The organism is Heyndrickxia ginsengihumi (assembly GCF_011008565.1).
GTDB lineage: Bacteria > Bacillota > Bacilli > Bacillales > Bacillaceae_C > Weizmannia > Weizmannia ginsengihumi.
Genome location: NZ_JAAIWK010000008.1, coordinates 1 through 57,671, shown reverse-complemented (window position 1 = coordinate 57,671; position 57,671 = coordinate 1). Strand labels below are relative to the sequence as shown.

Genomic DNA, 57,671 nt, shown 5'->3' with positions numbered 1-57,671 from the left:
ACAAAAAGTTCAAGATGAAATGGTTGTTTACGTACCTGAAGTCGGAGAAAATCAGTTGCCGACGGTTAATTCAGCTTCTAGCAGTTCCGCTGCTGAACAAGGCGAAAGCAGCTTGCAATCAAGTAATAATCTTGTCAATATTAATACTGCTGATGAAACGGAGTTGCAAACATTAACAGGGATAGGACCTTCAAAAGCAGCAGCTATTATTGAGTATCGGGAAAAAAATGGCTTTTTTAAAAAAGTGGAGGATTTAAAAAACGTTTCTGGAATTGGCGATAAAACGTTTGAGAAAATTCAAAGTTCAATAACGGTTCGATAAGTCTGTTTTAATGTATGAAAAATGAAATAAATAGATTTGTAAAGTAGAGGGAGAAGAGAATGGAGAGAATTTCTTGGAATCAATACTTTTTAGCGCAAAGCCATATTTTATCATATCGGAGCACTTGCTCACGGTTAGCGGTTGGAGCAACAATTGTAAGGGATAAACGTATTATTGCTGGGGGATACAATGGTTCAATTGCTGGGGATGTACACTGTATTGATGAAGGCTGCTATGTAGTTGATGGGCATTGTATTCGAACGATTCATGCAGAGATGAATGCTATTTTACAATGTGCAAAATTTGGTGTTGAAACAAAAGATGCTGAAATATATGTCACACATTATCCGTGTTTACATTGTACAAAAGCAATTATTCAAGCAGGAATTAAAACAGTTTATTATGCACAAGACTATCATGTTCATCCGTTTGCAGTTGAACTGTTTTCAAAGGCGGGCGTTCAAGTTGAGAAAGTTTCGTTTCATCCAGAATCAATAGACATCCAATTTCATGAAAAGAAAAAATTAGTTGATAAACTTTTTTTGATTGCAAAAGATCATGGAGTTAAAGACGATGAACTCATGGAATTGAAAGAAAAGGCCGAAGAACTATTTCAACAAAAATAAAAAGCGACAGGGTCATATTCCTTATATGATCACATTATAAGGATATGATCCCAAAATAAATAATAATTATGATAGTAGGTGTCTTTATGAAAGGATACTGGCTGTTTATAGCACTTACAGGATTATGCGGTGCGCTTGTTATTTTACCGATCCCTTTTTTAATAGTTATATTTTTTCATGTAATATGGTTACGCATCTTTCTACTGAAAAGCAAAAAAATCCTCTTTTTTGCTGTTTTATCGTATTCATTAGGTATGATCGCTGGTTTAGTTCAAGAGCATTCAGTACAAACAAAGCATAAGCAATCAGAAAACCACTTTATGATTACATTTCCGGATTACCCTAAAGTAGATGGTGATCATATAAAAGCTTTTGTTATTTCTAATAAGGAACGATTTATGTTTCAATATTATGCAGCATCGGAAGACGAGAAGTTGTTGTTTGCGGATAAAATTGTACCGGGAACAGTATGCTACGCTGATGGTAAACTGACTCTTCCCGAAGTGAACCGGAACCCTGAAACGTTTAACTATCGCTTATATTTATATACTCAGCATATTCATTGGCTATTGACTGTAAATCGTTTACATCAATGTGTTCAGCCTTCCAAAAATGACCGTTGGAAATATTTCCTACTTTTTGTTCGCCATCATGAGCTTATGAAAATAGAAAAAACTTTTCCTCCCCGTACTGTCCCATATGTTGAAGCGTTGTTATTTGGGAACCAAGACCATTTTAATGATAATACATACAGCCTATATCAACGATTGGGTATTATTCATTTACTTGCTATTTCAGGTCTGCATGTCAATATGATTGCGGGTGCGTTGTTTCTCGTTATGATTAGATCTAGTATGACGAGAGAAGCATCCTTTAAATGTTTGATGGTAGCATTGCCGATCTATGCCATTATTTGTGGCCTTAGCCCCCCTGTTGTACGTGCTGTTATGATGACACTCCTTCTTCTTATATCCACACAAGCACGATTGCCTCTTACACCACTGGATGCTTTATCCATCAGTTTTCTTCTTTACTTATTAATAGATGCTTTTATCATTTTTAATATTGGGTTTCAGTTATCATATGCTGTATGCTATGCCATTATTCTATCTTCAAAAACGATCATCGCAAACGATAAGCACCTCATTAATCGCATGATGAAAATTACATTTATCTCACAGATTGCAGCCATTCCGATTATGATTTATCATTTCTATGAATTTTCTTTAATTGCCTTTGTTTCTAACCTTTTCTTTGTCCCCTTCTATTCGTATATTATATTACCGTTTTCTATCCTCTCCTATGTTGCCAGTTATTTTCTATTTCCTGTCTTTCTCCTTTGTTCAAATATGCTTTTTCATACGATTGTATTAGCTGAGGCAACAGCAAAATGGATGGATACCTCTTGGTCTGTGTTGCTGATAGGAAGACCGCCGATAGCTATCTTGTTACTGATCAGCATAACTATTCTCTTTTTATTGATCAGTATAGAAAAAAGAAGGTCTTTTCTTAAAAGTATGTTACCATTGGTTTGTTTGCTTGTATTGCTTGTAGTAGCTAATCACTATTCTCTATTCGGAAAAATTATCTTCATAGATGTTGGACAAGGCGATAGTATATTAATCAAACTTCCATGGAATAGAGGAACTTACTTAATTGATACAGGCGGAGAACTAAACTTTAAAAAAGAACAATGGCAGCAGCAGACAAATCCATTTGAGGTAGGAAAGGATGTACTCGTCCCTTTTTTAAAAAGTCAAGGGATAGGGACTATAGATAAGTTGATTTTAACACATAGTGATGAGGATCATATCGGTGGAGCAGAGGCAATCATATCTTCTCTTCATATAAAAGAAATTGATATTTCACCGCAGTCATGGGAAAAAGCATTAATGAAAGAAATCATTGCTGAAGCGCAAATGAAACATATCCCTGTTTTCGAAATGATGAGCGGAGATCATTGGCAAAATAAAGCTGGGCGTTTTGTTTACGTATCTCCATTTGATGATCATTATGAAGGAAATAATGATTCCCTTGTTTTGTACGCAAATGTAGGAGGGAAGAAATGGCTTTTTACTGGTGATTTAGAAAAAGAGGGTGAAGAAACACTTATTAGAGCGTTTCATTTCCATGTAGACATATTAAAAGTAGGGCATCATGGAAGTAAAACTTCAACAAGTGAAGCATTCTTAAATCAGCTTTCACCGAGTATAGCAGTAATCTCTGTTGGAAAACATAATCGTTTTGGTCATCCCAACAAGGAAGTGATAGAGCGTTTAAAGGCACATCATATAGTTATTTATCGTACTGATGAACAAGGTGCAATCACTTACAAGTTTTTTAAAAATACTGGAACGTTTACAACGTGTTTGCCATAGGATAAAACAAATAGAAGAATAAGGAGAAGTTGCAAATTCCTTACTCCTTTAGAACGAATGATTCATTGTACTATTGTATTGGATATTTCCGATAATGTTAATAGTTAACAACTATAGGATATTGATTTTTAGGTGATACTACAGATACATCGGTTCCACCGTTAATGAAAAAGTATCCTAGGCCTTTTTCATTAACGTTCATATAAAAAGGGGATTATCTCGAAAATCCCCTTTGACTTGCTAAAAATCATCAGCTTACATACCATATAGATATATGTATATGATTAGGGAGAGACAAAAACATGATAGACCTTTGGAAAAAAATTGAACGTCAGCAATTTTCTCCACTTTATTTATTATATGGTAAAGAAGATTATTTAATTCAAGAAACGAAACAAAAATTAATAAATAAAGTATTAACACCTGAGGAAATGGATTTTAATTATGCGTCATACGATTTAGAAGAAACGCCGATAGAAGTAGCTGTTGAAGATGCAGAAACTTTTCCATTTATGGGAGAAAAAAGACTTGTGTTTGTACATAATCCTTATTTTTTGACAACTGAAAAACCTAAACAAAAAGTAGATCATCATATAGAAGCGTTAGAAGCCTATATTCAAGCGCCTGCTCCTTACACGATTTTTGTATTAATTGGAACCTACGAGAAATTAGATGAGCGTAAGAAAATTACAAAATTGCTAAAAAAGCATGCAGAAGTTGGACAAGCCAATCAATTAAATGACAATGATTTAAAAAGTTGGATTGTTGATCGTGCAAATGAACACGGATTTCGAATTGGAAAAGAAGCGACTGAAATGTTAATAGAGCTTAGCGGAACGAATTTAAATAGCCTTGCCAATGAGATTGATAAATTATGCTTATTTGCAACTGGAGAAAAAGAAATTACTTTGCAAATGGTAGAACAGTTAACTGCGAGATCACTAGAACAAAATATTTTTAAACTTGTTGAGAAAGTTGTACAGCGGCGTATTGATGAAGCATTAAGAATTTATTATGATCTATTAAAACAAAATGAAGAGCCAATTAAACTGTTAGCTGTTTTGGCTAATCAATTCCGCCTCATTTATCAAACAAAAGAATTAGCGCGAAGAGGTTATGGGCAACAACAGATTGCCTCGCATTTAAAAGTACATCCTTTTCGTGTGAAGTTAGCCGCTGGACAAGCAAAACTATTTTCCGAAGAAGAATTAAATCATATTATGTTTTTATTGGCTGAAAGTGATTATAAGATGAAAACGAGTGGACTAAGAAAAGAAATGATTATTGAAATGTTTTTATTTCGGATTAATGAAAAAAGACGTGATTGAAAATCGTGCCTCATGCTGTTGACAAACTATTATTTGTTCGTTTATCGGCAGTTCTTTTATATTAGATAGATCGTAGTTCTCCGGATATTACCGCTCGTCTTCCTTCATCGCTGTCCTCCTGTAGAAGCCGAGCGGCCGCTCTCTGAACAATGATGTCTATGTTCTCTTAAAATTATTTTTAGTATTCGTTAGAAGAAAGTAACCCCAGTTTGAAACGATCATAAAAACAGGAGAACCCCCCATCGAATAATAGATTCAATGGGGGGTTCTCCACACTCTAAGATACGATTGAGATCGCGTCTTGTTTATTAAGCTTCAACTGATAATTTTTTCATTAAGCGTGCTTTTTGTCGATTAGCAGTGTTTTTATGAATAAGACCTTTAGAAGCAGCTTTGTCAAGTTGTTTAACAGCGTTACCTAAAAGTGCTTTTACATTTTCATCATTGTTTACGACAGCAGCTTCAAATTTTTTCACTGCAGTACGCATAGCAGATTTTGTAGCTGTGTTTTGTGCGTTATTTTTTTCATTCACTTTAACGCGTTTGATAGCAGATTTAATATTTGGCATTTATTTCACCTCCTACGAGTTCAAACGAATTTTGACTCGTCCACTCTCACTATAGAACAAATGATATTTTATCAAATCAAGGTTGAGAATGCAATACATAGCTTTATAAATTCCTTGAATTTGAATGAGTATTATACGCGTTGGACAGACTACCATGATAGAAATGTTTTTGTTTAAAAGGAGGAATATGCATGGATTTAGGTAAATACTCTGTACGAACAGACTTGGCAATTGAGGCGCACGGTCTTGCCGTTGAAGAAAAAAAGAAAAAGAAAGAAAAGCAGGAAATTGATGGCGTCACTATTAAAGAACGTACAGTAGAAGATATAAAGATTACATCCGTTCAAGTTTCGGAAAAAGGCGAGGAATTAATTGGAAAAAAAGCTGGCCACTATTTAACGCTAGAAATGCAGGCGATTCGTAATCAAGATACAACCGTTCAACAGAAAGTAGAAAAAGTATTTGCCCATGAATTTAATCAGTTTATCAAAAAATTAAAAATTAGAAACGATGCGAGTTGTTTAATTGTTGGACTTGGGAATTGGAATGTTACTCCAGATGCTCTTGGTCCTCTCGTTTGTGAAAATATTATTGTTACCCGTCATCTTTTTCAACTAGAACCAGAAAGTGTTGAGAAAGGCTACAGACCTGTGAGCGCTCTTTCTCCAGGTGTTATGGGTCTTACAGGAATTGAAACGAGCGATATTATTTATGGGGTAAGCGGAAAAACAAAACCGGATTTTATTATTGTAGTTGATGCATTAGCATCCCGCTCTCTTGAAAGAGTGAATGCAACGATTCAAATTTCTGATACAGGTATCCATCCTGGCTCAGGAGTTGGGAATAAAAGAAAGGAGATCAGTAAGGAAACATTAGGTGTGCCTGTGATTTCCATAGGTGTTCCAACTGTGGTTGATGCCGTTACGATTACAAGTGATACAATCGATTATTTACTCAGACATTTTGGGAGAGAAATGACCGAGAGTTCAAGGCCTTCTCATGCTCTTGCACCTGCAAGCATGACTTTTGGTGAAAAAAAGGTTTTAACAGATGAAGACATGCCTGAAAAAAATACTCGAGAAATGTTATTGGGAATGGTTGGAAACTTAGATGAGCAAGAAAAACGATCGTTGATTCATGAAGTATTATCACCGCTCGGGCATAATTTAATGGTAACACCAAAAGAAGTGGATGTCTTTATTGAGGATATGGCAAATGTTCTAGCGAACGGTTTAAATGCTGCATTGCATACAGCAGTGAATCAAGACAATACTGGATTTAAAACAAGATAATATCGTTTATTTTTTTACGTAAAAACTAGGCTGGATTTTTTATGCTTAAAACATTCTTCTTGCGCCAGTAAAAAATGACGATAAATATGTAAAAGGAATGAGGTTTGAACAAAACTTAAAAGTGTTGGCTAAAGACGAACATTGCACAAATCAGCTCCGGAAATATACGTAGACTCCTGCGGGAGGATAGGCATCGGTGAGACCCCGCAGTGCATGAGCACGAGGAGGCTCACCAGCCGCCCGCGGACAGCGAAGTATATTTCCGGAGCGGGGTTGGAGCGCGATATTCGGGTTGTCTTTAGTTAAATATACTTTTGTCCAAGCCTCTTACTATTTTTTGTTCTACTTTTTCTATTAAAGTCATACATTGTACTAGACTTGAGTAGAAAGGGTGGGACAATGAAACCTAGCAAACATTCCAGCTATGTCTTCATCTTAAATATATCTAGTATTTTTAGACTTTTCGCCGTATTTGTTTTGTCCCTGTTGCTCGTTTTTATTCTGATTGGTACGTTGACCTCTTTAAAACCAGGATATCGGGTAGCATCTTCCACTGTTAATGAAGCAGCTAAACATTTTTCTAGTAAACAATTATATCGGATGTTTTTGTCTGATAGTCAATTATTAGCCCTTAATATGCCAAAGACTGAAAGTTTTTCTATCAGCAAAATTGCATTTGAAATGATGACGAATGTACGTTTTCAAGATCCACGAAGCCTATTGGGAAGAGAGTTGCCAGGATTTGATATATTTGATAGTAAAATCTTAGTGGCTGGTGAAGGGAGTAATTATACAAATTTACCGATTGAATCTGTTCCTCCAGATAACTCATTAAAATCTTCAGATCCAAAAACGCAAAATACAGACCAAATTAACAAGGCGAAAGATAACAATCAAGATAAACATAATAAGCCATCACAAACAACGAAAGGTAAAAAACGGGTTTATATTTATTTCACACATACGCATGAATCGTATCTTCCGTATTTAAAAGGTGTAACAGATCCTAATTTAGCACAGCATTCAAAAATTAATGTCACAAAAGTTGGAGAAAAATTAAAAGAAGATTTAGAAGATCGAGGGATAGGAGCAGAAGCTGATACAACGGATGTACAAAAATTACTTGTGAAAAATGGCATGACATATTCGCAGTCGTATCAGGAATCAAGAGAGGTTGTACTTAGTGCAATGAAAGCAGACCATGATTTTCAATACTTTATTGATATTCATAGAGATTCAAGAAGGAGAAAAGATACGACCGTTACGATTAATGGGAAACCATATGCGAAAATTGCTTTTATCATTGGGGGCGATAATCCAAATTGGGAACAAAATGCAAAAGTTGCAGAAGATTTACATGCACGTTTAAAGAAAAAATATAAAGATCTATCAAGAGGGGTTATTATGAAAAAAGGAGCATCTACAAACGGAAAGTTCAATCAAGACTTGTCAAATCATTCTTTTTTAATTGAAGTTGGTGGAGTAGACAATACTTTTGAGGAAATGTATCGAACAATGGATGCACTAGCAGACGTATTTGCTGATTATTACTGGCAAGCAGAGAAAGTGAATGGCAATAAGACAACAACAGCTGCGGAATAGCGACCGATCATTGTAATCTCTAGCATCGTTTCAAGTCAAATAATGAACATATAAAATGTATTCTTAGGAGGAAGTGATGGATGCTATTTAAAAATAGTCTAAATCCATCACTATTTTTTTATCCATTCAACATTAATTGCTATAATATTTTCAATTCTTTTTTGGATCAATTTATTTTCATTGAATGTTGAAAAACGTGCTGATATAATCAACAATAGTGTACATGTGCCGAATACAGGAGTGAAATATGATGAATCGTGAAGAAAAGTTAAAAAGACAGGAAAAGATTCGTAACTTTTCTATTATTGCTCATATCGACCATGGTAAATCGACATTGGCCGATCGCATATTAGAGAAAACGAATGCTTTAAGTTCACGCGAAATGAAAGACCAATTATTAGATTCAATGGAACTGGAGCGTGAACGTGGAATTACAATTAAATTAAATGCAGTCCAATTAAAATACAAGGCAAAAGATGGGGAGGAGTATATTTTCCACCTTATTGATACCCCAGGACATGTCGATTTCACATATGAAGTATCGCGAAGTCTTGCTGCCTGTGAAGGTGCCATCCTTGTCGTTGATGCTGCCCAAGGGATTGAAGCGCAAACATTAGCAAACGTGTATTTAGCACTCGATAATGATTTAGAAATTATCCCAGTTGTGAACAAAATTGATTTGCCATCTGCAGAGCCGGACAGAGTTAAACAGGAAATTGAGGATGTTATCGGGTTGGACGCTTCTGATGCAGTATTAGCGTCGGCTAAAGCTGGAATCGGGATTGAAGACATCCTTGAGCAAATCGTAGAAAAAGTTCCAGCACCAACAGGCGATCCAGATGCACCGTTAAAAGCGCTCATCTTTGATTCTTTGTATGATGCGTATCGGGGTGTGATTGCTTATATTCGCGTTGTTGAAGGTTCAGTAAAAGTTGGCGATAAAATTAAAATGATGGCAACGGGGAAAGAATTTGAGGTTACTGAAGTTGGCGTAAGTACACCGAAGCCAATGTTTTGTGATGAATTAACAGTTGGGGATGTTGGTTTTTTAACTGCTGCAATTAAAAATGTCGCTGATACACGAGTAGGGGATACGATTACGAGCGCAAAAAAACCAGCCTCGGAGCCGCTTCCCGGTTACCGAAAGATGAATCCGATGGTATACTGCGGCCTTTACCCTGTTGATACAAATAAATTTAATGATTTACGAGAAGCGCTTGAAAAGCTTGAGTTGAACGATTCTTCGCTTCAATATGAGCCAGAAACATCTCAAGCGTTAGGGTTTGGCTTCCGCTGTGGATTTTTAGGACTATTGCATATGGAAATCATTCAAGAAAGAATTGAACGTGAATTTAATATCGATTTAATTACGACAGCTCCTAGTGTTATTTATAAAGCGGTATTAACAGATGGAGAGGAATTAATAGTTGATAATCCGAGCAATTTGCCTGAACCTCAAAAGCTTCAATACGTCGAAGAGCCATATGTACGTGCATCGATTATGGTGCCGAATGATTATGTTGGGGCAGTTATGGAAATTTCACAGGCAAAACGAGGAAACTTTATCGATATGCAATATTTAGATGATATCCGCGTTAATGTTATTTATGAAATTCCATTATCAGAAATTGTTTATGACTTTTTTGACCAATTAAAATCCAATACAAAAGGTTATGCTTCATTCGACTATGAACTCATTGGATACCGACAATCAAGTCTTGTGAAAATGGATATTTTATTAAATGGCGAAAAAGTAGATGCTTTAAGCTTTATCGTTCATAAAGATTTTGCTTATGAGCGAGGAAAGCATATTGTAGAAAAATTAAAAGATTTAATACCACGTCAACAATTTGAAGTACCTATTCAAGCAGCAGTTGGTCAAAAAATTGTTGCCCGTTCAACGATAAAGGCGATGCGTAAAAACGTATTAGCGAAATGTTACGGTGGAGATATATCTCGAAAACGTAAATTGTTAGAAAAGCAAAAAGAAGGTAAAAAACGCATGAAACAAGTAGGTTCTGTGGAAATACCTCAAGAAGCTTTTATGGCAGTATTGAAAATGGACGACACGAAAAAGTAACTTGTTCACACGATTTTTCGAGAAAGTTAATGAGGACAAAGGTGGGAGTTTACTTGAATGATTTCAAGCCGCTCCCGCTTTCTTTTTATCATAGATTCTTTTCTAAAAACATGATTGTTTTTCATTAGATGGCGCTATTCACTTCAACAGTTCATAAAAGAAGATGATTTGCGTGGAAGAAGATTGCTGCTCGGGATCAGTGCGTCTAAGGTGGGCCATGCAGGAGCTGCGGACGAGACTTTCTGACCGTCTCAGAAGCGATCCCTGAAGCGGAAATTTTTAAAAAGTAAGAGGCTTACGGAAATAGTCTGGATCGTTAAGTATAGAAAAGCGATACAATTAATTGTAATGTAAGGTTGTGATGCAATGAAAGCAGCGTATATTCACATACCATTTTGTGAGCATATTTGTTATTACTGTGATTTCAATAAATTTTTATTAAATGGACAACCAGTAGATGAATATATTGACATGCTATTAAAAGAAATGAAAATGAAAATAAGTAATGCACCAAAGACAGAGCTGTCAACCATTTTTGTCGGCGGCGGAACACCAACTGCATTAAATGAAGGCCAACTGCAAAAATTATTGGAAGGTATTCGTGCCATTCTTCCTTATAATGGGGAAGGCGAATTTACTTTTGAAGCAAATCCAGGAGAAACTTCAGAAGAAAAACTAAAACTGTTATTTGATTACGGTGTTAATCGTCTCAGTTTCGGGGTGCAATCATTTAATGATCGATTGCTCGAAAAAATAGGGAGAAGCCATCGTGTAAAAGATGTGTTTTCAACATTAAATAAGGCACAAAAAGTGGGATTCGAAAATATAAGCATTGATTTAATGTTCGGTTTACCAACACAAACGATTGAAGATTTTCAAGAAACATTAAATATTGCGATGTCATTGCAATTGCCCCACTACTCCAGTTACTCACTTATCATTGAGCCAAAGACCATTTTTTATCATTTAATGAATAAAGGGAAATTGCCATTACCAACAGAAGAAGTAGAAGCAGACATGTACCAATTATTAATGATGGAAATGGACAAACACGGACTTAACCAATATGAAATTAGTAATTTTGCTTTACCGGGATACGAAAGTCAACATAACCTCATTTATTGGAATAATGAGGAGTACTTTGGCTTCGGTGCAGGCGCCCATGGTTATGAAAATGGAATAAGAGTAGCAAATTATGGTGCAGTCAAAAAATATATCAATATGCTAAAAGATCATGCATTGCCAATTTTAGAACAGCATGTTGAAACAAAATCTGAAAAAATGGAAGAAGAAATGTTTTTAGGTTTGAGGAAAAATGAAGGTGTTAGCATATCGCATTTTCGAGAAAAATTTCATGAGGATATTATCAAGTTGTTTGCTTCGTCAATTCAAGAAATGGAAAGGCGAGGACTGCTTGAAAGGCACGGCGATTTTATTAGGTTAACGCGAGAGGGACGTTTTTTAGGAAATGAAGTGTTTGAAGCATTTTTGCTTGAATAAACAGGGAAGTTTATATGTAAATATATTGACAATGGAATATGATTTTGATAATTTATTTATATAATTAGCACTCGTTATCCGAGAGTGCTAACAGAGGTGATATAAGTTGTTAACGGATCGTCAACTTATGATTTTACAAGTGATCATTGATGACTTTATTCGATCTGCTCAACCTGTCGGCTCAAGAACACTTTCTAAGAAAAATGAAATTGCTTTAAGTTCCGCAACCATTCGGAATGTTATGGCTGATTTAGAAGAAATGGGTTTTATCGAAAAAACTCATACTTCATCTGGAAGAGTCCCATCTGAAAAGGGTTATCGGTATTATGTCGATCATCTTTTATCGCCGCAACAATTAGAGCTGCAAGACATTTCTCAAATACACTCCATTTTCGCAGATAGAATTTACGAATTGGAGAAGCTAGTACAAAAATCGGCGCAAATTTTATCTGAAATGACGAAGTATACAGCAATTTTATTAGGCCCAGCGGTTAAAGAGACAAAGCTTAAAAGGCTGCAAATTATCCCATTAAATGAGGAAGCAGCTGTGGCAGTGATAATTACTGATACTGGTTACGTCGAAAATCGGATGTTTACATTGCCGCCAGGAGTACAAGCAAGTCAGCTTGAAAAAATCGTTAATATTTTTAACGACCGGCTTGCGAATGTTCCAATTACAAAATTAAAGTCGAAGATAGAAATAGAAGTTGCGGACATATTAAAAAAACATATTGAGAATTACGAGTCGGTTTTGTATATGGTTCTTAATATGTTAACCATGAGTGATCATGAAAAAATATTTTTTGGCGGTAAATCTAACATTTTAAATCAACCTGAATTTCACGATCTTAATAAGGTTCGTTCTTTATTAGATATGATTGAGCGGGAAGACAGTTTCTATGATTTATTTAAAGGTATTCCTAAAGGAATTCATGTTAAAATAGGAAAAGAAAATCAAGTTTCCGAAATGGAGAATTGCAGTTTAATCACTGCAACCTACTCTATTGGGCAGGAATCTGTAGGGACGATCGCTATTTTAGGACCTACCCGCATGGAATATTCACGGGTGATCAGCATCGTAGATATACTAAGTCATGATATGTCAATTGCATTGACGAAATTGTATCATGGATAGATTTTATGGCTATATTGTTTGTGAGATGTACTTATAAATCGGTCTAGCACTGATTATAAGTCATTTCTTTTGTATAAATTTAAACTTTCCTACCATTTGAAGGGGGTGAATAAGGTGGCAGAAGAGAAAAACAACCAACAAGTAGAAAACCAGCAAAGTGAAGAAAATGAGCAAAGTATTGAACCCATTTTTGCTGAAGAATTAACAGAAGAGAATACAAATGAACAAGAACAAACTGCTGCTGAAACGAGTAATGAAAAGGATGAACTCGAGAAAGCAAATGCAAAGATAAAAGAGCTTGAAGCGAAAATTGATGAGTATGAAAATCGTTATGTCCGTTTACGGGCAGATTTTGATAATTTCCGTCGTAGAGTAGATTTAGATAAGCAGGCAAGTGAAAAGTATAGAGCCCAACATTTAATTACAAATCTACTTCCAGCCATTGATAATTTTGAGAGAGCATTACAGATGGCTCCGGAAGATGAGCAAACGAAGCAGTTGCTACAAGGAATGGAAATGGTTTATCGAAATATTTTAGAGGCGCTAAAAAAAGAAGGAGTAGAACCTATTGAAGCGCTTGGAAAAGAATTCGATCCTCATTACCATCAAGCAATTATGCAGGCTCAAGAAGAAGATGTTGAGTCTAACATCATTGTAGAAGAATTCCAAAAAGGTTATATTTTAAAAGATAGAGTCATTCGTCCTTCGATGGTGAAGGTGAATCAATAAAACTTTTACATAAATAAGGGAGGCTTTTTCCATGAGTAAAATTATTGGTATCGACTTAGGTACTACTAACTCATGCGTCGCAGTACTTGAAGGTGGAGAACCAAAAGTAATTCCTAATCCAGAAGGTAACAGAACAACTCCATCTGTTGTGGCGTTTAAAAACGGCGAACGTCAAGTTGGGGAAGTAGCTAAACGTCAAGCTATTACAAATCCAAATACAATTATTTCAATTAAACGTCATATGGGTACGGATTATAAAGAAACAATTGAAGGCAAGGAATATACCCCACAAGAAATTTCAGCGATGATTCTACAATATTTAAAATCATTTGCTGAAGATTATTTAGGAGAAAAAGTTGATAAAGCAGTTATTACTGTTCCTGCTTACTTCAACGATGCACAACGTCAAGCAACGAAAGATGCAGGTAAAATTGCAGGACTTGAAGTTGAAAGAATTATTAACGAACCGACTGCCGCAGCATTAGCGTACGGTCTTGATAAAACAGACGAAGATCAAACGATCCTTGTTTATGACCTTGGCGGTGGTACTTTTGACGTTTCTATTCTTGAATTAGGAGACGGTGTCTTCGAAGTTCGGGCAACTGCAGGAGATAACAAGCTTGGTGGAGATGATTTTGACCAAGTCATTATTGATTATCTCGTTGAAGAGTTCAAAAAAGAAAATGGTATTGATTTATCAAAAGATAAAATGGCGTTGCAACGTCTAAAAGATGCAGCAGAAAAAGCGAAAAAAGATTTATCAGGTGTAACATCAACTCAAATTTCATTACCATTTATTACAGCAGGAGAAGCTGGACCGCTTCATTTAGAAGTGAATTTAACACGTGCTAAGTTTGAAGAGCTTTCATCTTCATTAGTAGAGCGCACAATGGGTCCAACTCGTCAAGCACTTAAAGATGCTGGTTTAAATGCATCTGAAATTGATAAAGTTATTTTAGTTGGTGGATCTACACGTATTCCAGCAGTACAAGAAGCTATCCGCAAAGAAATTGGTAAAGACCCACATAAAGGTGTCAACCCAGATGAAGTTGTTGCAATGGGTGCTGCTATTCAAGGCGGCGTATTGACTGGTGATGTTAAAGATGTTGTACTTCTTGATGTAACACCATTATCATTAGGTATTGAAACAATGGGCGGTGTATTTACGAAATTAATTGACCGTAATACAACAATCCCAACATCAAAATCACAAGTTTTCTCAACTGCAGCCGATAACCAAACAGCTGTAGATATCCATGTGCTCCAAGGGGAACGCCCAATGGCAGCAGATAATAAAACGCTTGGTAGATTCCAATTAAGTGATATTCCACCAGCACCAAGAGGTATTCCACAAATTGAGGTAACGTTTGATATTGATAAAAACGGTATAGTTAACGTTAGTGCAAAAGATTTGGGAACTGGCAAAGAACAGCAAATTACAATTAAATCTTCTACAACATTATCTGATGATGAAATTGATCGCATGATTAAAGAAGCAGAAGAAAATGCTGAAAAAGATAAAGAACGTAAAGAAGAAGTGGAACTTCGCAATGAAGCAGATCAATTGATCTTTACGACTGAAAAAACTTTAAAAGAACTTGAAGGTAAAGTTGAAGAAGCAGAAGTGAAGAAAGCAGAAGAAGCAAAAGATGCATTGAAAGCCGCGATCGAGAAAAATGATTTAAGCGAAATTCGTGCAAAGAAAGATGCTCTTCAAGAAGTTGTGCAAGCTCTATCTGTTAAATTGTACGAGCAAGCTGCTCAACAAACACAAGCACAACAACAAACTCAAAATGCTCAAAAAGATGATAATGTCGTTGATGCAGACTTTGAAGAGGTTGATGACGACAAAAAATAATCATGGGACATGATTGAACGTCCATGTGAAGAATCCCGGATATATTGATGCAAAAAAGTCAAAGTCAAGTCCAATCTCGGCTTTGACTTTTTTCTTGTGATTTCTTTCCAATATGATTTGTTATTGATTGTTTATATAGCCAATGCTAAAATTACCTTTATGTGAAGGTTTCGGGAGTGAGAAAAGATGAGTAAACGGGATTATTATGAAGTGTTAGGTGTTGAGAAGAACGCTACAAAGGAAGAGATAAAAAAAGCGTATCGCAAACTCTCTAAAAAATACCACCCAGATATAAACAAGGCTCCGGATGCGGCGGAAAAATTTAAAGAAGTTAAAGAAGCTTATGAAGCGCTGAGCGATGATCAGAAGCGTGCACATTATGACCAGTTCGGACATACTGATCCAAACAGTCAAGGATTTGGCGGGGGATTTGGCGGCGCTGATTTCGGTGGCGGCTTTGGATTTGAAGATATTTTCAATAGCTTTTTTGGCGGTGGCGGTCGTAGAAACGATCCAAACGCGCCAAGACAAGGTGCCGATTTACAATATACTATGACACTAGATTTTGAAGAAGCTGTATTCGGGAAAGAAACGGAAATAACGATTCCACGTGAAGAAGAGTGTGATACTTGTCACGGTACAGGAGCAAAACCAGGTACGAAGCCGGATACATGCCCGCATTGCCATGGTACAGGGCAAATGAATACAGAACAAAATACTCCGTTTGGTAAAATTGTTAACCGCAGAGTTTGTCATTACTGTGGAGGAACTGGCAAAATTATTAAAGACAAATGTAGAACTTGCGGTGGCAGTGGAAAGGTGAAAAAACGCCGTAAAATCGCAGTGAAAATTCCTGCGGGAGTAGACGATGGTCAACAATTACGCGTAGCAGGACAAGGTGAGCCAGGAATAAATGGTGGGCCTGCTGGAGATTTATATGTTGTTTTCCATATTAGACGACATGAGTTGTTTGAACGAGATGGCGATGATATTTATTGCGAAATTCCAATTACTTTCCCACAAGCGGCTTTGGGAGACGAAATTGAAGTTCCGACTCTTCATGGTAAAGTAAAATTAAAAATTCCTGCGGGTACACAATCAGGCACAAAATTCCGCTTACGGGGCAAAGGTGTTCCAAACGTACACGGATATGGGACAGGGGATCAGCATGTGATCGCAAATGTAATTACACCGACAAAATTAACAGAAAAACAAAAACAATTATTACGTGAATTTGCTGAAGTAAGTGGAGCAGCTCCTGATGCACAGCATCGTAGCTTTATCGACAAAATGAAAAAAGCTTTCAAAGGGGACTAATCTCAAAATGGAGTTGGTAGTCAATGAAATGGTCTGAAATTATGATTCATACGACGAACGAGGCGATAGAGCCCATTTCTAATATTTTATATGAAGCTGGTGCCGGTGGAGTTGTAATCGAGGATTCGAACGAGCTATTAAAAGAACATGAAGATAAATTTGGCGAAATATACGAATTAAATCCAGATGATTATCCTGAAGAAGGCGTCGTCATCAAAGCATATTTGCCAGTGAATAGCTTTTTAGGAGAAACGGTTGACGAAATAAAACAGTCGATTACAAATTTAACGACTTTCAATATTGATATCGGTCCAAATAAAGTGACAATTAGTGAAGTATTTGAAGAAGAGTGGGCAACTGCTTGGAAAAAATATTATAATCCTGTAAAGATTTCGGAAAAATTCACAATTGTACCAACATGGGAAGACTATCAGCCTGTATCAAGCGACGAATTAATTATTGAGCTTGACCCGGGAATGGCATTTGGTACTGGAACCCATCCGACAACGGTTATGTGTATTCAAGCTTTAGAAAGAACCGTACAAAAAGGTGATACTGTAATTGATGTTGGTACAGGTTCAGGTGTATTGAGCATTGCAGCAGCCTTATTGGAAGCAAAAGAAGTTACGGCTTTAGATCTAGATGAAGTTGCAGTTCAGTCAGCAAGGCTTAATATTAAACTAAATAAAGTGCAGGATCGAGTAACCGTTCAGCAAAATGATCTATTAAAAGGTGTTAATAAGCAAGCAGATATTGTCGTGTCGAATATTCTTGCTGAAATCATTGTTCGCTTTACTGATGACGCAGCAAACGTTGTAAAACCTGGCGGATACTTTATAACTTCTGGAATTATTCAGCAGAAAAAGGAGCTAGTAAGAGAGGCTCTTATTGCTTCTGGATTTCTAATAGAAGAAACGCTTGTAATGGAAGATTGGGTAGCGTTTATCGCAAAACGCGGGTGACTTAGATGCAACGTTACTTTTTAACTAAACCTTATGAAAATGAAAAAGAAGTTCGCTTGCAAAATGAGCAATATCATCACATTGTTCGTGTACTGCGCATGGAACAAGGTGATCGTTTTTATATAGTTTTCAGGAATGAGAAGGCTTGTATTTGTGAAATAAAAGAGATTACAAATGAAGAGGTAGTTGCTGCCATTATTGAATGGGAAGATATTTCTAAAGAACTACCTGTTAAAGTGACGATTGCAAGTGGATTGCCTAAAGGTGATAAGCTTGAATGGATCATTCAAAAAGCGACGGAATTGGGGGCGTACGAATTCGCTCCTTTCATTGCAAATCGTTCGATCGTTAAGTGGGATGAAAAAAAAGGATTAAAGAAAAAAGACCGCTGGCAGAAAATAGCTTTAGAAGCAGCGGAGCAATCTCATCGTCAGCACGTTCCACTCATTCATACCCCATGTACTTTTAAAGAGTTACTCGCATTAAGCAAATCATATGAACATAAGCTTGTCGCGTTTGAGGAAGATGCTAAACAAGGAGAATCACATCAGTTTGTACAAGCTTTGTCGCAAGTAAAAGATGGTGAAAAAATGCTGCTTGTATTTGGCCCAGAAGGCGGGCTCTCTGCTCAAGAAGTAGAGCAATTGTGTAAGGCAGGATTCCAAACTTGCGGATTAGGTCCAAGAATTTTAAGAACGGAAACTGCACCTTTGTATACATTGGCCGCAATTTCTTATCATTTAGAATTAATGAGGTGATTAACATGTCTACTGTAGCATTTCATACATTGGGGTGTAAAGTTAACCATTATGAAACAGAGGCAATATGGCAATTATTTAAGAATGAAGGATATGAAAGAGTAGATTTTGAATCAACTGCAGATGTTTATGTCGTAAACACTTGTACAGTAACAAACACAGGCGATAAAAAAAGCCGTCAAGTGATTCGTCGTGCTGTAAGAAAAAATCCAGATGCCGTTATTTGTGTAACAGGATGCTATGCACAAACTTCACCAGCAGAGATTATGGAAATCCCTGGAGTTGATATTGTCGTAGGGACTCAGGATCGTACAAAAATGCTAGACTATATTGAACAATATCGTAAAGAACGTCAACCGATCAATGCTGTAAAAAACATTATGAAAAATCGGGTGTATGAGGAGCTTGATGTTCCATATTTTACAGACCGGACACGTGCTTCATTAAAAATTCAGGAAGGCTGTAATAACTTCTGTACTTTCTGTATTATTCCTTGGGCACGCGGGTTGATGCGTTCACGCGATCCAAAAGAAGTAATCCGCCAAGCACAGCAACTTGTTGATGCAGGGTATAAAGAAATTGTTTTAACTGGGATTCATACAGGTGGATATGGTCAAGATTTAAAAGATTATAATTTAGCAATGCTGCTTCGTGACTTAGAGGAACAAGTAACTGGTTTAAAACGGATTCGTATTTCATCAATTGAAGCAAGCCAGTTAACAGATGAGGTCATTGAGGTTATTCATCATTCGAATATGATCGTACGCCATATGCATGTACCTTTACAATCCGGTTCTGATACGGTACTAAAAAGAATGCGCCGTAAATATACAATGGCGCAATTTGCAGAGCGTCTTGTAAAATTAAAAGAAGCATTACCAGGACTTGCGATAACATCTGATGTTATCGTTGGTTTTCCGGGCGAAACTGAAGAAGAATTTATGGAAACATATAATTTTATTAAAGAGCATAAATTTGCAGAATTGCATGTATTCCCATATTCATCTCGTACAGGAACACCGGCAGCAAGAATGACTGATCAAATTGATGAAGAAATTAAAAATGAACGTGTTCATCGCCTTATTGCCTTATCAGATCAATTAGCGAAAGAATATGCATCTAAATTTGAAAATGAAGTACTGGAAGTAATTCCAGAAGAAGTGTATAAAGAAGATCCAGATAGTGGTCTTTATGAAGGTTATACAGATAACTATTTAAAAGTTGTATTTCCTGCGACACCAGATATGGTTGGAAAACTAGTGAAAGTAAAAATTACGAAAGCAGGCTATCCATATAACGAAGGTCAGTTCGTTAGAGTAATGGACGATGCTCCTGCAGAAATAAATCAGAAGGCAATATAATAAAAGAATTGAAAAGAGCATAATGCGATTGTAAAAGGAGAAAAAATCATGGAAAACATTGCAAAGATGATCGATCATACTTTGTTAAAGCCTGAGGCTACAGAAGAACAAGTAACGAAATTATGCGAGGAAGCAAAACAATATCACTTTGCCTCTGTTTGCGTAAATCCTACATGGGTAAAACTTGCATATCAATTATTAAAAGATACAGATGTAAAGGTTTGTACAGTAATTGGCTTTCCATTGGGAGCGGCAACATCAGAAGTAAAAGCATTTGAAACTGAAAATGCAATTGCAAACGGTGCTACAGAAGTAGATATGGTCATCAATATTGGCGCATTAAAGAGTAAAAACATTGACCTAGTTGAGAATGACATACGTGCGGTTGTGGAAAAAGCAAAAGGAAAAGCTTTAACGAAAGTAATTATCGAAACATGTCTTCTAAGTGAGGATGAGAAAGTGCTTGCTTGTGAGCTTGCTGTGAAGGCTGGGGCAGATTACGTAAAAACTTCAACAGGTTTCTCAACTGGCGGTGCAACTGCTGAGGATATTGCTTTAATGAGAAAAACAGTTGGTCCAAGCATTGGTGTAAAGGCATCAGGAGGCGTTCGTACACGTGAGGATGCAGATAAAATGATTCAAGCTGGGGCAACAAGAATCGGAGCAAGTTCCGGTATAAAAATTGTGCAAGGCTAATAAATAATGAGACAAGCATCGAGGAATTCTCGATGCTTCATTTTTTTTCACAGGATTTCTAAATGGTATTTAGTATATTAGATGAAGACTTTAAGATTTTTTACCATGCAAAATCATTATAAATTTGCCGAATTTCTCTGCGAATGGAAGAACTAGCAATGAACAACCTACATTAAATAACAGGCTTGCATGGGCTAACTGCTGTTCTGGTAATGCTGTTAATAATTTACAGCCATGCGCCAATAATGTAATGAACGGGTAGAATACTAGTGCTCCGCCAACATTTAGCCAAATATGTGTATACGCAGTTAATCTAGCTTCTTCACCTGCTCCGAAACTTGCTAAAAGCCCTGTAAAACATGTGCCAATATTAGCTCCCAACATAATTGCAATCCCTGTTTCTATTGGGAAAACACCTGCGCTAATAAAGCTCATTGCCATGCCAATTGTCACGGTACTAGATTGAATAGACGCAGCTAAAACTATTCCAAATAATAAAGCTAAAAATAAGTGGGAATGCAGCAATGTGAAAAGGAAATGCACGAAGTTCATTTGCGTGAGTGGAATAGCAAGCCATTCAAATCCCCGCATTGCAGCAAAAATAAGTGCGAGTCCAAGGAAAATGTAACTGATGCTTTTCATGCGAACATCTCTAAATAAGTGAAAAATAATCCCGATCAATAAAAAAGGAATACATAAACTTGATAGATGAAAAGATAGAAACTCTAATGTAAAAGTCGTCCCAATATTAGTGCCGAGAATGATCCCAATTGTTTGCGGAAAGCTTAAAATCCGCGCACCTACTAGACCAACTGTAATAACCATAACTGCTGAGCTGCTTTGCAGAAGAGCAGTCATGAGGATGCCAAACACCATACCTATCAAAGGAGTTTTTGTAAATCGTTTCAGCCATAATTCAATTTTTTTCTCTGATAGATTTAATAATCCAATACGCAATCGTGTTATTCCAAATAAAAATATGAAAATAAAACATATAAAAAGACAAAAGTACAGCATGTCCCCCACCTCATATGATACATATGAGATATTATTGAGGATGATGTCTAAAGATTAATATAAAATGCGAAAACTTGTATCATGCTTTAAATCGGAAAAATATGATATATCAATATTTGTTACTTTTGCAAAAGGGGTTGGGCCCTTTTTAATGGCGGAGATAAATTTTTCAAGATTGGTTTCTGTACTTTCAGCTTCAATCTCAACTTTCCCATCATGTGTATTTTTTACCCAACCGCGAATATCATATTGTTTTGCTAACCATTGTGTTTGAAAACGGAATCCGACCCCTTGTACTCTTCCAGAAACGACTATATGAACACGTTTTAATTGATCCATTTAATTCTCCTTCAGCAAAAATATTTATTTTATTACGTACATTATATCAAATGAATCATGATCTTTCTGTCATTGGAAATTGTATCTTTAAGCACCTTTATTGCTGTCTAGCATCCATTTTACAAATAACTGTGTTCGCCATAGACAAAGCGAACAGTAAAAAATTTGTTATTAATAATGGAATAGATGCTTCTTATAATGGAAAGAATGTTGACCTGCTATAAAGGATATATTATACTTATAAAGTACATGGTTTTCCATGCTTGACATGTAACCGTTTGTGTTCGGAGGGAGGGAAACAGAGATGTCAAAAACAGTTGTTCGCAAAAACGAATCGCTTGAAGATGCTCTTCGTCGCTTCAAACGTTCAGTTTCTAAAACAGGAACTTTGCAAGAATATAGAAAGCGCGAATTTTATGAAAAACCAAGCGTAAAACGTAAGAAAAAGTCTGAAGCTGCTAGAAAACGTAAGTTTTAAGAGAGGGTGGAATAATGAGTCTTCTCGAGCGTTTAAATGAAGATATGAAACAAGCGATGAAAAACAAAGAAAAAGAGAAACTCTCTGTAATTCGTATGCTTAAAGCAGCGATTCAAAACGAAGCCATTAAATTGGGCAAAGATGAATTGACTAACGATGAAGAGTTGACAGTCCTTTCTCGCGAAGTAAAGCAACGCAAAGACTCCCTCCAGGAATTTGAAAAAGCAGGTCGTAATGATCTTGTTGAAAAAGTTCAAACTGAATTAACTTATGTGGATGTATATATGCCAGAGCAGCTTACAGAAGATGAATTATTACAGGTCGTTCAAGAAGCGATAAAAGAAGTGAACGCAACTTCAAAAGCTGATATGGGCAAAGTAATGGGAGCCGTCATGTCTAAAGTAAAAGGCAGAGCAGATGGTTCGTCTGTTAGAAATGTCGTTCAGCAGCAATTATCATAATTTATGATGAGGTCGGGAATGAAAAGATTCTCGGCCTTTTGCTATTTTTACATATTTTTAATTCAGGTTAAGCATATTTCTCTGCTAAAATTGGAAAATTATTAAAAATAGAAAGGAGGAGAGATATGTTTTTTTCCAATTTTACACCAGGAGAGATTGTTTATGTCATCTACCGAAATCCTCACATTCAAAATGTTGCTAATATTCAGGAGGCGGCTGTCGTCCAAGATCCTGAAAATACAGAACAACTATCCCTTTTTCTGTATGAAACGTTTTATCCTTTAACAAATACGCTCGCTATTTATAAAACAAAAGCTGAGGCTGAGGAAGCCTATGAATATTATTTTGGAGAAGTGGATCATTTAGGAGGGTTAGAATGAAACCCTTTATCCCTCAGCTTGTGTACTTTGAGCCACAAGCTTTAGAATATCCACTTGGGAAAAAACTATTTGACATGTTTAGCAAACAGAAGCATGTTGAAATACGTTATACGACTTCACATAACCAAGTAAGGAATTTACCTGGAGAAAACGATTTTCAACGTTACCGTATTGCGAAATCAACACTTGTAGTTGGGATTAGGAAAACATTGAAATTTGATACATCAAAGCCGTCTGCAGAATATGCAATTCCTCTTGCTACTGGCTGTATGGGGCATTGTCATTACTGCTATTTACAAACAACAATGGGCAGTAAGCCATATATTCGCACATATGTAAATGTGGAAGAAATTTTACATGCAGCTCAGCAATATATTGATGAAAGAGCCCCGCAAATAACGCGTTTTGAAGCATCATGTACATCAGACATTGTAGGAATTGATCATTTAACACATAGTTTAAAAAAGACAATTGAGTTTTTTGGACAATCTAAATATGGGAGACTTCGTTTTGTAACAAAGTTTGATAATGTTGACCATTTACTCGACGCAGATCATAATGGCAAAACACGTTTTCGTTTTAGCATAAACGCGGAATATGTTATTAAATATTTTGAGCCTGGGACGGCTCGGTTAATTGAAAGAATAAATGCTGCAAGAAAAATTGCGCATGCAGGTTATCCTTTAGGATTTATTATTGCGCCGATTTATTTACATGAAGGTTGGAAAGAAGGATATAGAACTTTATTGGAACAGCTGGCTGAAACATTGCCTAAAGAAGCACAAACAGGGGTCACTTTTGAACTGATCCAACACCGTTTTACAAAGCCAGCAAAGAAAGTTATACAAAAAAATTATCCTATGACCAAATTAGAGCTAGAAGAAGAAAAAAGACGTTATAAATGGGGGAAATACGGCATAGGGAAATATATTTATCAAAAAGAAGAAGAAAATGAGATAAGAGAGACTCTTAGTGCGTATATTCAGCAGTATTTCCCTAATGGTACGATTGAATATTTCACATAACCGTCTTTATTTAAAAGCCATTATATGAATAAAATCGTCTTTTCAGAAGAAAGTTTTAAAAAAAGTGATGAACCTCCTTTTTATTTCATAAATATGAGATGAAAGGAGGTTCTTTTTATGGCAAAAAATTGGAGGCAACAAATACAAAAATGGCTCACAAACAAAATGGAACTTCCACAAGATGTCATGATGGACCTTCCGAGAATTACGATGATTGGACAGATTCACATTTATATAGAAAATCATCGTGGACTACTTTCTTTCACGGATAGAGAATTAAGATTACTTTTAAAGAATGGACAATTATTGGTAAAGGGTCAATCCTTTGTAATTAAAACAATTTTACCAGAGGAAATTTTATTGGAAGGAAAAATAGATGAAGTGATGTATTTGAATGAATAGGAGTGACTTTTTTTGAAAAATCAATGGGTGACGTTTTTCAGGGGGACCGTCTATGTTAAAGTGGAAGGAAAAGGGATTGAACGTTTTATTAACCAATTAACACGTTCAAATTTAATTATTTGGAATGTAAAAAGGCAAGGAACAATGGCTGTAACTTTTTATATTGGTTTAAATGATATTCATCAATTAAGAAAGCATGTTCGCCATTTTGATTGTCGAATTCATTTTTTACGGGGGCAAGGTGCCCCGTTCCTATGGAAAAGAACATTAAAAAATGCAGGCTTTCTGCTCGGCTTTTTTCTATTTTTTATCATTATTACACTCCTTTCCAACATGATTTGGGGAGTAGATATTAAAGGTGCTTCTCCTAAAACAGAGCACCAAATTCGGAAAGAGTTGGACAAACTAGGGGTTCGTGTAGGAAATTTTCAGTTTTTTATGGATAATGTAGAAACCATTCAACATAAATTAACAAACGAGGTTCCAAACGTAACATGGATTGGAGTAAATTTACAAGGGACAACTTATCATTTCCAAGTTGTTGAAAAAAATACACCGAAGAAAAATAAAAAACTTGCTCCGCAGCATCTTGTTGCAAATCAAAAAGCAGTTATTGAAGATATGTATGTTGAGCAAGGGAAACCGGTTGTCAAAATTCATCAATACGTGAAAAAAGGACAACTTCTTGTTTCGGGCATTATTGGAAATGACAAGGAAAAATATCCTGTTGCAGCAAAAGGAAAAGTGTATGGAGAAACATGGTATAAATCGAATGTAGAGTTACCGTTAAAATCTGATTTTCAAGTCTATACTGGTAATGAACAAAGAAAACATGAAATCAAAATAGGAAAGTTCCGAATACCGGTATGGGGATTTGGTAAAGTTACGTATAAAAAATACGATAAAGCTGAAGTTGAACATTATATCCGCTTTTTAAAATGGACACTCCCAATTCAATATGTAGAAACGACATTCCGGAAAAAGGAAGAAGTTCATAGGGAATATACAAAACAAGAAGCAATTAATAAAGCAAAATTATTAGGAAAAAGTGATTTAAAAACAAAAATTCCTAATGACGCAAAAATCAAAGATGATTATGTTTTGCAAGAACATGTCGACAATGGTACATTAAAATTATCAATTTATTTTCAAGTAATTGAAAATATCGCAAAAGCAAAACGAATTCCTCAAGGAGACTTAGAATGACAGAAGAAAGTACAACAAAATTACAATTAGAAAACACAAATGAAGCAATTGCATTATTTGGTATTTCCGATAAGCATTTGAAAGTTTTAGAAGATGAATATAAAGTGAACATTATTACTCGTGGTGAAACAATTCAAGTTGCCGGAGATGAAGAGACGATTAATCGTGTCAATACAATCTTAACTAAATTGCTTGATCTTGTACGTAAAGGGATTCATATTAGTGAAAGAGATTGTTTATATGCGATTGAAATGGAAAAACAAGGAAAGCTGGACTATTTCACACATTTATATGATGAAGAAATTGCTAGAAATACAAAAGGTAAAGCAATTCGCGTCAAAACATTTGGACAGCACGAGTATATTGAAGCAATTAAAAAACATGATCTTGTGTTTGGGGTTGGACCTGCAGGGACAGGGAAAACATATTTAGCTGTAGTGATGGCTGTAAATGCACTGAAAAATGGAAAAGTTAAAAGGATTATTCTTACAAGGCCCGCAGTGGAGGCTGGTGAAAGTCTCGGCTTTTTACCAGGTGATCTTAAAGAAAAAGTTGATCCATATTTGCGGCCGCTATATGATGCCTTGAACGATGTTTTAGGGGCAGAACATACTCAACGTTTTATCGAACGTGGTACGATTGAAATTGCCCCGCTTGCCTATATGCGCGGCAGAACATTGGATGATGCGTTCGTTATATTAGATGAGGCGCAAAATACAACAAATGCGCAAATGAAAATGTTTTTAACAAGGCTCGGTTTTAATTCAAAAATGGTGATTACGGGGGATCGAACGCAAATTGATTTACCTAAAGGTGCGGAGTCTGGACTTGTAACAGCGGAGCATGTATTAAAGAATATTTCGGGTATTTCATTTGTTTATTTGCAGGGGAGCGATGTTGTTCGTCACCCATTAGTGACGAAAATTATTTCAGCTTATGAACATTCTTCTTAACCCGAATTTTCATCCATTCGGGTTTTTTACAATGTATCGACTAGGAAAGAAATTGCTAGTGAACTGTTAACGAAGGTGGTGAATACATATGAGATTAAATGAACAGTTAAGCAGTTTGCGTAAAATCATCAATTATAGGGTATTTAATTCAATTATATTAATAATACTCGCCCTTATTTTATTTGGCATATTTTATCAAAATATACGCCCCCAAACTTATGATATAGAATTGTTTTCAATTGCAAATAAGACAATCCGTTCTCCGAAAACAATCATTGATGAAGAAAAGACAAGTGAGGAGAAGAAGAAAGCAGCAGCACAAGTATCTAAAGTATACACATTTCAAACAGACCAAGTACAAAATCGCGTTTCTCTAATGAATTCGATTTTTGACTTCGTTGAGGAAGCAAAAAGTGAGGATGCAAAATCAGCAAATAAGGAACAATCAAAGAAAGACAACTTAACGGCTGAAGACAAATTATTAAAGCTAAAAGAGAATTTAACGGAAAATGTTTCGGAAGATGTGACAAAGTCAATTTCTGATGACAGCTTTCAAACTTTACTAGCTGCATCCGATGACCAGCTTGATCATACGAGGAGTGTTGTATTAAATAATGTTCAAGCGGTTCTCAATAAGAAAATCCGCAATAATCAAGTAGATGCAGCAAAAACAACTGTTGTCAACCAAATTCAACAATCAAATTTAAGCAAAAGTTTAAAATTAGCGGCTCAAGAGTTAGCTGAGTACGCAATTGTCCCTAATTACATATATGATGAAAAATTAACAAAGGAACATAGAAAACAGGCAATGAAGGCCGTTGAACCTTTTAAAATTTTACAAGGCCAGGTGATTGTACAAGAAGGGCATATTATTGACCGTGACATCTATAGACAACTAAAGTTATTAGGATTATTAAAAACAAATTCTTCAATTAAGCCATATATCGGTTTAGCTATATTTGTTATCCTTATTATTAGTTTATTAGCTTTTTATGCTGCGCATGCACGAATTTCACAAGAAGAAAAACAAAACCGGCTTGTCATGGTTAGCTTAATATTATTATGTTCACTTGCGCTTATGAAACTTGTCGGTGCGATGAACCATTTAGACATTCCTGGAATTGAATATGCTTTTCCAGCGGCAATGGCGCCAATGCTTATCAAAATTCTATTAAATGACCGTGTATCGTACTTGCTTGCAATTATAATTGCAGCCTGTGCAAGTCTGGAGTTTCATGATGAAATTGCCGATACAATGAATGTAGAAATGGTACTATATACTTTACTAAGCGGTGCTTCTGGTATTATATTTTTATCAAATAAAAATCAGCGGACAGGAATATTTAAAACAGGTGCATTTATTGCAATCGTCAATATTTTAACGTTATGTTTTCTGATATTGATAGTGAATGGTCAGTTTACGAATAGAGAATTCGTATACTATCTTATATTTGCAGTTGTTTCAGGACTTTTATCATCTGTTTTAACGATGGGCTTGCTTCCATTTTTTGAAGCATCATTTGGCATTTTATCCGCTATGCGTTTAATTGAGTTATCCAATCCGAATCATCCGTTGTTAAAGAAAATTTTGACTGATGCACCAGGAACTTACCACCATAGTTTAATGGTTGCAAACTTAGCGGAAGCTGCTTGTGAGGCGATTGGTGCAAATGGATTGTTAGCAAGAGTAGGCAGTTATTATCACGATATTGGGAAAACGAAGCGCCCGCAATTTTTTATAGAAAATCAAATGAGTATTAAAAATCCTCATGATCGCTTAAACCCAGATGTAAGCAGGGATATAATTATTGAGCATACGACAGATGGGGCAGACATGTTACGTAAATATAAATTACCTAAAGAATTCGTCGATATTGCTGAACAGCATCATGGAACGACATTATTGAAGTTTTTTTATAAAAAAGCGAAGGAATTGGACGAACATGTAAAAGAAGAAGATTATCGATATCCAGGTCCAAAACCGCAGACGAGGGAAATTGCTGTCATCAATATTGCGGATAGTGTAGAAGCTGCTGTACGGTCGATGAATCATCCGACACCAGAGGAGATAAAAAATATCGTACACAATATTGCTCAAGATCGATTATTAGACGGACAATTAAATGAGTGTGATATCACGTTAAAAGAGTTGGAAGTTGTCAAAAAAACATTTTGTGAAACGTTGAATGGGATTTTCCATTCGAGAATTCAATACCCAAATTAAAAGATAAAGGATGAACATGATGACATTATCAATTGATTTCATTGATGAAACCAATGAGTTAACAGAGGAAGGATTTCAACTCATTGAAGACTTATTAAATTATGCAGCAAGTATGGAAAGCGTTGAGAATGGAACAGAAGTATCGGTTACATTTGTTTCAAATGAAAGAATCCAAGAAATTAATCGTGAGTATCGCGATAAGGATCAGCCGACAGATGTTATTTCTTTCGCTTTAGAAGAATTAGGTGAAGGGGAAGTGGAAATTGCGGGAGCAGATATGCCGCGAATTTTAGGGGATATCATTATTTCTGTACCGAGAGCGCATGAACAAGCAAAAGAATATGGTCATTCATTTACAAGAGAATTAGGTTTTTTATCTGTCCATGGTTTTTTGCACTTATTAGGATATGATCATATGACGAAAGAAGATGAGAAAGTAATGTTTGGTCGACAAAGGGAAATTTTAGATGGCTATGGGCTTAAAAGATAAAGCAGCAAAAAGAACAAAAGAGTCTCCTTTTGTTCCAGCGCTGCTTGGCCTATTTCATGCTGCTCGGACTGAAAGAAACTTTCAATTTCATCTTTTTGCTGGTACTTGCGTGGTTGTCTTAGGATTTCTCTTCTCATTATCTAAGACCGAATGGATGATCATTATTTTAGTGATTTTTGGTATGTTGTCTTTAGAGCTAGTCAATACAGCTATCGAAAGAACTGTTGATTTAGTTACATTAGAAAGACATCCACTTGCAAAGCAAGCTAAAGATGTCGCAGCTGCAGCTGTCTTTGTTTATGCTTTCATGGCAGTCATTATTGCTTGTATTATATTTATCCCAAAAATATTGTTGCTATTTTAACAAAGGGGGAGCAATTTCCCTTTTCTTTTTTTGGGATTCTTTTCTACAAGATTGTTATTTGTAAAAATGTTATTTAGTTAAATGCTTTTTTGGCAGATAAAAAAATTAAAATTTACGAAAACAGCCTTTTTTAAAGAGAAATTTGAAACGTTTATTTCTTTAAGATAAAATATAAATAAAGATAATAGCATGAATGTAAAAAAATTAAATTTTCAAAAGAACCGGAAAATAATTCTGATTTATTATTGCTGTTGTAGTACAATATAGGTAAAGGAGTTATGGAATGGAAATCAAAAAGCTAATTGAAGAAGCGAAAAAAGCACGTGACTTTGCGTATGTACCATATTCAAAATTTCCAGTTGGAGCTGCACTTCTAACAAAAGATGGCAAGATATTTCATGGATGTAACATTGAAAATGCTGCTTATTCAGTCGTTAATTGTGCAGAAAGAACTGCATTGTTTAAAGCTTATTCAGAAGGAGTAACAGAGTTTTCTGCACTTGTTGTAATTGCTGATACTGCAAGGCCATGCTCTCCATGTGGTGCATGTCGGCAGGTGATTTCCGAACTCTGTGAGCCAGATATGAAAGTTGTATTGACAAACCTTCAAGGGGATGTCGCGGAGACAACGGTTAGAGAATTATTACCGGGAGCATTTTCATCGGAGGATTTGCATGAACACTAATAAAGAAATAGCATATAAATCAGGGTTTATTTCAATCATAGGGCGTCCAAATGTCGGTAAATCTACTTATTTGAATCATGTTATTGGACAAAAGATTGCCATTATGAGCGATAAACCACAGACAACTAGAAATAAAGTGCAAGGTGTCTATACAACGAATGAATCACAAATGATTTTTATTGACACCCCTGGAATTCATAAGCCAAAGCATAAATTAGGCGATTTCATGATGAAGGTAGCTACGAATACTTTAAAAGAAGTAGATCTTATTTTATTTATGATTAATGCTGAAGAAGGCTTCGGTCGTGGTGATGAATTTATTATTGAAAAACTAAAGCAAGTTAAAACCCCTGTTTTTCTAGTTATTAATAAAATTGATCTAATACATCCTGATCATTTATTCGCAATTATTGAAGAATACAAGGAAAAATATCCATTTAAAGAGATCATTCCGATATCTGCATTACAAGGCAATAACGTCGAACATTTATTGAAAGTTATTCAGGAATATTTACCAGAAGGTCCGCAATACTATCCTGCTGACCAGGTGACAGACCATCCAGAACGTTTCATTATTTCTGAATTAATTCGTGAAAAAGCACTGCAACTTACACGTGAGGAAGTACCTCATTCGATTGCAGTCGTAATTGATAAAATTGAAAGAAAAGAAGAACAAGATGTGGTTCATGTTATGGCAACTGTAGTTGTCGAGCGCTCCTCTCAAAAAGGGATTATTATCGGAAAACAAGGTAGTATGTTGAAAGAAATTGGCAAAAGATCAAGAATTGATATTGAAAATCTCCTTGGCTCAAAGGTATATTTAGAACTTTGGGTAAAAGTACAAAAAGATTGGCGAAATAAAATGAATCAGCTTCGTGATTTTGGATTTAGGGAAGATGAATATTAAAAAGATACTACCGTAAATCATTAAGTTTATTCATGTAAGGGATTAGCAATTTTTACGTCGCATGTTTTCAGTGGTCATGGTGAACCTATTATTAAGGATTTAAATTTCATGATGTAACAACATGAAAGGCGTGGTTAAAGATGCTAGAATTTACTTGGAAAGTTTTTGCTGATACAGGTAATATTGATACTTATTTACTATTTAAAGAATTGGAAAGAGAAAGACAAGGTGAACTTCAAAATTCTGATGAAGAACACTCAGAAATCGATTTTCCAATTACGTGAAGCCATTCATTCACCTGATTAAGGCAAAAATATATTTTTGCTCCGAGGTGAAGTTATATGCTAACAAAATGTGAAGGAATTGTTGTCCGTAGTACAGACTATGGTGAAACAAACAAAATAATAAATATTTATACACGGGAATTTGGGAAAATTGGAGTCATGGCTAGAGGGGCAAAAAAGCCGAGTAGTCGTTTGGCTGCCATTTCCCAACTCTTTACATACGGCCATTTTTTAATCCAAACATCTAAAGGGTTAGGCACTTTGCAGCAAGGAGAAATGATTTCCTCAATGCGTGCGATTCGTGAAGATATTTTTAAAACCGCTTATGCATCTTACATTGTTGAATTATTAGATAAATCAGTTGAAGACAAAAAAACAAATCCTTATTTATTTGAATTATTATATATGACACTACAATATATAAATGAAGACTACGATATGGATATTATGACAAATATTTTTGAGATGAAGATGTTAAATGTTTTAGGAATGTATCCAATTATGAATCAATGCGCTTTATGTGGCGAAAAAGAAGGAAGATTTGCTTTTTCAATAAGAGAAAATGGGATTATTTGTCATCGTTGTTTTGAAAAAGATCCTTATCATCTGGCTTTGTCACAGCCGGCGATAAAATTGTTAAGGCTTTTTTATTATTTTGATATAGGACGTCTTGGCAATATTTCGGTAAAACCTGAAACAAAAAAAGAATTAAGAAACACGATCTCAATGTATTATGATGAATATTCAGGTCTTCATTTAAAATCAAAGCGCTTTTTAGATCAGATCGATCATCTTAGACAAAGTTTTGATCGTAATTAAGCCATTAACTAATATACTCTCATCATGATGTTTTTATAAACAAATTGGTGAGATTTTTTTAAGTATTTAGTTTCTAACCGTAAAAGGGTTAGAGAATTCTTTTTCATCAACAGGCATTTGATATACAGTTCTGTAGTTTGTTTTGAATGTTGATACTGAAAATTGATAGAATGGTAGAAGCTAAGTAATTGAATCATGATAAAGCGAAAACCATCAAAAATAGCTTTTAAATAGCTGTTTTTGAAAACTTTCATTACACTGTTTATAAAATTGGTTGTAGCGCAAAACGAATCTGAAATGAAAATCAACACACCATTTTTAGGTAGCGAAGTTTATTTAAATGTTAGAAAAAATGGTAAATATGGTTAGTAAGGTGGTGAGTAAAATAGAACTAACAAAGAGGCAAGAACAAATATTAGAAATTGTGAAGGAAAATGGCCCCATTACAGGAGAGCATATTGCAGATCAATTAAATTTAACAAGAGCAACTTTAAGACCGGATTTAGCCATTTTGACGATGGCAGGATATTTAGATGCACGTCCTAGAGTTGGCTATTTTTATACAGGTAAAACAAGTACGCAGCTGTTGACCGATAGTTTAAAAAATATACATGTGAAGGACTATCAATCTTTACCAGTAGTCGTGAATGAAAATGTGTCCGTTTATGACGCAATTGTCACTGTATTTCTGGAAGATGTCGGTACACTTTTCGTAGTTGATAAAAAAACGCAATTAGTTGGTGTGCTTTCTAGAAAAGACTTGTTACGTGCAAGTATTGGCAACAAAGACTTAACTTCATTGCCAGTCCATATTATTATGACAAGAATGCCAAATATTACGTTTTGCCGAAAAGATGATCTGTTAATTGATGTAGCAAAAAAACTAATTGAAAAACAAATTGATTCCATTCCTGTTGTAAAAGAAAGTAATGGAGGACTGGAAGTTATTGGACGGATAACAAAAACGAATATAACAAAAGCATTCGTAGCATTAGCGGATGGCGAATAAAGAGGATGTGAAATAGTTGAGACCTTATATTTATATTGTGTCTGATTCTGTAGGTGAGACTGCAGAGCTCGTGACAAAAGCTGCAATTAGTCAATTTAAACAGAATGATGTTGAATTTAAAAGGTTTCCATATGTAGAGGATTTTATACATATTGATGAAGTGGTCAATCTAGCGTCTAATGATAATGGAATGATCGTCTATACGCTTGTGAAGCCGGAAATGCGACAGCATATGGAACATGAAGCCCGTCAACTAGGGGTAGTGACAGTTGATTTAATGGGACCTTTAATGGACAAATTGCTTCAATTTTACCATGAAAAACCATTATATGAGCCTGGTTTAGTAAGACAGCTAGATGAAGACTATTTTAAAAAAGTTGAAGCAATCGAATTTGCTGTTAAATACGATGATGGACGTGATCCGCGTGGCATTATGCGTGCAGATATCGTTTTGATTGGTGTATCACGTACATCCAAAACCCCATTATCACAATATTTGGCACACCATCGTTTTAAAGTAGCGAATGTCCCGATTGTTCCTGAAGTAGATCCTCCTGAAGAATTATTTCAGGTTTCACCTAATAAATGTTTTGGACTAAAAATAAATCCAGAAATTTTAAATAACATTCGAAAAGAAAGATTACTCTCGCTTGGTCTAAATGACAAAGCCAGCTATGCAAATCTCGAACGTATCAAATATGAAATGAAATATTTTAATGACATTGCAAATAGACTAAAGTGTAAAGTAATTGATGTTTCGAATAAAGCGTTAGAGGAAACAGCTAATGTTATTATGAATGAAATTAGAAATTCTAATAAAGGGATGGCATGAAGAAACACTCTTCATGTCATCATCATTTTGTTGAAAAAATGTTCAAGATGTTTAGACATTACAGTGATGAGTAAGAAAGGAATATGTCTTGATTGCTATCCGGAGAACAATGCGTGTATTCAGCAAACATATAGTATGTAGAAAATAGAAGTTACAACGCCCCAAACTCTCATTACCCAATAATTTAAAAGAGTCTATATAAAAATTGGAATATTTTTTTGTGAAATTTAGTATTTATTAATAGTCAAAATGAAACAAATATACTATAATAAAAAATTGTGATAAAAATGTATTAGAATTAGGTTTAGAGTAGTGTGTAAACGAATAAACTATTTATTAGGAAATGTCAAGGTTGGATTTATAAAAAAAATCGACAAAAAATAAAAAAATGAATAGAAGTAGAACAAATAAAGAAGGATTTTGTGGAGTGATGTAGAATTAATAGCTTAAACGGCATCACCATATTTGTAGATGCAGATGCATGTCCTGTTAAAGAGGAAATCATTACGATTGCTCAACAATATGAAATAAAAGTCGTGTTTGTCGCTTCTTTCACAAATCAAATGGCGGATCCTGTAAATGGTATATGGGTGTATGTTGATCCACATAAAGAATCAGCTGATCTCTATATTATTAATCATATTGGAGAAAATGATATCGTGATTACGCAAGATATTGGATTGGCGAGCTTAGTCTTATCTAAAAAAGCTTATGCATTATCTCCGCGGGGAAAACAATATGAAGAGACATCTATTAATACTGCTCTAGATTTTCGTTATTTAGCGGCAAAATCGCGTCGAAGTGGCAAGTACGAAAAAGGTCCTAAAAAATTTACGCAAAAGGATCGAGAGACTTTTAAGAGTAAACTGAATGACCTTTTGTCGAAATTTGAAATTCGTAAGTAGAAGGGATGTTCTCGTGTTTGAAAGGATTCCTGAAGAAACAATAAATGAAATCCGACAATCTGTTGACATAGTTGATGTAATTAGTGAATATGTTCAACTGAAAAAACAAGGTCGCAATTACTTTGGCTTATGTCCATTTCACGGTGAAAATACACCTTCCTTTTCTGTTTCGGCAGATAAACAAATTTTTCACTGTTTTGGTTGTGGAGCTGGGGGCAACGCAATATCCTTCATCATGGATATCGAAGGTATTCCATTTCAAGAAGCTGTTGTGAAACTTGCTGAAAAGGCCAATATTCATTTAGACATTCAGACTCATAGTGAAGATGAAAATAACATAAACTCTGAGCATGTACAAATGTTTAAAGCCCATGAACTTCTACAAAAACTCTATCACCATTTATTAGTTCATACTAAGGAAGGGCAGCAGGCACTACAATATTTACATCAACGAGGATTTACTGATGAAAGTATTGAAAAATTTCAGCTAGGTTATTCCTTACCAAATTGGGATTTCGCTATAAAACTGTTGCAAAAAAGGGGTTTTTCATTACCGATACTTGAAAAGGCAGGCTTGATTATAAAAAATGAGCGAGATCAAAATTACTTTGATCGCTTTCGAAATCGAATTATGTTTCCCATTTTAGATGCGAAAGGAAGGACAATTGCTTTTGCAGGTAGAGCAATTGATGAACATGACTCGCCAAAGTATTTAAATAGTCCTGAGACAAGTATTTTTAATAAAAGCTCACTTCTATATAATTTACATTATGCAAGAAGCTTCATTCGAAAAAAGCAACAGGCGGTAATATTTGAAGGATATGCAGATGTTATTTCTGCTGATAAAGCCGAAGTTTATAACGGCATTGCAACGATGGGAACTTCTCTCACACCTGAACATGTGCAAATCATTAGAAGAATGACGGATAACATTATTATATGTTACGACTCTGATAAAGCTGGAATTTTAGCGGCTTATCGTGCAGGTACTATGCTGAGTGAAAGTGGTTGTGAAGTTCGTGTTGCACATATGCCAAATGGATTAGACCCTGATGACTACATTAAACAATTCGGAAGTGATAAGTTTCGAAACGATGTAATAGGGGCAAGTCAAACCTTTATGTCATTTAAAATGGATTATTATCGTATGAATAGAAATCTCCAAAATGAAGGAGAAAAGCTGCAATATATAGAAGATGTTCTTAAAGAAATTATTAAGTTAGATAGCGCCATCGAGAAAGACCTATATTTAAGGCAAATATCTGAGGAATTTTCTCTATCCTTGGAGGCGTTAAAAGAGCAAGAACGTGAAATGAGTGACCAAGGATCGAAGAAGAAGCGAACTTTTAATGAGCCAGCGGTCACCCAGCATGGCATTCCAACTGCATCGAAACAAGTGCTACCCGCCCATTTAACTGCTGAAAGAAGACTTTTGGCACATATGTTGAAAAATGGGGATATTGCTTACAAAGTACGAGAACTGTTGGATGGAAATGTTTTTTATACGGATGAGCATCAAGCGATATATACGTATTTGCTAGGCTATTATGAAGATGGCAATAGTCCGGATGTTAGTGCTTTCCTCTCTTATATAAAAGATAAGAAACTTCAACAGTTGGTTGTAGAAATTGATATGATGACTTTAAATGAAGAACTTACAGATCAAGAACTGCATGATTATGTAAACTATGTACAGAAGTACCAAAAGATATTGATTATTAAAAATAAGCAAAAAGAACAAAAAGAAGCAGAAAAGCAAAATGATTTACAAAAAGCGTTTATGCTTGCGAATGAGATTATTCAATTACGTAAATCATTAACATGATTACATTTAAAACTCGTCTACATGAGAGATTATTATAAAATAAGTGAATTGTTATTGAAGGTATGACATTGTTTGAAGGAGGGGAACACATGGTTGAAAAGTCAGCACGTTCCAAAGAAGTAGAGAGTGAATTTACTCTAGAAAAAGCAAAAGAACAGCTTATCGAACTTGGTAAGAAACGTGGATTTTTAAACTATGCAAACATTTCAGAGAAATTAAGCCATTTCGAGCTGAACTCTGACCAAATGGATGAATTTTACGAACAATTGGGTGAACAAGGAATTGATGTAATGGAAGATCAAGATTCTGAAGATGTTGATGCTCCAGACGATGAAGATCTAGAAAAAGAAAATGAAGAAGAATTTGATTTAAATGATTTAAGTGTTCCTCCTGGAGTAAAAATTAATGACCCTGTACGTATGTATTTGAAAGAAATCGGTCGTGTTAACCTTCTTTCTGCAGATGAAGAAATTGAATTAGCGAAACGAATTGAAGAAGGAGACGAAGAAGCAAAACGTCGCCTCGCTGAAGCAAATTTACGTCTTGTCGTTAGTATTGCAAAACGTTACGTTGGACGTGGTATGCAATTTCTTGATTTAATTCAAGAAGGGAATATGGGATTAATCAAGGCTGTTGAAAAGTTTGACTTCCAAAAGGGATTTAAATTCAGTACTTATGCAACATGGTGGATTCGACAAGCAATTACTCGTGCAATTGCCGACCAAGCAAGAACGATTCGTATTCCGGTGCATATGGTAGAAACGATTAATAAATTAATTCGTGTCCAAAGATCATTACTGCAAGACTTAGGACGTGAACCTACGCCGGAAGAAATTGCCGAAGAAATGGATATCACACCAGAAAAAGTACGTGAGATTATTAAAATTGCTCAAGAGCCTGTTTCCTTAGAAACGCCGATTGGTGAAGAAGACGATTCTCATCTTGGAGATTTCATTGAAGATCAAGATGCAACTTCACCTTCTGACCATGCAGCGTATGAATTGTTGAAAGAACAATTAGAAGATGTTCTAGATACATTAACAGATCGTGAAGAAAATGTTTTACGATTGCGTTTTGGCTTAGACGATGGGCGCACAAGAACATTGGAAGAAGTAGGCAAAGTTTTCGGCGTTACTCGTGAACGTATTCGACAAATCGAAGCGAAAGCACTTCGTAAACTACGTCATCCAAGTAGAAGCAAACGTCTAAAAGATTTCTTAGAATAGGCCTTTACAATATAGTTTACTTCATCTTTGAAGTAAACTTTTTTCTTATTTTTAGAAGGAATTTGTCTTTTTTTCGAGAAATATACATATAGGATGTGTTGCTTATGGACTCTATGAGAAAACAGATCATTGTAAATGAAATTAAACTTTGGAAAGAAAATAAGATGATTCCTCAAGAGTATTGTGACTTTTTACTGGCACTATACAGTGAAGATATACAAGATCAAGAGTCATCGGAAAATATAAGAAAAAGCAAATCTCGGGTTGTTAGCAAAGACATTTTACCAATACTAGGTGTATATCTCCTCGTTGTTTGTTTACTAAGTATTGCTGTATTTGTCATTTATTTTACTGAATTCCCTTTCATTTTGCAAACAGTGATTTTGACGGTTTTTGTCGGATTTTTACTTTGGGCATGTTTTTATTATTCTAATAAAGAATTTTACTTCGGGATTTTTTTGATTGGGACAGCATTATTGTTATTGTTGCTAACAGTTCAATTGAATGATCATTTATTTCATCACAATCGATCTATACTATATATAATGCTTTTTATTCACTGCATTTTATGGCTAATAGTAGGAAAAAAATTCAAATTACTATTCTTTACTTTGTCGGGTATTGTAGGAATAATCATTATCATAATATCTATTGTAATATAGATATTATTTTTTTGTCTTTTTGGAAATTACACAATGTTATATTCAAATGTATGATTCCGAATACATAGTTAACAGTGTTATTGTTTTAATTTTAAGAATTGTTACAACTATTATAAATGATTTTGTTATCCATTACTATAAAGAGAAGATAAATTTTATATGACAAATTGGTTTCAAACGAAATTAATAATCGATGAATGTGTAGTCTAGACTTTTTTCTTGTATAATAAATTCATAACAAAATAAAGTGGTGAAATAATGAATAGCGATAAACTTTCAAGAAGATTAGAATGTGTAGCTTCGTATATTCCAAAAGAATCTACGTTGGCAGATATTGGCTCTGACCATGCTTACCTACCTTGTTATTGTGTAAAGCAAGGAATCGCTAGCTTCGCTGTTGCAGGAGAAGTTGTTAAGGGCCCGTATCTATCTGCATTAAGTCATGTAAAGGAATTAGATCTAGAAAAACAAATTCAAGTTAGACAAGGGGATGGACTCGAGGTAATCTCACAGGGGGAAGTAGACTGTATTACGATAGCTGGGATGGGCGGCTCTTTAATTACTTCTATTCTTGAAAACGGCAAAGAAAAGCTTCCTGGTGTGAAAAGACTTATTTTACAGCCTAATGTTGGTTCAATACATATTCGTAAATGGTGTCAAAAAAATAATTGGGAAATTATTGCTGAGCAAATTCTTGAGGAAGATGGGAAGATTTATGAAGTGATCGTTGCGGATTATGTGTTAAAGCATCCAGAAAAATTATCGGCTCCAGAATTATTAATGGGTCCTTTCTTAATAAGAGAGAAGAGTAACGTTTTTCAACAAAAATGGAATGCAGAAGTAAAGCAATGGAAATCAATCCTTCAAAAATTAAATGAAGCAAGTGAAACTAAAGAGTTAGAAGAAAAGAAAAATGAATTAAAAACAAAGATTGCATATGTAGAGGAGGTATTATCATGAAAAAAGTAAATGGGCATGAAATCATTCAACTGTTTGAAGCATTTTCCCCGAAAAAGTATGCCATGGAAGGTGACCCAATCGGCTTACAAATTGGTACTTTAAATAAACCGGTAGAAAAGGTGTTAATTGCTTTAGATGTGCTTGAAGAGGTTGTCGATGAGGCTATAGAAAAAAAGGTTCAACTTATTATTGCACATCATCCTCCGATATTTCGTCCGTTAAAAAATTTAACAACAGATTCATATCAAGGGAGATTGTATGAGAAATTAATAAAACATGATATTTCAGTCTACGCTGCACATACAAATCTTGATGTAGCCCCAGGGGGAGTCAATGATCTACTAGCAGAGGCATTGAATTTACAGAATACGGAAGTGTTAGTCCCAACTTATGAAGAACCATTAAAAGGTTTATCAGTTTACGTACCGGTCGAATATGAAGATCAATTAAGAGAAGCATTAGGACGAGCTGGGGCAGGTGCAACTGGACAATACGAATATTGTTCGTTTTCCGTTTCTGGAACTGGAAGGTTTTTACCAGGAGAACATGCGAAGCCATATATTGGCAGTGTCGGAAAGATGGAAGAGGTTAACGAAACAAGAATAGAAACGATTTTTCCTCAAGCGATAGAGAAAAAAGTTTTGCATGCAATGTTGAAAGCTCATCCTTATGAAGAAGTTGCTTACAATATTTATCGTTTAGAAAATAATGGCCAAACTCTCGGATTGGGGAGAATTGGTGAACTTGAGCATCCACTTACATTAAAAGAATTTGCAGAAAAGGTAAAGATCTCATTAGATGTTAAAGGGTTGCGGGTCGTTGGTAATTTAAATGCTACCATTAAGAAAGTTGCTGTTTTAGGAGGAGATGGTAATAAATATTTCTCCCACGTAGCATTTAAAGGTGCGGATGTTTTTGTGACTGGGGATTTTTACTATCACAATGCACATGATGCACTAGCATTAGGATTGAATGTAGTAGATCCCGGCCATAATGTTGAAAAGGTAATGAAAAAGGGAGTTGCTAATCGTTTAAGAAAAGATTGCATTGAAAAGCAATACGAAGTTGAGTTTATAGAGTCAGAAGTTCACACAGATCCTTTTACATTTCTATAAAGAGGCTGGTTTTATACTCTTTTTTATCAAAGAAGAGGAAGTTGATTTTCACTTTAGGGATTCAAAATCCGTGAACGGTCTGGGAGGATTCTCGGATGTGACTGCGCGATCTCCCATGGATGCGCTCCGCAGGAATCTCACCTCTTAGGCTAAGGAACAGCATCTATTGGAATGAAAAAAAGTTTAGAAAAGACTCAAACAAAAACGAGCTTATAAATCAAAGCTCGTTTTTGTTTGATCATTTTTTATTTTGTAGGGCTGGATTTTTTACTTTTGGTAAAATTTTATTAAGCGGCACTTTCTTTTCCCTTTTCCATGTTGACTCATCTTTTGGATCAAATTGTTCGATAAAAGCAATCACTTCTCTAACAATTGGAGTCGGTGTGGAAGCACCTGCAGTCACAGCAACTTTATTAGCATCTTTAATCCAAGCAATCTCAATTTCAGAAATATCTGCGATGCGATAAGCCTTTGTACCGGCAATTTGCTCGGAGACCTGTGCAAGTCGATTTGAGTTATTACTGCGCGGATCACCTACTACAATTAAAACGTCAGCATTTTTTGCCTGTTCTGCTACAGCTTCTTGTCTAATTTGCGTAGCGTGACAAATCTCTTTATGCTTTTCAGCGTGAGGATATTTTTCCTTGACAAGATCCATTATGTCTAAAACATCCCACTGGCTCATTGTAGTTTGGTTCGTAACAATAATTTTGTCATTATGAATATCAAGTTTTTCAACATCTTCTTTTGTTTCAACTAGGTGAACAATGTTCGGTGCGACACCAACAGCGCCCTCAGGCTCTGGATGTCCTTTTTTACCGATGTAGATAACGTCATAGCCTTCTTTCTCTTTGCTGCGAATTAAATCATGCGTTTTCGTTACATCTGGACAAGTTGCATCAATGGTTACTAATCCTTTTTGTTTCGCTATCTCACGTACCTCTGGTGAAACACCGTGAGCCGTAAAAATAACTGTCCCATCATTGACCTTTTCCAAGATTTCTTTGCGATTTTTACCGTCTAACGTAATAATTCCTTCTTCTTCGAAAGCATCTGTCACATGTTTATTGTGGACGATCATTCCGAGAATATAGATTGGTCGAGGCAATGTTTTATCTAAAGCGGCATTGCGGGCAATGACCATCGCATCAACAACGCCGTAACAGTAACCGCGGGGAGAAATTTTAATAACTTCCATGTAAATCCTCCTAATTTATAATAAAAGTACATTGGAATTTTTGAATGAAACTATATTAATGTAATGTTTTTGATGAATGTCAATAACATTAAAAATCTACCATCATACGAAACTTATTATAGCGAATTTCAAGATAGAATACAAAAAACGTGTGATTGTATGTAAAAAAAACACAATAAACTGTTCAGAAGTTCATTAATCATTAAAAAACCGTTTGTAAAAATCTGAGCTACAAACGGTTTGCTTTCTTATATAAATAATTTAGGGACAGATTCACCAGTTTTTGTTTCTTTTATGCTTTTTACATTTTGTCTTGCTTTTGATTTACGATTAGTACTTGTGGAGGAGGATGTAGAAGTTGCCTTTGCTGAAACTTTTTGATTTGATGATGATTCGCTTGATAAGCCATTTTTTGAAACGATATCTTTGGAAGATTCCTTTTCATTTGATTCTGTTGATTCATCTGATTCATTACTGTCATTTTCCACATCAGTTGAAGAATTTTTTAAACCGCGATACAATTTCCACATAGCAGGTAAATTTTTTACGATCGGTCCGTACTGCTGTATCATCGGTCCTACTTGTTGTGCTGTTCGCAAGACATTCTGGGTATTATTTAAAAATGAACTAATGGAAGTAGGGTTTAATAAATTTCTTGTAAGTGATCCACCACCAGCTGCGGTTCTTTGAAATGCATTTGCGGCATTCACTGCAGTATTTGTACTACCCCTATTAAACAGTCTTGATAATATTCCTCCGCCTCCCTGGCCACTGTTTGCTGCTCTCGCTCCCATTTGCATTCGAGGAGCAAATGGAGAAGACTGTTGCATATTTATAAATGGGTTTCTCTGCATTCCGTTCATTGGCTGCATCCTTGATGGATTCATCGGTCCAAAAAATGGAGACATATTTCTTGGCGGCACAGTTTGCCCTCCTTTCCTTTCTAATCCCTTCTCTTTTACAATATGCATGAGTTATGGAAAACGACTGATTAAATCGAAATCTTATTCTTAATTTCGTTAATGGCAATAAATTTAAGAAGATATAATCTGCTGCGGGTGGAAGTTTTCGTAAATGTCGATTATAATAACAAGAACGCCTTCACGTTTATCGTAATAGGTATAAATAGGAGTGAGAAAATGACAGAAACAACATTTAAAAGTTTTCAGTTAAAGCCTTTTATTCAAACAGCAATTACAAAAAAAGGTTTTAATGAGCCTACAGAAATACAAAGAAAAATGATTCCAATCATACTGCGTGGAGAAAGTGCTATTGGTCAATCGCAAACAGGCACTGGTAAAACGCATGCATATATACTGCCAATAATAGAAAAAATTGATCCGCAATTACAGGAAGTTCAGGCAATTATTACTGCACCGACAAGAGAATTGGCTAACCAAATTTATCATGAAATATTAGAAATAACAAAATGGGGAAATCCAGAAGAACAAATTTCCACTCGTTGTTTTATCGGTGGAACGGACAAGCAAAGATCAATAGAAAAGTTGAAGAAGCAACCGCAAATCATTGTTGGAACACCAGGAAGAATTCTTGATTTGGTGAAAGAACAAGCTCTATTTGTCCATACAGCAGCTATCATGGTCATTGATGAGGCAGATGTTATGCTTGATATGGGATTTCTTTTTGATGTTGATCAAATTGCTGGTCGTCTTCAGCAGGATGTGCAATTACTCGTTTTCTCCGCGACAATTCCGGAGAAGCTAAAACCGTTTTTAAAGAAGTATATGGAAAATCCAGTATTTGAACAAGTGCAATCACGACAAATTTCTGCGGAAAAGATTGAGCATATTTTAGTTCCATTACGTTCAAGGGAAAAGATTGACTTACTGTATGATATGTTGCAAGCTTTTAATCCTTATTTAGCAATCGTCTTTACAAATACAAAGGCAATGGCAGATGAAGTATATTTACAGTTAAGTGGTAAAGGTTTGAAAGTAGGACGTATTCATGGTGATTTGACACCGCGAGAACGTTCAAAAATGATGAAACAAATTAAAAATTTAGAGTTTCAATATATTGTAGCAACAGATTTAGCAGCAAGAGGGATTGATATCCAAGGAGTAAGTCATGTAATTAACTTCGAACTTCCAAAAGATTTAACATTTTATGTGCATCGTGCTGGGCGGACAGCAAGAGCTCATTTTTCCGGGGTTTGTGCTACGATTTATGAACCATCAGATGAGCAGGCGCTTATACAATTAGAGAAAATGGGAATTACATTTGAAAATCAAGATTTGCAAAAAGGCGAATGGGTAACATTAAAGGATCGTAATCGCCGTAAAAAAAGAATTAAGCAGGCAGATGATATCGAAGAGAAGGCAAGGAAAATGATTGGAAGACCAAAAAAGGTAAAACCAGGATACAAAAAGAAGATTGAACGTCAAGTCGATCAAATTAAAAAAAGACAAAAGAAAATGCAGAAGCGTAAGTAGTTTAGCAAAAAGGGAGATGAGTGGATATGTTGAAAATTGGTTCACATGTTTCTATGAGCGGAAAAAAGATGCTGCTTGGTGCAAGTGAAGAAGCAGTTTCATATGGGGCAAATACATTTATGATTTATACAGGTGCTCCTCAAAATACGCGTAGGAAGAAAATTGAAGATCTTAACATTGAGGCTGGATTGGCACATATGAAAGAGCATGGAATTGAAGAAATTGTTGTTCATGCTCCATATATTATTAATATCGGCAATACTGTTAAACCGGAAACCTTCGAGCTCGGGATAAACTTTCTTAGATCAGAAATTGAACGTACAGAGGCAATAGGTGCAAAACAAATCGTTCTACACCCAGGTGCACATGTTGGTGAAGGAGCAGAAAAAGGGATTCAGCAAATTATTGTAGGTTTAAATGAAGTGTTGACTCCCGAACAAAACGTGCAAATTGCCTTAGAAACAATGGCAGGAAAAGGTTCAGAATGTGGTCGGAGCTTCGAAGAATTAGCGCAAATCTTTGAAGGTGTGAAATTAAACGATAAACTTTCTGTCTGTTTTGATACTTGCCATACACATGACGCCGGTTATAATGTAAAGGAAGATTTTGATGGGGTATTAGAAGAATTTGACCGAGTAATCGGTATAGAACGTTTAAAAGTACTTCATATTAATGATAGTAAAAATGATAGGGGAGCTAGAAAGGACCGTCACGAAAACATCGGCTTTGGTCATATCGGTTTTGAAGCGCTCAATTATATCGTTCATCATCCTCAATTGGAAAATGTACCAAAGATTTTAGAGACACCTTATGTTGGTGAAGATAAAACAAATCGTAAGCCGCCATATAAATTTGAAATTGAAATGTTGAAGAATAAACAGTTTGATGAAGAACTGCTAACGAAGATTATCGGGCAATAATTCGGGACTCATATTACAAAGGTCAAGTATCTTTTAATATATTAGGATTGGTTAAATCTTAATATATTGAGATATTTGACCTTTTTTTGTGTTTTATGACTAAAATGAAATATAAATGTAAAATTAGAAATGAAAATTCATAGTATAATAGGATACAGGTTGATAAAAACGTGTAAAAAAATGATGAATTTTATAGAATATACATACTTTATGGGGGAATTACGTTGAAAAGAAAGATGTTAACTTTAACCATGGCAACGGTTATCGGAGCAGGAACTTCATTTATTCCTTTTAGCAAAGCATTTGCTGATGAACAAATTCAAAATATCCAGCAGAAACAATCAAAAATACAGACAAGCATTAGCAGCAAACAAAGTAAAATTGAAACGATTTTACAAAATCAGCAACAATTACAAGATGATATTAATAGCATAAATAAAAAAGTTACTCAAACGAATCAACAAATTGCAGATAAAGAGCAACAAGTAAAAGATACAAAGGCAGAAGTAGCTAAACTAAACAGTAAAATAAAAGAAACGCAAAAAAGAATTGATGACCGCAATAAAGTATTGAGTGAACGTGCACGCGATATTCAAAAAAATGGCGGTTCTGTCAATTATTTAGATGTGATTCTTGAAGCGAAGAGTTTAAGTGATTTGATTAGTCGTTCTTCTGCTGTTGCAACCTTTGTAAAGGCAGATAGTGAAATTCTAAAAGCGCAGGAGCAAGATAAGAAATTATTAAAACAACAACAAGATCAAGTGAATGAGAAATTAAACAATATTCAATCGTCATTGAATGATTTGAAACAATTAAAAGAATCAATTAAGTATCAATTAGCTGATCAAAAGAGCATGATGCAAGCTTTAGATGAACAAAAACAGTCAATCGCATCAGAAATTTCTAATTTAAAAGCACAAGCATCATCGCTAAATGCGCAAGAAAAGCAAGCACTTAAACAGCTAGAAAAAGAACAAGCGGAAACGAAAAAAGAAGAAACAAAGACAGCAGAAGATCAATCGACAACTTCTACGAATTCTTCAAGTAATGATAATAGTGATCAGACAGTTCAAACGAGTGATGATTCTAACAATAATAACTCAAGCGATCAGTCAAGCAGTTCGAATGACAGCTCAACACATGTTTCAAATGATAAAGGATCCACATCGTCTTCGAGCCGTTCTAATCATTCATCCAACAATCAGCCAAGTAGAAGTCATGCGACAGCTACGTCTAAAGGCGGTTCTTCAACGATTGAAGCTGCAATTAGTGCTGGATCGACATTAATCGGTCATTCACCATATAAATTCGGAGGCGGTCGTACCGCGTCTGACATCGCAAATCACTTATTCGACTGTTCATCATTCGTCCACTGGGCTTTTGCACAAGCTGGGGTGAACCTAGGAGGCGCTGGTGCAAATACAGACACACTTGTTGGATTAGGTACTCCTGTAAGTCCTTCAGAGCTAAAACGTGGCGATCTTGTCTTTTTTGATACTTATAAGACAAATGGACATGTCGGTATCTATTTAGGAAATGGATCATTTTTAGATGATAATAGTTCACACGGTGTTTCCGTCGATTCTATGAATAATCCATATTGGAAGAGTGCATTTAACGGCGTTGCAAGACGTGTAATTAATTAATCGAAAACGAGCCTATATGTGAATGCATATTAGGCTCGTTTTTTTATTTTATTTTGTAAACATGATAAATACACGATTAATTTCTCTTGCTGTTTCCGGGCTTGTAATTTTTGCAATTTCTTTAATTGCTTTTGTCCGAACTTGATCATCAAATATATTTAAGTTTTTACCACGAACATATTTTGCAATCTTTTCCGCATCTGATTTACTTAGTTTTACTTTAAACTGTTTTGCATACTTATATAGTTCATCCCCAGTAATTAAATTCACTTTGTAATTCACCATATTTTGGATTAATTTCATCGTACATCATCCTCCCGTATATGATATATATGAAAGGATGGATAGAAATGTTCATAATAAATAAAAGTGTACAACGTTCTGTACACTTTACATGTATTCAACATCATTGTATACTTTTTGTATAAAAACATATTTTTGGACGAATGATTTATTTCGTATTAAATTAGTAATAAGGGAAGACATTTTACAATTATTTATACGAATCGATCTATTCGAAGAGTTTTTGAAAAAGGACTTGATGAAATGCGCGTAAATGAAGCCATTGAACTATTAAAAGATAAAGGATATAAGCACACGGGGAAACGTGAACAAATGCTTGAACTTTTTGCCCGCAATAATAAATATTTAACTGCAAAAGATGTTTTAGAGCATATGAAAGCAGATTATCCGGGATTGAGCTTCGATACAATTTATCGGAATTTGTCATTATTTGAAGAGCTTGGCATCCTTGAAGTTACAGAGTTGTCAGGAGAAAAACATTTTCGCTTTAAATGCTCAACCGATCACCATCATCACCACTTTATTTGTCTGCAATGCGGTGAAACAAAGGAGATACCAGAATGTCCAATGCCTAGTATTGATGAAGAATTGAAAGGCTACGATATATCAGGACATAAATTTGAAGTTTATGGAACATGTCCAGAATGTATGGGGCATGCATTTAGACATTAAATAAAGGAGCCCAAATAGAAGCTCCTAAATTGTCTCATTTATGATCTACCTTCTGTTTTTCACCTTTTTGTAACCAATTATTGACCCACTCACTTGCTTCCTTCCAATTTTTCACTCTTATGACGCCTTTTGGTATTGGTTCTTGATTGTACGGGGTGTCAAATAATAAAACAGGAATTTGTAGCTCTTCACATATCGCTACTGCATTATCATGTTTATCTTCTAAAAAAAGATCGACATGGTATTTTTTTGCTGTTTCAATTTTATGATGGCTGCCAATTAATTCAATATGATGGTATGATATCTCGTTATTAGAAAACCAATTTTTAGTAACGTCTAATAAATATGGTGCTCTTGCACTAATAAAATAAAGTTCGAAAGTCGTTTTCCAATCTTCCAAAACTTCCCTTGCTCCTTCAGAAATGGGGGATTTTTCATAGATGATTGGCTCAGATTTTAAGAACCATTCATTAAATTGCTTTGGGGGGACATCGATTACATCAGTGATTTCATATTTAATAAGTTGCTCGTACTTTAAGTTAAGGTTAAATTGTTCATTAATAAATGGAACGAAAGTATCTGGACTTGTTACTGTTCCGTCTATATCTATTCCAAAGCGTTTTTTTATTTTATCCATATACATTACTCCTCTTCAGACTATAAAAAAATTTTAACATAGAGTTAATAAATTACAAACAATTACCATTTTCTTAAATATTACCTCCATTAGTAAAGGTTGTTATAGTGAATTCCTTAAAGGTCGCACATAATAATCTTGCTCCTAAAAAATGAAAGCGAGGGGAGTAAGAATGGACGACGATAAACGTGTTTATCCACTAAACCAAGAGGATCATGATGCAGTAGATGACGTTGACCATCAGCATAGAGATTATGAAGAAGAAACCGCTGCAGAGATTGCTTCGCCGGTTGTTACACCACTACCGGTTCGGCGTGATGATGTAAGAGAAGAAGAGGATGACGATGACGCAGTTAGCCATATTTACGGATGGGCTGCACTTGCTGTTGCGATCCTATCATTATTTTTCATGCCTGTAATATTAGGGGTGGCGGCGATCGTGTTAGGGTTTATTGCCCGTAAAAAGGATGCAGCAACATTAGGAATATGGAGCATCTGTATAGGAGCTATTTCTCTAATAATTGGTTTGTTTTTCACACCATTTTTCTAAATACGACTATTTAGAAAGAAAACATCGGCAATTGCCGATGTTTTCTTTTTAGTTATTTTGTTTTTCTGCTTCCTGTTTTTTATAATATTCTTCTGCAAGCAGATCTATTTCTTTTTTCAATTCTTCGACCATTGTTTCTTCCGGAACTTTACGCATTACTTTTCCTTTCCGGAACAATAATCCTTCACCACGGGCTCCCGCAATACCAATGTCGGCTTCACGGGCTTCACCTGGACCATTAACGGCACAGCCTAAAACAGATACTTTGATAGGTGCTTTAATGGTCTGTAAATATTCTTCTACCTCATTTGCGATGCTAATGAGATCTATTTCAATTCTGCCACAAGTTGGACAGGAAACAAGTGTAGGTGCATTGGAAGAAAGACCAAAGATTTTTAACAATTCTCTAGCTACTTTTACTTCTTCAACGGGATCCGCACTTAAGGAAACGCGAAGTGTGTTACCAATTCCTTTGCTTAAAATTGTACCAAGACCAGCAGCACTTTTAATTGTACCAGAGAACAGTGTACCTGATTCAGTAATCCCTAAATGCAAAGGATAATCAAAAGTTTTCGCAGCCTTTTCATAGGCTTCTATTGCAAGATTTACATCAGAGGCTTTCATCGATACGATAATATCATGAAAATCAAGATCCTCTAAAATTTGAATATGGTGAAGTGCACTTTCTACCATTCCATCTGCAGTAGGGTAACCATACTTTTGTAAAATATGTCTTTCTAAGCTACCTGCGTTTACCCCGATTCTTATTGGGATTCCCCGTTCTTTAGCAGCCTTTACTACTGCTTCAACTCTTTCGCGTTTACCAATATTTCCAGGATTAATACGGATTTTATCAACTCCGCCTTCAATTGCCTTCAATGCAAGACGATAGTCAAAATGAATATCGGCAACAAGTGGTATATGAATTCTCTTTTTTATTTCCGGAATCGCATTTGCAGCTCGTTCATCTGGACAAGCAACACGTACAATTTGACAGCCAGCTTCTTCTAGACGTTCGATTTGCCGAACTGTCGCATCGACATCATGAGTTTTCGTTGTTGTCATACTTTGTATAAATAGTTCATTACTTCCGCCTACCGTTAAGTTACCAACTTTAACGGGGCGAGTCTTTGAACGATGTATTATTTCACCCAAGGGTAATTCGCTCCTTTGTTGTAAATAAAAACTATAAGAAATTTATAACCAGTCTTATTGTATCAATTCTTGACCAAAATTGACAAGAAATTGATGAATTCTATTTTTACTAATTATAAATTGGAAATTTATAAATTTGTCCGATTTGAATATCAGTAGGTTTAATACCATTATTTAATTTACTAAAATCTTTGCTGATTTTTTCTATTGAAATTGTCCCATTAGAAGTGCTAGACAGTTTTTCCACAATTGAAATAACTGTATCGCCTGGATCGACTTGAACTGTCGCTACTTGTTGGCTTGTTGTAGTTTGATTGTTATTTTCTATTGTTTGTTGTGAAGGATACGAAGCTGCTGGAATAGTGCCGACGCGCATATCATAATAGACACTGTATAGGATAATAATTGCAGAAATGAAAGCTAGAAATTTTTTCATATAAAAAGCCTCCTTCATTGTCATCTATATGCCTTTGCAATAGAAAATAGACTATGAAGGAGGAATTATATTGCGGCTTATAATTAACTGTGCCTATGCTGTTTAAGATTGAATGGAGTCTTTTTTTATTTTCGGTAATTCCTTTATACTTAAATAGAGCATGATGAATGAAATTCCCCAACTAATGATAGTTGAAAAAGGAACATTTGTATTCAGCCAGTCCATCATAAAAAAGAAGAGTGTTGGCAAAGTAATTGCATAGGCACTTAAAGTAAATCCTTGTTTATATGAGAGACGGTGTCTGTTTATTTGGCTAAATAATTGGGCGAAAATCGCCAATACTAATATTTTAATGATCGTGGATATAAAGGCAATGATGTAATAAAGTACAGCAAAGATCGGGACAGTGACCCACATTGCATCTTTAACAGTATTTAATGTATGTTTCATTTCTTTATTGGTAATTACCATGTTTTGTAATGATGAATAAGGAATTTCCTGTGTTTGTCCGTTGAATGTAAAGACAATTTTATTTTTTAATAAGCCGATTGCGGTCCCCTCTACGGAGACAGTATGTGTTGTTATTTTTCCAGTTGAATCAAAAATAACTGGAATATCATGCTTGGTCAGGAATAAAGGTTTTTTCTGATTGGAGGTAAGCACGCCATTTTTAATTTTGAAATTTGGCAGCTCCTCAGTTACAATTTGTTTGCTTTCATTTAGTACGTGAATGCCAAACTTTGTTAAATGGAATATTCCTGGAATGATGGATAGGAAAATAAGCAATATTAAAAATAAAATTGTTTTCCCTAATTTTTGTAAATAAAAACTCGCAATATCCCGTGGAGAATAGATACTAACGATGATTTGCTTTATTACGTTCAAGTTGCCACTTCCTTTAATACATATTAATGCCATTGACAACATTATACTGAAAAAAAAACAATAGTAAAATCAGTTTTGATAAAGAATGTAGTCGAAATAAATAAAAATCGAATCGAGGAGATCATATGGAGTGGATTTATTGGTTTATTATTATCGGGTTGATTATCATTGCTTTCGTTGGTCTAATTTATCCGATCATTCCTAGTGTATTATTTCTATTTGCAGCATTTTTACTGTACGGTTTCTTTTTTAGTTTTTCTCCATTTAATTGGCTATTTTGGAGTATACAAGCAGTATTTGTCGTTTTATTATTTTGCTCAGATATCATCACAAACATGATAGGAACAAAGAAATATGGTGGAACACGGGCAGGTGTATGGGGAAGTACAATCGGCTTAATTGTTGGTCCTTTTGTCATTCCTGTTGCAGGTATTTTAATCGGCCCATTCATCGGAGCAGTTATCGGCGAATTAATTGTTCACCGTACATCATTAACAAAGGCAATGAAAGTGGGGTTTGGTTCGTTAATTGGATTTTTAAGTAGTATTGCATTAAAAGGTGCGATTCAATTAGTAATGGTCATTTATTTTTTCATCATTGTATTATAAAAAAATTTGCTAAATTTGAATTCAATATATTTGATTGTCATAGAAGGATTTGGTAATCTAAAAATGATCACAAATTGAATCCGATGATTCAAAAATTTACATAATGGGAGGAATTTAAAAATGACTTACGAATTACCACAATTACCATACGCTTATGATGCTCTTGAGCCTCATATCGACAAAGAAACAATGACTATTCATCATACGAAACACCATAATACTTATGTAACAAACTTAAACAAAGCTTTAGAAGGTCATGATGATCTTGCTAGTAAATCAGTAGAAGAACTAATTTCAAATTTAGATGCAGTTCCAGAAAATATCCGTACTGCTGTACGTAACAATGGTGGCGGACATGCTAACCATTCATTGTTCTGGACTTTATTATCTCCAAATGGTGGCGGTGAACCTACAGGTGCCTTAGCAGAAGCAATCAATAATAAATTTGGTAGCTTTGAAAAATTCAAAGAAGCTTTTGCACAGGCAGCTGCAGGCCGTTTCGGTTCTGGCTGGGCGTGGCTAGTTGTAAACAACGGTGAAGTAGAAATTACAAGCACTCCTAACCAAGATAATCCTCTATCTGAAGGTAAAACACCATTGTTAGGATTAGATGTATGGGAACATGCTTATTACTTAAAATATCAAAACCGTCGTCCTGAATATATTGGTGCATTCTGGAATGTTGTAAATTGGGACGAAGTAGCTAAACGTTACGAAGCTGCTAAGTAATAAAAAACAGGAATAAAAAGAGGCGATATGAATCGCCTCTTTTTTTGTATAAACTCTTCTCTTTTTCAAACAATAGAAAAGACGAAAAAGGGGAGTTTTTTTTATGAGTATTTTACGAAGATGGTTAGGGAATATTGAATTTTCAAAAGATTTATTATTACTCTTATTAATAGGAGGAATTTATTCTTTAAGTATTTCATTATCAAATACATTTGTTAATGTTTACTTATGGAAGCAGACGGGAAAATATTTCGATTTGGCCATATATAATTTGGCAGTTGTCGTACTACAACCATTAACTTTTATTGTGGCAGGCCGTTGGGCAAAAAAAATTGATCGTGTCACTGTATTAAGAATGGGTGTTATTTTTTTAGCCCTGTTTTATATAACAGTGCTATTATCAAAAAACGTTGCTCAAGATTATTTAATCCTTTTAGGGGGATTGCTTGGGATCGGTTATGGATTTTATTGGCTCGCCTTTAATGTTCTCACATTTGAAATTACTGAACCGGAAACACGAGACTTTTTTAACGGATTTTTAGGTGCATTGAATTCAATAGGGGGAATGATTGGCCCTGTTATTGCAGGATTTATCATTTCCCGACTTGTTAACGGGGGCTACACAATCGTTTTTACCCTTTCCTTAGTGTTATTTGCAATTGCGGTTGTTTTAAGCTTCCGACTTGAACGTAGACCTTCACATGGCAATTATGTCATGATGAAAGTATTGCAAGAACGCAAATCTAATCATAATTGGAAAAGAATTACGAATGCTCATTTCATGAAAGGATTACGCGACGGTACTTTTGTATTTATTATTTCGGTTTTCGTGTTTATTTCCACGGGAAGTGAATTTTCTTTAGGAACGTTTAGTTTAATTAATTCGTGTTTTCAATTTGTTGGCTATACCCTCGTTGGGAAATATATAAAATGGCATCATCGTAAAAGGGCGATTCTGTTGGGAGGATTACTACTATACGCAGCCATTTTCTTATTTGTTTTTGAAGTGACATACCCACGGTTGCTTATATACGCTTTTATCATTGCGATTGCTTATCCAATCTTATTAGTTCCATTAAATTCTATGACTTATGATATTATTGGTAGGGCGTGGAAAGCTGCTGAAGCGCGAATTGAGTATATTGTTGTTTTAGAATTATTTACAAATGCTGGCAGAGTTGTATCGATTTTATTATTTATATTTGCCATCACTTTTTTTAATAAAGAACAAAGTATCCCTATTTTATTGCTATTTATAGGGGCAGGGCATTTGTGTATTTCGCTTTTTATAAGAAAGATTCATACGAATGCTGTCGAATAAAAACGAGGTAACCGAAATTTGGATTCGGTTACTTTTTCTTTTTTTATAGCCATTCCACCTTTTTTTCGCTAAAATAAAACATAGAGTTTGCACGAAAGGAGTAAAAATCTTGAAAAAAAAGAAACGAAAAAAAGGATCGCATATTCCTTTTAGAATGAATATGCTGTTCTTCGTTGTTTTTGTCCTTTTTTCAGTATTAGTCTTGCGTCTAGGCATTGTGCAAATTGTTTATGGACAAGATTATAAGAAAGAACTTGAACAATCAGAAGATGTTACCGTTAATACTTCAGTTCCAAGGGGTCGAATACTTGATAGAAACGATAAATTAATTGTTGGTAACAAACCATTAAGAGCGATAACTTATACAAGAACACAATCTACAGACCAACAAAAAATGTTAAAAGTGGCCGAGTCTTTAGCAAAAATTATTAGTAAAGATTCTCCTAAAGATTTAAAACAAATTACAGAACGTGATAAAAAGGATTTTTGGATTCTCATTCATCCGAAGAAAGCGGCTAAACTTGTATCTAAAAAAGAACAAGCGAAATTGGATAATGATAGTGACAAAATTTATGCGTTACAATTAAAACGTATTACAAAAAAGGATCTTGATTCTTTAACGAAACAAGATTTAGAGGTACTTTCGATATATCGTGAAATGTCTTCAGGATATACGTTGTCACCGCAAATTATTAAAAATCAAAATGTAACGAATAAAGAATATGCGAAAGTAAGCGAAAATTTAGAGTCGCTTCCTGGTGTCGATATTACTACTGACTGGGAACGATATTATGTGTTTAAGGAAGCGAATGGGGATTCCGTACTCGGCTCTGTTTTAGGTGGAGTAACGTCGGAAAAAGAAGGGCTTCCGTCAGATAAAGTACAATATTATACAGCACGTGACTATAGCCGAAATGATCGTGTTGGTAAAAGTTATTTAGAAGAAGAATATGAAGATGTGTTAAAAGGCGAAAAAGAAAAAATTAAAAACCAAACAGATAAATCCGGGAATGTATTGAAATCTCTCGTCGTAAGTAAAGGTGAGCGAGGAAGCGATCTAGTACTTTCCGTCGATATTGATTTGCAACAGCAGGTTGAAAAAATTATTACTCAAGAATTGCAAAAAGCGAGAGCAAGCAACCCGCTTGTTGACCGCGCATTTGTTACCGTCATGAACCCAAACACTGGTGAAGTGTTAACGATGGCCGGTAAACAATTCCATACTGATACGAAAACGGGAAAAGTTTCAGTACAGGATTTTGCACTAGGAAATATGACGACTTCTTATCCGATGGGTTCTGCTGTTAAAGGTGCTACGTTGCTAACTGGCTACCAAACAGGTGCGATTAAACCTGGTCAAGTGTTTACCGATGAACCTTTACATTTTAAAGGGACTTCCACGAAAAAATCTTGGGTTCCAGTCGGGTTTGGTAATATCAATGACCTTTATGCTTTAAGGGTATCTTCAAACGTTTATATGTTTAGAACAGCGATGAGTCTTGGCGGGCAAAAAACATATAAACCATATGGAACGCTCGATATCGATAAGATTAAAGCGATCAATACGTTCCGAAAATATTTTGCGGAATTCGGGCTTGGTGTGAAAACAGGCATCGATCTTCCTGGTGAGCAAACAGGATATCAAACGGCGATTCCACCGAATAACGGTAACGTTCTTGACTTTGCAATTGGGCAGTTTGATACGTATACACCATTGCAACTTGCTCAATACGTGTCAACAATTGCTAATGGCGGCTACCGAGTTCAGCCTCATATTGCGAAAGAAATTCGGGAGCCAAGTAAAAACGGGGAACAATTGGGACCTGTTGAGAAAGAAATCGGCACAACAGTGTTGAACCGTATTGATATGAGTCAATCAGAAATTAATCGCGTCAAACAAGGATTTTATGATGTTGCTCATGCAATTCACGGAACAGCTTATGGGCATATTGATCAAGATTTAAAAGTAGCTGGTAAAACAGGTACAGCTCAAGCTGTTTATGGCGGTGAAAAAGTTGAGCAATATGAAGCGGCTGGTAAGACGAAACCAGAAATATGGAATCATGTATGGAACTCAACATTTGTTGGTTATGCTCCATATAACAAGCCTGAAATTGCTATTTCTGTTGTTGTACCATGGTCATATGTTGGTGATAATGCCGATCCGCATACGAACTTGAAAATTGCAAACCGTGTATTTAAAGCATACTTTGACTTAAAGAAAAAACATGAAAAAGAAGATTCAAATCAATCTTCTACACAAATGATTCAAGACATGAAAAAATAATTATGACATGTCATGTTAAATAGTAATCCCTTCTGAGCGGAATGATCAGAAGGGATTTTTTGTTGGGTAAATAACTTGTTGAAAACTTGCAAATACTTTTTGGACTTAGTAGTTAATAACGTTAAAATCTTTATTTATAGGCTGTGTTAAAGGTAAATGTTAATAATTGATGCCTGTCCGAATTTTTTGTATAATTTTAATAGGAACAAGTATTCGGGGGGGAGGGTGGACAAGGCGTTTAACAATTTATAAAACAAGATTTAAATTCATGATTGTATGGGTATTGAAAGATAATATTTCTTGCAATTTTTATGGCAAAATGGGCGGGAAAGTGGTAGATAGTAAATCGGTTGATTTCTCTGGCAAGGAGTTAATTGAGTTAGCATATGGATGGAAAGATATTAGGATACTTAAATAACTGTTCTTCTTCAATTAAGGGTGTTTTAGTAGAAGATCGGGCTGTCATTGCGGCAGCTTTTAGTTGAAACAGTATGGGGACCTTCAATAAATGAAGATTCCCCTAATGACTATATAAAAAGAAACATTTAACTTTAACAGAGCATATTTATAAAATCAAAAAGAGGCCGGGACAAAACTCAAAAGTGGTAGCTAAAGACGAACATTGCACAAATCAGTTCCGGAAATATACGTAGAATCCTGCGGGAGGATAGGCATCGGTGAGACCCCGCAGTGCATGAAGTGACCCCAAAAAGTTAGACACATTTATTTCATTAGATAGCTAAGGTTTGAACTCGGTATTGCACAGGGCTCAAGCCTTTTAGTTTTGTCT

At 35.3% G+C, this 57,671-nt stretch carries 57 protein-coding genes (1 of these 57 running past the window's edge); 47 read left to right on the top strand and 10 right to left on the bottom strand.

Annotated features, from left to right (window positions below):
* The 4 genes from G4D61_RS07065 to holA all read left to right on the top strand — a co-directional run.
* Window positions 1-322: the final stretch of a helix-hairpin-helix domain-containing protein gene (locus G4D61_RS07065; protein WP_025726649.1), read on the top strand. The gene continues 350 nt to the left of window position 1, outside the view; 322 of the gene's 672 nt are visible here — the last part of the coding sequence; the start codon falls outside the window, past its left edge; it ends in the stop codon at window positions 320-322.
* Window positions 323-381: 59 nt separating this feature from the next.
* Complete coding sequence (locus G4D61_RS07060) at window positions 382-948, top strand: ComE operon protein 2 (RefSeq protein ID WP_025726650.1); 567 nt, start codon at window positions 382-384, stop codon at window positions 946-948.
* A gap of 86 nt (window positions 949-1,034) precedes the next feature.
* Window positions 1,035-3,326, top strand: coding sequence for a DNA internalization-related competence protein ComEC/Rec2 (locus G4D61_RS07055; protein WP_163173574.1), 2,292 nt, complete (start codon window positions 1,035-1,037; stop codon window positions 3,324-3,326).
* 302 nt (window positions 3,327-3,628) lie between these two features.
* Entirely contained in the window at window positions 3,629-4,654 is a 1,026-nt protein-coding gene (gene holA, locus G4D61_RS07050) for a DNA polymerase III subunit delta (protein WP_025726652.1), read from the top strand.
* A gap of 308 nt (window positions 4,655-4,962) precedes the next feature.
* On the opposite strand, the gene rpsT is transcribed toward holA, so the two are convergent.
* On the bottom strand, window positions 4,963-5,223 hold the full coding sequence (gene rpsT / locus G4D61_RS07045; protein ID WP_025726653.1) for a 30S ribosomal protein S20: 261 nt from the start codon (window positions 5,221-5,223) through the stop codon (window positions 4,963-4,965).
* Window positions 5,224-5,414: 191 nt separating this feature from the next.
* Between rpsT and gpr the strand changes: the two genes are divergently transcribed.
* From gpr to deoC, 12 genes are all read left to right on the top strand, one after another.
* Entirely contained in the window at window positions 5,415-6,515 is a 1,101-nt protein-coding gene (gene gpr / locus G4D61_RS07040) for a GPR endopeptidase (RefSeq protein WP_025726654.1), read from the top strand.
* 399 nt (window positions 6,516-6,914) lie between these two features.
* Window positions 6,915-8,117, top strand: a complete 1,203-nt coding sequence (gene spoIIP / locus G4D61_RS07035) for a stage II sporulation protein P (RefSeq protein ID WP_163173572.1) — start codon at window positions 6,915-6,917, stop codon at window positions 8,115-8,117.
* 250 nt (window positions 8,118-8,367) lie between these two features.
* Entirely contained in the window at window positions 8,368-10,197 is a 1,830-nt protein-coding gene (gene lepA, locus G4D61_RS07030) for a translation elongation factor 4 (protein WP_371316431.1), read from the top strand.
* Window positions 10,198-10,563: 366 nt separating this feature from the next.
* Window positions 10,564-11,697 (top strand): radical SAM family heme chaperone HemW, encoded by a 1,134-nt coding sequence (hemW, locus tag G4D61_RS07025; protein WP_035354800.1) that lies wholly within the window; start codon window positions 10,564-10,566, stop codon window positions 11,695-11,697.
* Between the two features lie 106 nt (window positions 11,698-11,803).
* Window positions 11,804-12,832 carry a heat-inducible transcriptional repressor HrcA gene (hrcA, locus tag G4D61_RS07020; RefSeq protein WP_035354798.1) on the top strand — a complete coding sequence of 343 codons (1,029 nt, stop codon included), beginning with the start codon at window positions 11,804-11,806 and terminating at the stop codon, window positions 12,830-12,832.
* Window positions 12,833-12,946: 114 nt separating this feature from the next.
* Window positions 12,947-13,561 carry a nucleotide exchange factor GrpE gene (gene grpE / locus G4D61_RS07015; RefSeq protein WP_035354795.1) on the top strand — a complete coding sequence of 205 codons (615 nt, stop codon included), beginning with the start codon at window positions 12,947-12,949 and terminating at the stop codon, window positions 13,559-13,561.
* A gap of 31 nt (window positions 13,562-13,592) precedes the next feature.
* The gene (gene dnaK / locus G4D61_RS07010; RefSeq protein ID WP_163173569.1) at window positions 13,593-15,419 is read left to right on the top strand and encodes a molecular chaperone DnaK; all 1,827 of its coding nucleotides are present in this window, start codon (window positions 13,593-13,595) and stop codon (window positions 15,417-15,419) included.
* A 186-nt stretch (window positions 15,420-15,605) separates the two neighbouring features.
* Window positions 15,606-16,736: a molecular chaperone DnaJ gene (dnaJ, locus tag G4D61_RS07005; RefSeq protein ID WP_035354792.1), complete on the top strand. Its 1,131-nt coding sequence runs from the start codon at window positions 15,606-15,608 to the stop codon at window positions 16,734-16,736.
* 23 nt (window positions 16,737-16,759) lie between these two features.
* On the top strand, window positions 16,760-17,698 hold the full coding sequence (gene prmA / locus G4D61_RS07000) for a 50S ribosomal protein L11 methyltransferase (protein ID WP_025726662.1): 939 nt from the start codon (window positions 16,760-16,762) through the stop codon (window positions 17,696-17,698).
* Window positions 17,699-17,703: 5 nt separating this feature from the next.
* A complete protein-coding gene (locus G4D61_RS06995) occupies window positions 17,704-18,456 on the top strand; it encodes a 16S rRNA (uracil(1498)-N(3))-methyltransferase (protein ID WP_035354789.1) in 753 nt (250 codons plus the stop codon).
* A gap of 5 nt (window positions 18,457-18,461) precedes the next feature.
* Window positions 18,462-19,817 (top strand): tRNA (N(6)-L-threonylcarbamoyladenosine(37)-C(2))-methylthiotransferase MtaB, encoded by a 1,356-nt coding sequence (mtaB, locus tag G4D61_RS06990; RefSeq protein ID WP_035354786.1) that lies wholly within the window; start codon window positions 18,462-18,464, stop codon window positions 19,815-19,817.
* A gap of 48 nt (window positions 19,818-19,865) precedes the next feature.
* Window positions 19,866-20,513, top strand: coding sequence for a deoxyribose-phosphate aldolase (gene deoC, locus G4D61_RS06985; protein WP_035354783.1), 648 nt, complete (start codon window positions 19,866-19,868; stop codon window positions 20,511-20,513).
* A gap of 90 nt (window positions 20,514-20,603) precedes the next feature.
* On the opposite strand, the gene G4D61_RS06980 is transcribed toward deoC, so the two are convergent.
* A complete protein-coding gene (locus G4D61_RS06980) occupies window positions 20,604-21,530 on the bottom strand; it encodes a Na/Pi symporter (protein WP_163173567.1) in 927 nt (308 codons plus the stop codon).
* Window positions 21,531-21,584: 54 nt separating this feature from the next.
* Window positions 21,585-21,869 (bottom strand): acylphosphatase, encoded by a 285-nt coding sequence (locus G4D61_RS06975; RefSeq protein WP_035354781.1) that lies wholly within the window; start codon window positions 21,867-21,869, stop codon window positions 21,585-21,587.
* 304 nt (window positions 21,870-22,173) lie between these two features.
* On the opposite strand from G4D61_RS06975, the gene rpsU reads away from it, so the two are divergent.
* The 22 genes from rpsU to G4D61_RS06865 all read left to right on the top strand — a co-directional run bounded on the left by rpsU (window position 22,174) and on the right by G4D61_RS06865 (window position 41,081).
* Entirely contained in the window at window positions 22,174-22,347 is a 174-nt protein-coding gene (gene rpsU, locus G4D61_RS06970; protein WP_006838418.1) for a 30S ribosomal protein S21, read from the top strand.
* A gap of 14 nt (window positions 22,348-22,361) precedes the next feature.
* Window positions 22,362-22,808, top strand: coding sequence for a GatB/YqeY domain-containing protein (locus G4D61_RS06965; protein ID WP_035354778.1), 447 nt, complete (start codon window positions 22,362-22,364; stop codon window positions 22,806-22,808).
* 125 nt (window positions 22,809-22,933) lie between these two features.
* On the top strand, window positions 22,934-23,188 hold the full coding sequence (locus G4D61_RS06960) for a transcriptional regulator SplA domain-containing protein (RefSeq protein WP_025726669.1): 255 nt from the start codon (window positions 22,934-22,936) through the stop codon (window positions 23,186-23,188).
* Window positions 23,185-24,213 carry a spore photoproduct lyase gene (gene splB, locus G4D61_RS06955; protein ID WP_035354775.1) on the top strand — a complete coding sequence of 343 codons (1,029 nt, stop codon included), beginning with the start codon at window positions 23,185-23,187 and terminating at the stop codon, window positions 24,211-24,213. Before G4D61_RS06960 ends, splB begins: the two co-directional genes overlap by 4 nt.
* A gap of 117 nt (window positions 24,214-24,330) precedes the next feature.
* Entirely contained in the window at window positions 24,331-24,615 is a 285-nt protein-coding gene (yqfC, locus tag G4D61_RS06950; RefSeq protein WP_025726671.1) for a sporulation protein YqfC, read from the top strand.
* A gap of 12 nt (window positions 24,616-24,627) precedes the next feature.
* A complete protein-coding gene (gene yqfD / locus G4D61_RS06945) occupies window positions 24,628-25,821 on the top strand; it encodes a sporulation protein YqfD (protein ID WP_035354772.1) in 1,194 nt (397 codons plus the stop codon).
* Window positions 25,818-26,774 (top strand): PhoH family protein, encoded by a 957-nt coding sequence (locus G4D61_RS06940; RefSeq protein WP_025726673.1) that lies wholly within the window; start codon window positions 25,818-25,820, stop codon window positions 26,772-26,774. Before yqfD ends, G4D61_RS06940 begins: the two co-directional genes overlap by 4 nt.
* An 88-nt stretch (window positions 26,775-26,862) precedes the next feature.
* Window positions 26,863-28,998, top strand: a complete 2,136-nt coding sequence (locus tag G4D61_RS06935) for an HD family phosphohydrolase (protein ID WP_025726674.1) — start codon at window positions 26,863-26,865, stop codon at window positions 28,996-28,998.
* A gap of 19 nt (window positions 28,999-29,017) precedes the next feature.
* Entirely contained in the window at window positions 29,018-29,488 is a 471-nt protein-coding gene (gene ybeY, locus G4D61_RS06930) for an rRNA maturation RNase YbeY (RefSeq protein WP_025726675.1), read from the top strand.
* Window positions 29,472-29,852, top strand: coding sequence for a diacylglycerol kinase family protein (locus G4D61_RS06925; protein ID WP_025726676.1), 381 nt, complete (start codon window positions 29,472-29,474; stop codon window positions 29,850-29,852). Before ybeY ends, G4D61_RS06925 begins: the two co-directional genes overlap by 17 nt.
* A gap of 283 nt (window positions 29,853-30,135) precedes the next feature.
* The gene (locus G4D61_RS06920) at window positions 30,136-30,537 is read left to right on the top strand and encodes a cytidine deaminase (RefSeq protein ID WP_025726677.1); all 402 of its coding nucleotides are present in this window, start codon (window positions 30,136-30,138) and stop codon (window positions 30,535-30,537) included.
* Complete coding sequence (gene era, locus G4D61_RS06915; RefSeq protein ID WP_025726678.1) at window positions 30,527-31,444, top strand: GTPase Era; 918 nt, start codon at window positions 30,527-30,529, stop codon at window positions 31,442-31,444. Before G4D61_RS06920 ends, era begins: the two co-directional genes overlap by 11 nt.
* Before the next feature lie 140 nt (window positions 31,445-31,584).
* Window positions 31,585-31,728, top strand: a complete 144-nt coding sequence (locus tag G4D61_RS06910; RefSeq protein WP_081749932.1) for a YqzL family protein — start codon at window positions 31,585-31,587, stop codon at window positions 31,726-31,728.
* Window positions 31,729-31,785: 57 nt separating this feature from the next.
* Window positions 31,786-32,547, top strand: coding sequence for a DNA repair protein RecO (recO, locus tag G4D61_RS06905; protein WP_163173566.1), 762 nt, complete (start codon window positions 31,786-31,788; stop codon window positions 32,545-32,547).
* 340 nt (window positions 32,548-32,887) lie between these two features.
* Window positions 32,888-33,556, top strand: coding sequence for a transcriptional regulator CcpN (ccpN, locus tag G4D61_RS06900; protein WP_269318603.1), 669 nt, complete (start codon window positions 32,888-32,890; stop codon window positions 33,554-33,556).
* 16 nt (window positions 33,557-33,572) lie between these two features.
* Window positions 33,573-34,388, top strand: coding sequence for a pyruvate, water dikinase regulatory protein (locus G4D61_RS06895; protein WP_035348091.1), 816 nt, complete (start codon window positions 33,573-33,575; stop codon window positions 34,386-34,388).
* Between the two features lie 437 nt (window positions 34,389-34,825).
* Entirely contained in the window at window positions 34,826-35,293 is a 468-nt protein-coding gene (locus tag G4D61_RS06890; RefSeq protein WP_367590359.1) for a YaiI/YqxD family protein, read from the top strand.
* Between the two features lie 13 nt (window positions 35,294-35,306).
* Window positions 35,307-37,118 carry a DNA primase gene (gene dnaG, locus G4D61_RS06885; RefSeq protein ID WP_163173565.1) on the top strand — a complete coding sequence of 604 codons (1,812 nt, stop codon included), beginning with the start codon at window positions 35,307-35,309 and terminating at the stop codon, window positions 37,116-37,118.
* An 89-nt stretch (window positions 37,119-37,207) separates the two neighbouring features.
* Entirely contained in the window at window positions 37,208-38,344 is a 1,137-nt protein-coding gene (gene rpoD / locus G4D61_RS06880) for an RNA polymerase sigma factor RpoD (RefSeq protein WP_025726683.1), read from the top strand.
* Window positions 38,345-38,448: 104 nt separating this feature from the next.
* Complete coding sequence (locus tag G4D61_RS06875; RefSeq protein ID WP_025726684.1) at window positions 38,449-39,006, top strand: hypothetical protein; 558 nt, start codon at window positions 38,449-38,451, stop codon at window positions 39,004-39,006.
* Between the two features lie 258 nt (window positions 39,007-39,264).
* Window positions 39,265-39,966 carry a tRNA (adenine(22)-N(1))-methyltransferase gene (locus G4D61_RS06870; RefSeq protein ID WP_025726685.1) on the top strand — a complete coding sequence of 234 codons (702 nt, stop codon included), beginning with the start codon at window positions 39,265-39,267 and terminating at the stop codon, window positions 39,964-39,966.
* Window positions 39,963-41,081, top strand: a complete 1,119-nt coding sequence (locus G4D61_RS06865) for a Nif3-like dinuclear metal center hexameric protein (RefSeq protein ID WP_025726686.1) — start codon at window positions 39,963-39,965, stop codon at window positions 41,079-41,081. Before G4D61_RS06870 ends, G4D61_RS06865 begins: the two co-directional genes overlap by 4 nt.
* A 238-nt stretch (window positions 41,082-41,319) precedes the next feature.
* Here the strand turns inward: G4D61_RS06865 and G4D61_RS06860 are convergent, their stop codons facing one another.
* The gene (locus G4D61_RS06860; protein ID WP_163173564.1) at window positions 41,320-42,279 is read right to left on the bottom strand and encodes a 4-hydroxy-3-methylbut-2-enyl diphosphate reductase; all 960 of its coding nucleotides are present in this window, start codon (window positions 42,277-42,279) and stop codon (window positions 41,320-41,322) included.
* A 248-nt stretch (window positions 42,280-42,527) separates the two neighbouring features.
* A complete protein-coding gene (gene vrrA / locus G4D61_RS06855) occupies window positions 42,528-43,202 on the bottom strand; it encodes a VrrA/YqfQ family protein (protein ID WP_163173563.1) in 675 nt (224 codons plus the stop codon).
* 216 nt (window positions 43,203-43,418) lie between these two features.
* Here vrrA and G4D61_RS06850 point away from each other — a divergent pair, with 216 nt between their 5' ends.
* The 3 genes from G4D61_RS06850 to G4D61_RS06840 all read left to right on the top strand — a co-directional run bounded on the left by G4D61_RS06850 (window position 43,419) and on the right by G4D61_RS06840 (window position 47,298).
* Window positions 43,419-44,732 carry a DEAD/DEAH box helicase gene (locus tag G4D61_RS06850; protein WP_025726689.1) on the top strand — a complete coding sequence of 438 codons (1,314 nt, stop codon included), beginning with the start codon at window positions 43,419-43,421 and terminating at the stop codon, window positions 44,730-44,732.
* A 26-nt stretch (window positions 44,733-44,758) separates the two neighbouring features.
* Complete coding sequence (locus tag G4D61_RS06845; protein ID WP_035356165.1) at window positions 44,759-45,652, top strand: deoxyribonuclease IV; 894 nt, start codon at window positions 44,759-44,761, stop codon at window positions 45,650-45,652.
* Window positions 45,653-45,876: 224 nt separating this feature from the next.
* Entirely contained in the window at window positions 45,877-47,298 is a 1,422-nt protein-coding gene (locus G4D61_RS06840) for a C40 family peptidase (RefSeq protein WP_035356168.1), read from the top strand.
* A gap of 48 nt (window positions 47,299-47,346) precedes the next feature.
* On the opposite strand, the gene G4D61_RS06835 is transcribed toward G4D61_RS06840, so the two are convergent.
* Complete coding sequence (locus G4D61_RS06835) at window positions 47,347-47,601, bottom strand: DUF2624 domain-containing protein (RefSeq protein ID WP_025726692.1); 255 nt, start codon at window positions 47,599-47,601, stop codon at window positions 47,347-47,349.
* Window positions 47,602-47,844: 243 nt separating this feature from the next.
* Between G4D61_RS06835 and zur the strand changes: the two genes are divergently transcribed.
* Complete coding sequence (zur, locus tag G4D61_RS06830; RefSeq protein WP_025726693.1) at window positions 47,845-48,273, top strand: zinc uptake transcriptional repressor Zur; 429 nt, start codon at window positions 47,845-47,847, stop codon at window positions 48,271-48,273.
* Between the two features lie 34 nt (window positions 48,274-48,307).
* Here the strand turns inward: zur and G4D61_RS06825 are convergent, their stop codons facing one another.
* Window positions 48,308-48,910 carry a nucleotidase gene (locus G4D61_RS06825; protein ID WP_035348095.1) on the bottom strand — a complete coding sequence of 201 codons (603 nt, stop codon included), beginning with the start codon at window positions 48,908-48,910 and terminating at the stop codon, window positions 48,308-48,310.
* A 172-nt stretch (window positions 48,911-49,082) separates the two neighbouring features.
* Here G4D61_RS06825 and G4D61_RS06820 point away from each other — a divergent pair, with 172 nt between their 5' ends.
* Entirely contained in the window at window positions 49,083-49,460 is a 378-nt protein-coding gene (locus G4D61_RS06820; protein ID WP_025726695.1) for a hypothetical protein, read from the top strand.
* Between the two features lie 48 nt (window positions 49,461-49,508).
* Here G4D61_RS06820 and ispG read toward each other — a convergent pair whose 3' ends face one another.
* The 3 genes from ispG to G4D61_RS06805 form a co-directional block, all read right to left on the bottom strand.
* A complete protein-coding gene (gene ispG, locus G4D61_RS06815) occupies window positions 49,509-50,606 on the bottom strand; it encodes a flavodoxin-dependent (E)-4-hydroxy-3-methylbut-2-enyl-diphosphate synthase (protein WP_152604331.1) in 1,098 nt (365 codons plus the stop codon).
* Between the two features lie 118 nt (window positions 50,607-50,724).
* Entirely contained in the window at window positions 50,725-51,051 is a 327-nt protein-coding gene (yqfZ, locus tag G4D61_RS06810; protein ID WP_025726697.1) for a protein YqfZ, read from the bottom strand.
* 102 nt (window positions 51,052-51,153) lie between these two features.
* Window positions 51,154-51,936: a DUF1189 domain-containing protein gene (locus G4D61_RS06805; protein ID WP_025726698.1), complete on the bottom strand. Its 783-nt coding sequence runs from the start codon at window positions 51,934-51,936 to the stop codon at window positions 51,154-51,156.
* A gap of 125 nt (window positions 51,937-52,061) precedes the next feature.
* Here G4D61_RS06805 and G4D61_RS06800 point away from each other — a divergent pair, with 125 nt between their 5' ends.
* The 4 genes from G4D61_RS06800 to G4D61_RS06785 all read left to right on the top strand — a co-directional run bounded on the left by G4D61_RS06800 (window position 52,062) and on the right by G4D61_RS06785 (window position 56,881).
* Window positions 52,062-52,544, top strand: a complete 483-nt coding sequence (locus G4D61_RS06800) for a DUF456 domain-containing protein (protein WP_025726699.1) — start codon at window positions 52,062-52,064, stop codon at window positions 52,542-52,544.
* A gap of 120 nt (window positions 52,545-52,664) precedes the next feature.
* Complete coding sequence (gene sodA / locus G4D61_RS06795) at window positions 52,665-53,273, top strand: superoxide dismutase SodA (protein ID WP_025726700.1); 609 nt, start codon at window positions 52,665-52,667, stop codon at window positions 53,271-53,273.
* A 103-nt stretch (window positions 53,274-53,376) separates the two neighbouring features.
* Window positions 53,377-54,594, top strand: coding sequence for an MFS transporter (locus G4D61_RS06790; protein ID WP_035355204.1), 1,218 nt, complete (start codon window positions 53,377-53,379; stop codon window positions 54,592-54,594).
* 109 nt (window positions 54,595-54,703) lie between these two features.
* Window positions 54,704-56,881, top strand: coding sequence for a peptidoglycan D,D-transpeptidase FtsI family protein (locus tag G4D61_RS06785; protein WP_163173562.1), 2,178 nt, complete (start codon window positions 54,704-54,706; stop codon window positions 56,879-56,881).
* Window positions 56,882-57,671: the final 790 nt, after the last annotated feature.

Excerpts from the sequence above, each read along its gene's own strand:
- spoIIP (WP_163173572.1), top strand. The coding sequence starts at position 6,915 with ATGAAACCTAGCAAACATTCCAGCTATGTCTTCATCTTAAATATATCT.
- sodA (WP_025726700.1), top strand. The coding sequence starts at position 52,665 with ATGACTTACGAATTACCACAATTACCATACGCTTATGATGCTCTTGAG.
- zur (WP_025726693.1), top strand. The coding sequence starts at position 47,845 with ATGCGCGTAAATGAAGCCATTGAACTATTAAAAGATAAAGGATATAAG.
- G4D61_RS06935 (WP_025726674.1), top strand. The coding sequence starts at position 26,863 with ATGAGATTAAATGAACAGTTAAGCAGTTTGCGTAAAATCATCAATTAT.
- yqfZ (WP_025726697.1), bottom strand. The coding sequence starts at position 51,051 with ATGAAAAAATTTCTAGCTTTCATTTCTGCAATTATTATCCTATACAGT.
- G4D61_RS06925 (WP_025726676.1), top strand. The coding sequence starts at position 29,472 with ATGGGCTTAAAAGATAAAGCAGCAAAAAGAACAAAAGAGTCTCCTTTT.
- rpsU (WP_006838418.1), top strand. The coding sequence starts at position 22,174 with ATGTCAAAAACAGTTGTTCGCAAAAACGAATCGCTTGAAGATGCTCTT.
- dnaK (WP_163173569.1), top strand. The coding sequence starts at position 13,593 with ATGAGTAAAATTATTGGTATCGACTTAGGTACTACTAACTCATGCGTC.
- G4D61_RS06835 (WP_025726692.1), bottom strand. The coding sequence starts at position 47,601 with ATGAAATTAATCCAAAATATGGTGAATTACAAAGTGAATTTAATTACT.
- G4D61_RS06860 (WP_163173564.1), bottom strand. The coding sequence starts at position 42,279 with ATGGAAGTTATTAAAATTTCTCCCCGCGGTTACTGTTACGGCGTTGTT.
- G4D61_RS06865 (WP_025726686.1), top strand. The coding sequence starts at position 39,963 with ATGAAAAAAGTAAATGGGCATGAAATCATTCAACTGTTTGAAGCATTT.
- G4D61_RS06980 (WP_163173567.1), bottom strand. The coding sequence starts at position 21,530 with ATGCTGTACTTTTGTCTTTTTATATGTTTTATTTTCATATTTTTATTT.
- G4D61_RS06825 (WP_035348095.1), bottom strand. The coding sequence starts at position 48,910 with ATGGATAAAATAAAAAAACGCTTTGGAATAGATATAGACGGAACAGTA.
- G4D61_RS06875 (WP_025726684.1), top strand. The coding sequence starts at position 38,449 with ATGGACTCTATGAGAAAACAGATCATTGTAAATGAAATTAAACTTTGG.
- dnaJ (WP_035354792.1), top strand. The coding sequence starts at position 15,606 with ATGAGTAAACGGGATTATTATGAAGTGTTAGGTGTTGAGAAGAACGCT.
- mtaB (WP_035354786.1), top strand. The coding sequence starts at position 18,462 with ATGTCTACTGTAGCATTTCATACATTGGGGTGTAAAGTTAACCATTAT.
- splB (WP_035354775.1), top strand. The coding sequence starts at position 23,185 with ATGAAACCCTTTATCCCTCAGCTTGTGTACTTTGAGCCACAAGCTTTA.
- era (WP_025726678.1), top strand. The coding sequence starts at position 30,527 with ATGAACACTAATAAAGAAATAGCATATAAATCAGGGTTTATTTCAATC.
- holA (WP_025726652.1), top strand. The coding sequence starts at position 3,629 with ATGATAGACCTTTGGAAAAAAATTGAACGTCAGCAATTTTCTCCACTT.
- deoC (WP_035354783.1), top strand. The coding sequence starts at position 19,866 with ATGGAAAACATTGCAAAGATGATCGATCATACTTTGTTAAAGCCTGAG.
- yqfC (WP_025726671.1), top strand. The coding sequence starts at position 24,331 with ATGGCAAAAAATTGGAGGCAACAAATACAAAAATGGCTCACAAACAAA.
- G4D61_RS07055 (WP_163173574.1), top strand. The coding sequence starts at position 1,035 with ATGAAAGGATACTGGCTGTTTATAGCACTTACAGGATTATGCGGTGCG.
- G4D61_RS06960 (WP_025726669.1), top strand. The coding sequence starts at position 22,934 with ATGTTTTTTTCCAATTTTACACCAGGAGAGATTGTTTATGTCATCTAC.
- G4D61_RS06910 (WP_081749932.1), top strand. The coding sequence starts at position 31,585 with ATGCTAGAATTTACTTGGAAAGTTTTTGCTGATACAGGTAATATTGAT.
- G4D61_RS06820 (WP_025726695.1), top strand. The coding sequence starts at position 49,083 with ATGGACGACGATAAACGTGTTTATCCACTAAACCAAGAGGATCATGAT.
- G4D61_RS06845 (WP_035356165.1), top strand. The coding sequence starts at position 44,759 with ATGTTGAAAATTGGTTCACATGTTTCTATGAGCGGAAAAAAGATGCTG.
- G4D61_RS06940 (WP_025726673.1), top strand. The coding sequence starts at position 25,818 with ATGACAGAAGAAAGTACAACAAAATTACAATTAGAAAACACAAATGAA.
- G4D61_RS06965 (WP_035354778.1), top strand. The coding sequence starts at position 22,362 with ATGAGTCTTCTCGAGCGTTTAAATGAAGATATGAAACAAGCGATGAAA.
- prmA (WP_025726662.1), top strand. The coding sequence starts at position 16,760 with ATGAAATGGTCTGAAATTATGATTCATACGACGAACGAGGCGATAGAG.
- G4D61_RS06995 (WP_035354789.1), top strand. The coding sequence starts at position 17,704 with ATGCAACGTTACTTTTTAACTAAACCTTATGAAAATGAAAAAGAAGTT.
- G4D61_RS06975 (WP_035354781.1), bottom strand. The coding sequence starts at position 21,869 with ATGGATCAATTAAAACGTGTTCATATAGTCGTTTCTGGAAGAGTACAA.
- recO (WP_163173566.1), top strand. The coding sequence starts at position 31,786 with ATGCTAACAAAATGTGAAGGAATTGTTGTCCGTAGTACAGACTATGGT.
- G4D61_RS06920 (WP_025726677.1), top strand. The coding sequence starts at position 30,136 with ATGGAAATCAAAAAGCTAATTGAAGAAGCGAAAAAAGCACGTGACTTT.
- lepA (WP_371316431.1), top strand. The coding sequence starts at position 8,368 with ATGAATCGTGAAGAAAAGTTAAAAAGACAGGAAAAGATTCGTAACTTT.
- G4D61_RS06850 (WP_025726689.1), top strand. The coding sequence starts at position 43,419 with ATGACAGAAACAACATTTAAAAGTTTTCAGTTAAAGCCTTTTATTCAA.
- rpsT (WP_025726653.1), bottom strand. The coding sequence starts at position 5,223 with ATGCCAAATATTAAATCTGCTATCAAACGCGTTAAAGTGAATGAAAAA.
- G4D61_RS06790 (WP_035355204.1), top strand. The coding sequence starts at position 53,377 with ATGAGTATTTTACGAAGATGGTTAGGGAATATTGAATTTTCAAAAGAT.
- hemW (WP_035354800.1), top strand. The coding sequence starts at position 10,564 with ATGAAAGCAGCGTATATTCACATACCATTTTGTGAGCATATTTGTTAT.
- ccpN (WP_269318603.1), top strand. The coding sequence starts at position 32,888 with ATGTTAGAAAAAATGGTAAATATGGTTAGTAAGGTGGTGAGTAAAATA.
- G4D61_RS07060 (WP_025726650.1), top strand. The coding sequence starts at position 382 with ATGGAGAGAATTTCTTGGAATCAATACTTTTTAGCGCAAAGCCATATT.
- G4D61_RS06870 (WP_025726685.1), top strand. The coding sequence starts at position 39,265 with ATGAATAGCGATAAACTTTCAAGAAGATTAGAATGTGTAGCTTCGTAT.
- rpoD (WP_025726683.1), top strand. The coding sequence starts at position 37,208 with ATGGTTGAAAAGTCAGCACGTTCCAAAGAAGTAGAGAGTGAATTTACT.
- gpr (WP_025726654.1), top strand. The coding sequence starts at position 5,415 with ATGGATTTAGGTAAATACTCTGTACGAACAGACTTGGCAATTGAGGCG.
- ybeY (WP_025726675.1), top strand. The coding sequence starts at position 29,018 with ATGACATTATCAATTGATTTCATTGATGAAACCAATGAGTTAACAGAG.
- G4D61_RS06800 (WP_025726699.1), top strand. The coding sequence starts at position 52,062 with ATGGAGTGGATTTATTGGTTTATTATTATCGGGTTGATTATCATTGCT.